A 55,579-nucleotide genomic window follows, 5' to 3' on the forward strand; every position below is an offset into this window, starting at 1 on the left:
ATCTGACCCGGGCCGTAAGCCAGGTAGGCGCCGCCCATCGACGGGTCGGTGCTGTAGCGACGGATTTCATAACCGGTGAACGAGCCACGGGCCTGTGGATAAAACGCGTGCAGTCGGATCAGCACCTGATCGACCATTTGCTTGTCGCCGAACGCCTGCATGACCCGCGCGTTATCGCCGGACAGGTTGATCACCACGTTGGCGCCGCCCTTCAGCGCCGGCTCGATCCAGAGCATGCCTAAACCTGCGTTGCTGTAGATCTCGCCGGACATGCGCGATTTGCTTTCCCACACCGGCGTCTTGAACTTCAGCATGATCTGGTCGCGCCAACCGTAGTTGGTGCCTTTGATCGCTGCCAGATGCTGAGCATCCAGCGCCGGGGTCAGCGCGATCTTGTTCAGTGCGCGCAATGGCACCGCCAGCACCACGTAATCAGCCTGATAGCCGACGCTGCCGACTTTGACGGTCACGCCGTCTTTGTCCTGGGTGATGGCCGAGACCGGCGAGTTGGTCTTGATGGTCTTGATCTGTTTGACGAAAGCCTGGGCCAGCACCTGGCTACCGCCGACCAGACGCGAGGCGCGCAGGTCACGGTCGGAAACACCGCGATAGACGCGGGTCTGCTGGGCGAAATACAGCAGCGACAAACGCGAAGGTTCGTCGTAGTGGGTGCGGATGTCCTGATTGATCAACTGACGCGCAGTAGCCGGCAGGTTCTGCTTGTCGAGCCAGCTCGATACGGTGATCTGATCCAGCGCATGCAGGGTGGCGGTCGCCGCCGGGTTCTGCGGATCGTCGATCGAGCGCGCCAGATCGTCGAGAGTTTTCTGGTAGCGCTTGAGGGCATCGGCGGTGGCCGGCTGCTTGGTGGCCAGATCAGCGGCGGTGAAATAATCGCCGTCGATCAGGTAACTCGGCGTGCGCACGAACTCCGGCGCCGGCGTGGTGCCGAGCTTGAAGGTCGACACGTATTTGTTCAGCACTGGCTGGGTCTTGTCGTTGCCGATCCACTCGCTGGTGGCCATGCCCGAGCGACCGCCCAGGCTCGGTTTGGCTTCCAGCAGAGTGACCTGCCAGCCTTTGTTCTGCAGCTCGTAAGCAGCAGTCAGACCCGACAGGCCGCCGCCGATCACGATTGCGGTTTTATCCTTGGCCAGCGCCGTAACGCTGAACAGCCCCAACATCACCAGCGCACAGGCGCGCAGCCAACCGACAGACATTCAGCGAACTCCGGAAAAACACGTGGGAAAAAGCAGTTTTGCGAGTCAGAAGACTCAAGAACCGCGAAGAATACGTTAGCCATCAAAACGCCGCCAGCAACGTCTATCGGCTCAGACAAAGTAGCTCAATCGACACAATGGGTTGTCCCCACGCGATGCATTGCATAGGCTTGCGCGATTGTTCGCCCGCGCCTGACGCGAGCCGCCTCGAGGAGACTGTAAATGGGCCTGAATAACCAGTGGATGCAACGCGACCTCGCGGTGTTGTGGCATCCCTGCACCCAGATGAAAGACCACGAACAGCTGCCGCTGATTCCGATCAAACGCGGCGAAGGCGTCTGGCTCGAAGACTTCGAAGGCAAACGCTACCTCGACGCGGTCAGCTCGTGGTGGGTCAACGTGTTCGGCCACGCCAACCCGCGCATCAATCAGCGCATCAAGGATCAGGTCGATCAACTCGAGCACGTGATTCTCGCCGGATTCAGCCATCAACCGGTGATCGAACTGTCCGAGCGTCTGGTGAAAATGACGCCGGACGGTCTGAATCGGGTGTTCTACGCCGATAACGGCTCGTCGTGCATCGAAGTCGCGTTGAAGATGAGCTTTCACTATTGGCTCAATCGCGGTCAGCCCAATAAAAAGCGCTTTGTCACCCTGACCAACAGCTACCACGGCGAAACCATGGCAGCGATGGCGGTCGGCGATGTGCCGCTGTTCACCGAAACCTACAAAGCGCTGCTGATGGACACCATCAAAGTGCCGAGCCCGGATTGCTATCTGCGCCCGCAAGGCATGAGCTGGGAAGAGCATTCGCGCAACATGTTCGCGGCCATGGAACAGACGCTGGCGGAAAATCATGACAGCGTCGCGGCGGTGATCGTCGAGCCGCTGATTCAGGGCGCCGGCGGCATGCGCATGTATCACCCGGTCTACCTCAAACTGCTGCGCGAAGCCTGCGACCGTTATGGCGTGCATCTGATCCACGACGAAATCGCCGTCGGCTTCGGCCGCACCGGCACCATGTTCGCCTGCGAACAGGCAGGCATCCGCCCGGACTTCCTCTGCCTGTCGAAAGCCCTGACCGGCGGTTATCTGCCCCTGGCCGCGTGCCTGACCACCGACGAGGTCTACAGCGCGTTCTACGACGACTACCCGACCCTGCGCGCGTTCCTGCATTCACACAGCTACACCGGCAATCCGCTGGCTTGCGCGGCGGCGTTGGCGACGCTGGACATCTTCGAGCAGGACAATGTGATTGAGAACAACCAGGCCCTGGCCCAGCGCATGGCCTCGGCAACTGCGCATCTGGTTGATCACCCGAACGTGTCTGAAGTGCGCCAGACCGGCATGGTCCTGGCGATCGAGATGGTCAAGGATAAAGCCACGAAGGAGGCCTACCCTTGGCAGGAGCGCCGTGGTTTGAAGGTCTTCCAGCATGCGCTGGAGCGTGGTGCGTTGTTGCGGCCACTGGGCAGCGTGGTGTATTTCCTGCCGCCGTATGTAATTACGCCGGAGCAGATCGATTTCCTCGCCAAAGTCGCCAGCGAAGGCATCGATATTGCGACGCGTGACAGCGTCAGTATCGCCGTGCCGAAGGACTTCCACCCCGGCTTCCGTGATCCGGGCTGATCTACTTCACTTAAGCTTCAGCGGTGACCGGACTACCGTCATCGCTGGCAAGCCAGCTCCCACAGGGTTTTGCGCAGAACCTGTGGGAGCTGGCTTGCCAGCGATGGGGCCGCCAGACTTTTACAAATTTTACAGAGACCCCGCATGAGACTGTCCCGCTTCTTTATCGACGCCCCGCTGAGCATTGGCGAACACGAACTGCCGGAAGCCCAGGCGCATTACATCAGCCGCGTGCTGCGCATGGCCGAGGGTGATGCGCTGCAGTTGTTCGACGGCTCCGGCCATGAATTTCGCGGTTCGCTGGTGGACGTCGGGAAGAAACGCGTGGTGGTGCAGATCGACGAGCAATTCGCCGGACAGGTCGAATCGCCGCTGCAGATTCATCTCGGCCAAGGCCTGTCCCGAGGCGAGCGGATGGACTGGGCGATTCAGAAAGCCACCGAACTCGGCGTCAACGAAATCACGCCGATTTTCAGCGACCGCTGCGAAGTGCGCCTCAAGGACGAACGCGCCGACAAGCGCTTGCTGCACTGGCGGCAGGTGGCGATCAGCGCCTGCGAACAATGCGGACGCTCGCGGGTGCCGGTGATTCACCCTCCGGTGTTGCTGGCGGACTGGATCAAGCAGACCGAAGCCGAGCTGAAACTGGTGCTGCATCCGGTGGCCGAGCCGCTGATCAGCCACGCGAAGCCGGCGACACTGGCGTTTTTGATCGGGCCGGAAGGTGGCTTGTCAGACGCCGAAGTCGAGCAGGCCAAAGGCAACGGCTTCCACGCCGCCCGCCTCGGCCCGCGGGTGCTGCGCACCGAAACCGCGCCGGTGGTGGCATTGGCAGTGGCCCAACAGCTTTGGGGGGATTTCTAAGGGCCCAAAAGATCGCAGCCTCCGGCAGCTCCTACAATTGAAATGCATTCCCCTGTAGGAGCTGCCGAAGGCTGCGATCTTTTGATTTTCAAAGGACGTAGAACAGAATTGCGACAAAGTGCAGCAAACTGCCGGCAATCACGAACAGATGCCAGATGCCATGGGCGTGCCGCAACCGGTGATCGAGGGCAAAGAAGATAATCCCCACCGTATACAAAACCCCACCCGAGGCCAGCCAGGCGAACCCAGCGGTCCCCAACGCTGCGATCAGCGGCTTGACCGCGACCAGCACAATCCAGCCCATCACCGCATAAATCACGATCGACAGAATCCGCGCCTCGGAACGCGGCTTGATCTCTTGCAGAATCCCGATCAGCGCAAGCCCCCAGACAATCCCGAACAGCGTCCAGCCCCATGGCCCGCGCAGCGTCACCAGGCAAAATGGCGTATAGCTGCCGGCGATCAGCAGATAGATCGAAAAATGATCGACCTTCTTCATGATCGCTTTCCTGCGCCCGCGCACGCTGTGGTACACGGTTGAAGCGCTGTAGAGCACCAGCAAGGTGAACGCGTAAATCGCCACGCTAACGATTTTCCATGGGCTGCCGTCGAGGCTGGCAATCACCAGCATCCACACGCCGCCGATAAACGCGGCGATCGCTCCGACCAGATGGGTCCAGGCGTTGAGTTTTTCCCCGTGATACATGTGTTGCACACCTCGTAGTCGCTACCGCAAGCGCGCAAGGCTCGGGCCTTGAGCGTGAAAGCGCAATGTTTGCGTTTGAAAGATCAAAAGATCGCAGCCTTCGGCAGCTCCTACAGGGAGATCGCCTTCCAATGCAGGAGCTGCCGAAGGCTGCGATCTTTTGATCTTCAAGGCACAATCGACGCATTCCAAAAAGAGTCCGCGCCATGCTGATCGACGAAGAACTGACCCTGAAAAAGCTCGAGGTGTTCCTCGCCTTCATGCGCACCGGCAACCTCGCCCGCGCCGCTGCCGAACTGCAGACCAGCAACGTCAGCGTGCACCGCGCCATTCATTCGCTGGAAAGCGCCCTGCGCTGCCCGCTGTTCAAACACGAAGGGCGCAACCTGACGCCGCTGGAAAGCGCCTATGTGCTGGAGGAACGCGCGCAAAAACTGATCAACGACGTGGTCGAAAGCGTGCGCCTGACCCGCGAAGCCGCCGGGTTCTCCGCCGAACGTTTCAAGCTCGGCTCGCTGTATTCGCTGACGGTCAAGACCGTGCCGCAGCTGATCATGGGCCTGAAAATCCGTCGCAGCGAACTCAACATCGACCTGATCCTTGGCTCGAACATCGACCTGCTCTACAAACTGAAGAACATGGAAGTCGACGCGATTCTGGTGTCGCTGGACGACAGCATCAACGATGCCGATTGCGCGCAGATCGCGCTGTTTTCCGATGACATCTTCCTCGCCACGCCCGCCGATTCAAAGTTCGCCCAGCGCAGTGAAGTGGATCTGGCCGAAGTGCGCGATGAAACTTTCATCACCCTGACTCAGGGGTTTGCCACGCATCAGGATGGTGTGCGGGTGTTCAAACAGGCGGGCTTCGAGCCGAAGGTGGCGATGCAGGTCAATGACATCTTCACCCTGCTGAGCATGGTCAGCTCCGGCGTGGGTTATGCGTTGCTGCCGGGCAGGATTGCAGCTGTGTACGAGAATCGGGTGAAGCTGATTCCATTGCAGGAGAAGTATCGGTTGCAGCAGCACATTGGCGTGGTGTTTCTGAAGGCCAAGGAGAGGGATCCGAATCTGCTGGCGTTGCTGGCGGAGTGTCGGATGTATGCCAATCGCCAGGCTGCGGTTTAGATCAAGATCAAAATCAAGAGCTACCCCCTCACCCCAGCCCTCTCCCCCAAGGGGTAGAGGGGAAAGGGAGCAGATCGGGGGCTTTTCAGAACCTGAGTTCGACTCAGAAATTTCAGGTCGATGAAACTCCTGCATCCACCTCGGTCAGTCCCCTCTCCCTTTGGGAGAGGGCTAGGGTGAGGGTTAGCTTTTCGGCGGTCAGCCCATCAACCCACGCATCACCAAAAACAACAGCGAAGGCCCAAGCAGACATCCAAGCGCTGTAAAGAACGCCGCCGTCAGGCAACCATAAGGCACCAGCTTCGGATCGGTGGCTGCCAAGCCGCCGGCGACGCCGCTGGAGGTACCCATCAAACCGCCGAAAATTACCGCGCTGCGCGGGTTGTTCAGGCCGATCATCGGGGCCACGAACGGTGTCATCACCATCACCAGAATCGCCTTGATCAGACCCGCCGCAATCGACAGCGCCATCACCTCGGAACTCGCACCAATCGCTGCACCAGTCACCGGGCCGACGATATAAGTCACCGCACCCGCACCAATCGTGGTCAGGCTCACCGCGTCGGTGTAGCCGAACGCCATGGCCACGCCGACTCCGGCAACGAACGACGTACCAACGCCGACAAACAACGCCAGCACACCCACAAACCCGGCACGCTTGAGCTCATCGACACTGACGCCAAACGCCGTCGCAACAATGGCGAAATCACGCAGCATTGCCCCACCCAGCAGGCCGATACCCGACAGCAGCGGGATATCCACCACACCCTTTTGCCCACCGGTCAGCGCGCCGCCGATGTACGACAGCAACAGCCCGAGCAGAATCGCGATCGCTGAACCGTGCAGACGGCCCTTGGTGAAGGTGTTGGACATCCAATAGGACACCCACATGGTCAGGCCGACAATCAGAAACCCGCTGATCAAACCGTAGCCGGTGATCACTTTCATCATCGATTCGTACATGGCGATCACCCCGCGGTCTTGGCTGGAGCGATCGGCGTCTGTTGCTTGTTGCCCATGCGCGTCAGCACCGGCACCAGAGCAAAGGCGATCACTACGGCGAGAGTACCGGCAAGAATTGCCATCGGCCCGCCCTTCAGCGCACCGTAGACATTTTGCTGCGCCGCCATGGCCACCACGATAGGAATGTAGATTGCGCTCCAGAACTCCACGCCCTGCTCGGTCTTGCCCTTGAGCCAGCCGCTTTTGTAGAGATAGCTGCCGAGGCCGATCAGCAGCAGCATCGCAATACCGACACCGCCGACGTTGGCCGGCACGCCGATCAGCTTGCCGAGCAATTCACCAACCCAGATACCGACCAGCGTACAAAAGGCGAGAAACGCCACACCGTAAATAATCATTGTTGTAGTCCTCAATGTGCATCGTCGAATGTTGTTTTTGTTGTTCGAAGCTTGAGTCGGCGGTTTTAAAGTCGGCGGCCACCCTCCTCTCGCAACAGCGCTTGCAAGGTGTCGAGGCGGGCACTGTCGAAGGCAGTCACGGTGCCCTGTTCGAACACCCGGCGCGCCAGCCCGGTCAGCACCGCACCGGGCGGCAGTTCGATCTGTAAACGCACGCCGCGCTCGTAGGCGCTTTGCACCGTGCCGCGCCAATCCACCACGCGGCACATGTTGAAGGCGAGGTCGTCGCGCAGCGCTTCTACTTTGGTCACAGGGCGCGCGCGGCTGCCGCTCAGGTAAGCGATTTTCGGGGTCCTCAGTTCAACCTTCGCGAAGGCTTCGGCAAGGGTTTGCGCCGGTTCGTCCAGCAGCGGACAGTGCGACGGCACACTCACCGCCAGACGTTTCGCCAGGCCGGCGCCGCGACTGCGCGCCAGTTCGGCCACGGCGTGCATGGCCTCGTCGCTACCGGCAATCACCACCTGATTATCGGCGTTGATATTGGCCAGATACACCGGCGAATCCTCGCTGTGAACCTGCGCCAGCAGCGTTTCGACTGTGGATAATTGCAGGCCGATGATCGCGGTCATGCCGTAGCCCTGGGGATAAGCCTGCTGCATCAACTCACCGCGCAGGCTGACCAGATGCAGCGCATCGCTGAAGCTCAAAGCCCCGGCGACCACCGCAGCTGGATAGGCACCGATGGACAGACCAGCGACGTAATCCGCCGTCAGCCCGTCCTGCAACAACTGCCGTGAGGCCGCGACACCAGCGATCAGCAGGCACAGCTGAACCGCCCGTGTCGTGCGCAACGCTTCGCCAGAATCGAGCCGCAAGACGTCTTCGCCGAGCACGTCGCTGGCCTCGGTCAACACTTCCTCGGGCAAACGCTGGAGCATGCCGGCTTGCTGCGCACCCTGGCCGGGAAACACCAGCAGACTGCTCACGCTGCCTGCTCCTGCAGGTTCCACGGATCCGTCACCAGACATGCCTGGTGGGCGTTTTTCAGCAGCACCCGAGCCGAACCGCTGGCCCATTCGCGCAAGGCCACAGCGCCGAATGGGGTTTGCAATTGCATGTCGACTCGGCATGCGGCTCGATCAAAAAACGCGACCAGTTCGCGCGCCTGAAGGCGCGTTATCAGATGCGGTGTGCGCAGGATCAAATCAAGGTCGCTGGCCGCATGCATCGCTGCGAAACCACTGGCCAGTTCAAACCCGACACTGCCGCTGACACCCCAGATCCAACCGCAGTCATCAAGCATCGGCCGCAATTGCCTGAGCGCCTGCACGACCGGAAAATCGCGCTCGCACTCGACGTGACACAAGGCTTCCGGGCTAACCCGACAGGCAATCGAATCAACCGGCATGAACGCCGCCAAGCGCTGTTCCCGCGATACACCGCGTACGCCCACCGCGACAAAACCATCAGCACTCAACGCCCGCCGCACCACCACCGGTTGCCCGGCACTCAGCGACTCGACAGCCCACCATGGCGCATCCGCCGGCAACTGCGCCGGGGTCATGCCCCAGAGCAGGTCGTGGGCCAATGGCATGTTCACCACTGTGCCCTCAGCAACTCGCGGACTTTGCTCGAGGCCGCGCGATTGGTCGCACCAAGCCGTCCTTTCAAATCACTGCCGGTCACATCGTTGATCGCTTGTTTCAAACACTCGCTGACCCGCGCCAGATCTTCCGCTGTCGGCTGTTCGATCTGCTGCACCGAGAGGGTTTCCCAGAGCAGGCCGAGGCTGGCGTAGCTGTCGATGTCATAGGCCATCGGCGGTACGCTGGCGGCCAGCGCTTCCAGTTCTTCGACGCTGCGCAACGTCACCCGCGCCGCCGAGGCCTTGCCCATCGCGTGCACCATCACCCCGGGATCGCGCAGGGCGATCAAGCGATTGGCCTGATAACCGTGGGCGAGAAATGCCCCGGACATCGCCTTGCCCACCAACAATCCAATCACCGGATGCCCGGCCAACCGCGCACGGGCATAACTGTCCGCCGCGCCGGCCAGCGCCTGATGAATGCCAAGGGCTTCTTCGCGTCGACCGTAAGCCTGGCTCGGCACATCGACAATGGCGATGATCGGGCGCTTCTGTGTCTTGTCGCGGTCGGCTGCGATTGCATCGTCTACAGCCTTGGCCAGACCCCAGCCTTCGAGCAAACCGACTTCGCCGTTTCGGGCGCGAGGAAAACGATTGTCCGGATCGGCGATTACGGCGATGAATCGCCCGACTTCAGCGTCGGCCACCTTCAACGACGGCGGCAAACCTTCGACGACCATTGCGCCAGCGCTGAGCGCGTTGAACCAGTTCAAACCGCGCAATGAATAACCGCTCATGAGCGCTCTCCTTGATACAGATCGCGAACCACCGAAGGCTCGATTTGCTTGTCCGTGTCCAGACTCCCCAGCCGCTGCAGGAACCACTCGGCACGCTGACTGCGCGGCTGCGTCGGCACGCCTTGCTGGAGCAATTCGCCAACCTGCTGACGAATCTGCGCCACGTCATCGCCGACATAACGGTCCACCAGTCCCGTGTTGAAACGCTGCTCGCCGCCGGTCAGGCTCCAGATGAAGGGCCGGTCGCGGGAGTCGTATTCTTCGATCCCGGCTTCCTGCTCGATCACTTGCGGGCCGTTCAATCCGAGGCGCGCTTCCTGGGTCACCAGCAAATAGCTGCACAGCGCAGCGGCGATCGACATACCGCCGAAGCAACCGACACTGCCGGCGACCACGCCAACCACCGGTTGGTACTGCTGTAAATCGACAATCGCGGCATGAATGTCGGCAATCGCCGCCAAGCCAAGATTGGCTTCCTGCAACCGTACGCCACCGGTTTCCAGCAGCAACACCGCGCGCGTCGGGATGCCGTTGCGGTTGTCCTCGGCGGCCAGTTCCAGCGCACCGGCAATCTTCGCCCCGCCGACTTCGCCAAGGCTGCCGCCCTGAAACGCGCCTTCAATCGCCGCAACTACCACTGGCAAACCGTCGAGGCTGCCCTTGGCGATGATCACCCCGTCGTCGGCTTGGGGCACCACGCCTTGGCGTTCGAGCCACGGCGACATGATTCGCTGAAACGGATCGAGCAATTCGCGAAACGTCCCGGCGTCGAGCAAGGCTTTCGCCCGTTGCCGCGCGCCAAGTTCGACGAAACTGTGTTTGTTCAGCAACGCTGCGCTGTCAGTCATGGCCGATCTCCTCGAAACCCTGCTCCAGACGCAAGCGCACCACCCCCGGTGTCGCGCCGAAATCGTGAATGTCGATGGCCATCGCCGGCGGCGTGGTGCCGTCGAACATCCGCGCAAACAGATGCTGCCAGCGCTGCTCGGCGCCGTTGACCGAGGTCTGCACATTGATCGTCAGCTTGCCGGCAAGACCCGGTTCGATCAGCACTTCCAGATCACCCGAGCCGACACAGCCGACCAGTGCACGCCCGCGTGGCGGCTGCCCTGCGGGGAATTCAAACGATAGGCTTTCCATCAAAACGCTCCCTGAAGGATGCCGTCGCGCTCGATTCGGTCGAGCAGCAGCGTGGCGGCGAGCAAGTCGGCGGCGCCACCGGGCGAGGCATTCAATGCGATGAGTTGTTGATCCAGTTCGTGCAGGCGACGGCGGCCTGTAAGGCTGGCACTGCCGCCGGCGTCGAGCACCGCTTGCGCGCCGCTTTGCATGGCGTGCAGGCCTTGTTCGCCAGCGCGGTAGAGCACGCAGGTGTCGGCCAGTTCGGTCATGATCGCCAGCAAGGCGTCAAGCCGGGCGTTCTGTTCGCCGACGCCGTTGGCGCGGCTGTTCTGCAATTGCGGCAAGCCGCGTTGCAGCACCGAGGGGAAGCCGAGTTGCGCCTCCTCGCGAGCACCGAGTGCGCCATAACGCTGGGCGACTTGGGCGCCGTGGCTCATCGGCTTCGGTGCGTAGCGGTCGTCTAGCAGTGCCAGGCGTGCTGCACAAAGAGCGATGGAGTTCGGTTGCAGGGCTGCGGCCGTGACCAACAATCCCAATGCCCAGATCGCGCCGCGATGCGTGTTGACACCGTTGGTGGTCGCGAGCATCGCTTGTTCGCCTTCGCGACCGATACGGCCAATCGCTTCGCGCAACGGCAAACCGACTTCGCCGATTTCCAGCGCCGCTTCGGCCATCTCTTTGAACGCCGGCCACAACGCCAGCGCCGACGCGTGCATCAGGCCCAGGTGCAAATCGGTGTGCGCGCCGTTGCCGCGACGATCCACCAGTGCCGGTTTCGGCGACAGATCGGCTTCGTCGATCAGCGCATCCACCGCCAGATCGGCCAGGCGCTCAGCCAGGGACAGTGGTTTCGCTTGCAGGTTGAATGCGTGCATTACCAGCTCCTGAATTTGGCGGGCGGGTTGTACAGACCACCGGACCACTCGACCAGATCCGCCACGCTTTTCGCCGCGAGCAGTTCGCGGGTCGCATCGGTGCGGCGGATGCCGAGGTCTTCGGGCAAGGCGATCAGACCTTCGCGGCGCATGCGTTCGGTGTCTTTCGGGTTGTGGCGCAGGCCGATGGCGGTGACGCCGGCAACGGCAGCGATCATCGCCTGGCGTTCTTCCAGCGAGCGCGCTTTGTACAGATAGGCGATGCCTTCTTCGGTGAGCAGGTGGGTGACGTCGTCGCCGTAGATCATGATCGGCGCCAGCGGCATGCCGCTTTTCTTCGCCACTTCCACGGCGTCGAGGGTTTCGACGAAGGTTGGTTTACCGCCCTCCTGGAAGGTCTCGACCATTTGCACCACAAGCTTCTTGCCGCGTTCGAGCATCGGCTGCGGTGCATCGTCGTGACGCATGTCCAGCCACGCCGGGGTGCCGTGACGGCGACCGCGCGGGTCGTGGCCCATGTTCGGTGCGCCGCCAAAACCCGCGAGGCGGCCACGGGTCACGGTCGAGGAGTGGCCATCGCCATCGACCTGCAACGTCGCGCCGATAAACAGATCCACCGCGTATTGCCCGGCCAGCTGGCAGACCATGCGATTGGAGCGCAGCGAGCCGTCGCGTCCGGTGAAGAACACGTCCGGGCGCGCGGCGATGTAGTTTTCCATGCCCAGCTCGGTGCCGAAGCAATGCACGCTTTCGACCCAACCGCTTTCAATCGCCGGGATCAGCGTCGGGTGCGGGTTGAGCGTCCAGTTGCGGCAGATCTTGCCCTTCAGCCCGAGGGATTCGCCGTAAGTCGGCAGGATCAGCTCAATGGCGGCGGTATTGAAACCGATGCCGTGGTTGAGCGACTGCACGTTGTGTTTTTCATAAATGCCACGGATCGCCATCATCGCCATCAACACGTGCACAGGCTTGATGTGCCGTGGATCACGGGTAAACAGCGGTTCGATGTAGAACGGCTTGTCGGCGACCACGACGAAATCCACCCATGACGCGGGAATATCCACGCGAGGGAGTTCGCTGACGTCGTCGACCAATTGGTTGACCTGAACGATGACAATGCCGTCGCTGAACGCGGCCGGTTCGATCAGCGCCGGGGTGTCTTCGGTGCTCGGGCCGGTGTAGATATTGCCGGCGCGGTCGGCCATGAACCCGGCGGAGAGCACGACGTTGGGGATCAGGTCCACCACCAGTCGGGCATACAGTTCGATGTAGGTGTGGATTGCGCCGACTTCCAGCAGGCCGTCTTCGAGTAGCTGGCTGATGCGCAGGCTCTGGGTGCCGGCGAAAGAAAAATCGAGCTTGCGGGCGATGCCGCGTTCGAACAGATCGAGGTGCTCGGAACGGCCGACGCTGGGCATGATCATGTGCAGATCGTGGAGCTTTTCCGGGTCGGCTTTGGCCAGCGAGCGCGAGAGGAAATCCGCCTGCTTCTGGTTGTTGCCTTCCAGCACCACGCGATCGCCGGGATGGATCAGCGCTTCGAGCGCGGCGACGATTATGTCGGTGGGCAACACCACACCGTCGGCCAGCCCGCGCACTTTGTCGAGCCGGCGTTGCTTCTCATCGCGCCGCCGCGTCCAGCGCGAGTCGGGGGAAATTGTTGTTGTCATGCTCACTCCACGGGGTTCGCTGTCGTGGAGCTACGTTAGGCGCGTGGGATGGTGGCATCAATCAAGCGCGGTGGTGAATCGTTACGCTCACCGTAACGGTTTACAGGAGGCCCTGTAGGAGCCGTCGAGTGAAACGAGGCTGCGATCTTTTGATCTTCAGAATCAAGATCAAAAGATCGCAGCGTGCCGCAGCTCCTACACGGGTACCCAGTTCACACCCAATCCCTTGTAGGAGCTGACGAGTGGAACGAGGCTGCGATCTTTTGATCTTCGGAAACAAGATCAAAAGATCGCAGCGTGCCGCAGCTCCTACACGGGTACCCAGTTCACACCCAATCCCTGTAGGAGCTGCCGAGTGCAACGAGGCTGCGATCTTTTGATCTGCAGAATCAAGATCAAAAGATCGCAGCGTGCCGCAGCTCCTACACGGGAACACCTTCCAAATGTGGGATTGAGCGTGCTCGCGAAGACGCCAGCAAGATCACTGTATATTCAGGATCAGTCAGCGGGCCAAGCCTGCATTTACCAACAACTGCTCCAGCGCCAATAAATCCGGCACCTTCGCCACTTGCTCGCCAACCTGCACCGCCGCCTGTTCCAGCCCGCACAACGGCACATCGACATAACTCAATTGGCTATCAAGCTTGTACGACCGCGGGATCCCCTGCACCAGCAGCGCAATGAACTTCAGCTCCGGCAACCCGCCGAGGGCATTCAAAATCACGATCCGCGCGCGCTCGCCAATGACGATTTTCTGCCCGCACGCCGACTCAAAACACAACAACGGAATCTGCCGCTCACGCCACTTCACGCGCCCCAGATACCACGGCGGCGTGTCCAGATCGAAAGCGCTGGCCTGATAGTCGATCAGCTCGGCGACGGCGACATTGGGCAAGATCAAATTGCGGTCGGCCAGCGGCAGCAGCAGGCCGGTGAGTTGGCTGTCGCGCGGGTTATGCCGGCGTTCATGCATGTTTCCTGCTCCACTGCGCGATGCTCTCGAGCAGCACCGATTCCTGATACGGCTTGCCGAGGTAGTCGTTGACGCCGATGGCCATGGCGCGGTCGCGGTGTTTCTGCCCGGTACGCGAGGTAATCATGATTATCGGCAGATGCTTTAGGCGTTCGTCATTGCGCACCTGAGTCGCGACCTCAAAGCCATCCATGCGCGGCATTTCAATGTCGAGCAGCATCAGGTCGGGCATGTGTTCTTCGAGCAGTAGCATCGCATCGACTCCGTCCTTGGCGGTCAGCACGTTCATGCCATGGCGTTCGAGCAAACGGCTGGTGACCTTGCGCACGGTCACCGAGTCATCGACGACCATGATCAGCAGCGGTTTTTGCGGTTCGCTGTCGACCTCCGAACGCACCGGCTCCTGGGCCAGCCGCGCTTGCATCGCGCGGATCGGCGCGAGCAAATCCAGAATCAGCACCACCCGGCCATCACCGAGAATCGTCGCACCCGAGACGCCCTGCACTGCGGCGAACTGCGGGCCGAGGCTCTTGACCACGATCTCGCGGGTGCCGGCCATGGCGTCCACCAGCACGGCAATGTGCCGGTCGTTGTAATGCACCAGCAGCACCGGCAACGGCAGATTCTGCCCAAGCAGTTTCGGCCGTGGCGCGGTTTTCAGCAGCTCGCCGAGGTAGCACAGCTCATAACGCTGGCCGCCATATTGGTAGCTCGGCGGATCGTGACGGAAGTGCCCTTCCAGATCATTCGGCAAGACGCGCACGATGCCTTCGATGGTATTCAGCGGGATCGCGTATTGATCCTCGCCGCACTGCACCATCAGCGCGCGATTGACCGACACGGTGAACGGCAGGCGAATGCGGAAATGCACGCCCTGCCCCGGCACCGAATCGATGCTCATGCTGCCGCCGAGCTGGCGTACCTCTTCGTGAACCACGTCCATGCCGACGCCACGCCCGGAAATCTGGGTGATCTTTTCGGCGGTGGAAAAGCCCGGCTGCAGGATGAACTGCAACACGTCGCGGTCGCTGATCTCGGCATCGGCCGCGAGCAAGCCGCGCTTGATCGCTTTGCGCCGCACGGCTTCCAGCGGCACCCCGGCGCCGTCATCGCGGATGTCGAAAACCATGTCGCCGCCCTCGCGGGACAGGTCGAGAGTGATCTGCCCTTGCGCCGGTTTACCCGCCGCCAATCGCACCTCGGCAGATTCGAGGCCATGGTCGACGGCATTGCGCAGCATGTGTTCCAGCGGCGCGGCCATGCGCTCCAGCACGTTGCGATCCATCTCGCCATCAGCGTTGCCGACGACAAACGCGACATCCTTGCCCAGCTCTTCGGCGACCTGCCGCACGATGCGTTTCAGTCGCGGCACCATGCGCTCGAACGGCACCATGCGCGTGCGCATCAGGCCTTCCTGCAATTCGGTGTTGATCCGCCCTTGTTGCTGCAACAGGTTTTCCGCTTCGTGATTGCGGCGGTCGAGGGTTTCCTTGAGGTCGAGCAAGTCCGAGGCGGACTCGAATAGCGCGCGCGACAGCTGTTGCAACTGTGAGTGGCGGTCCATTTCCAGCGGGTCGAAATCTTCATAACCGAGGCGTTCGCCATCGACTTGCTGACGGCTGAGAATCCGCCCCTGGGTTTCGGTGTCGAGGCGGCGCAACTGATCGCGCATGCGCTCGATGGTGGTTTCCATCTCGTTCAGGGTAATCTGCGCATCGTTGACCTGCTGTTCGATACGCCCGCGAAAGATCGAGGTTTCCCCGGCCAGATTGACCAGATCATCAAGCAGTTCGGAAGACACCTTGACCATGTCCGCGCCAGCATCGACGGTCGGTGCCGCAGCCTCGGGCTTGGCCGCCGGTGCCACGACCGGCGCCGACGGCACTTCCACCTGGGCCGGATGGCTGAAATTCTGGATCGCGTTAATCAGCCGATCGGCCGGCGGACAAGGCTGCCCGGCACGCACGCCGTCAAGCATCTGTGCCAACCGATCATGCCCGCGCTGCACCAACGCGAACAGTTCGGCGGACGGTTGCAGCGCACCGGTGGAAAGGCTTTCGTAGAGAAATTCCAGCTCATGGGCGAGGTCGCCGATCGGGCCGATTTCGACCATCCGCGCGCCGCCCTTGAGGGTGTGCAGATCACGCAGCAGGGTTTCGATTTCCTGACGGTTGCCCGGCTCGGCCTGCCAGCGCAGCAGCGCGGCGCCGGAGCTTTCGATGATGTCGAAACCTTCCTCCAGGAAGATTTCCAGCAATTCCGGATCATGCCCGGCGTGATCGTGTTCAACCGGCGTCGGTGGCGCTTCGCTCGCCGCCTGACCCTGACGCACTTGGCGCATGGCGTCGATCAGATCTTGCGCCGGGGTCAGCGGCTGATGCCCTTGCAGTTGCTCCAGCAACCGGGCCAGACGCGCATGACTCTGTTGCAGCAAAACTTCGAGCGCAGCGCTGTGGCTGTAGCGCCGATCGACCAGCCCCTCGTACAGGCTTTCCAGCTCTTGGGCGAGATCGCCGATGACTTCGACCTCGGCCATCCGCGCGCCACCCTTCAGGGTGTGCAAGTCACGCTGCAACGACGACAGCGGCGCAGCGTTGTCCGGGTCCTTGAGCCAGCGCTGCAAGGCTTGCGCGGCGCTGTCGAGAATATCCACTGCCTCTTCGAGGAAAATCTCGACGATTTCGTCGTCCGGCTCGATCGCGGCGACCGATTGCTGCACCTGGGCGGTGGCGCTGCCCAGTTCGCGAATATCGAGGGTGCGACTGCCATCGCTGCGGATCAGGCCCATCGACGCCGGGTCGAGGCCTTCGTCGAGCAGCGCCTGCAAAGCCAGAATCCGCTCCGGCTGCGGAGTGATTTCCTGGCCGGCGGCGAGTTCGTCGAGCATGTTGATCAGCGCTTCGTGGGCCAGTTGCACCTCATGAAAAAACCGCTCGCTGACCGCCAGACTGCTTTCCTCGACCGCGCCATACAGGTCGAGCAAGGCTTCGCACAGACCATCGACCGGCAGCAGATCGGCGAGATGCGCGCCTTCGCCGAGGGTGGTCAGTTCATCGAGCAAGGCGCTGAGTTCCTGGCGTTCGCCGGGATGCTGCTGCCAGCGTTGCAACAGGCTTTCGGCGTCGAGCAGGATGTCCATGCCCTGGGCGAGGAAGTTGTTGATCAGTTGCGGATCGCGCTTGACGCGCGGCCCGGTGTGCGCGGCATCGACACTCGCTTGCAGACGTTCAGCGAGCAGCGCGTCGGTGCGTTTGATCAGCGATTGCGCACCAACAATCGGCGCCAGCGGGTCGTGCTTGAGTTGGCGCAGGCCGACACGGAACAGTCCCTCGGCTTCGAGCAGCAATTCCACTTCATCAAGATCCAGTGGCAACTGATGCGCCTTGAACTCACGGGCCAGTTGATCGAATGACGCGGCGAGTTCAGCCATCGGCAACACGCCGGCCATCGAGGCACTGCCCTTGAGCGTGTGCAGCGCTCGTTGCAACTCGTCGCTGGCCTGCAGGGGTACGTGTTCAGCAGCTTGATCGAGGAAGCGGTTAAGGCTGGCGAGGTGGGATTCGGCCTCTTTGCGGAAGATCTCCAGCAACAGCGGGTCGAGTGCTGCGACATCGTCCACGTCTTCGGCCGCCAGCGGTTCATCGCCCTTGGCCAGTGCGTGAGCGCGGGCGGCGAGCTGATCGACATCGCTGCGCTGACGCTGTTGCTGGGTGGCGAATTCGCTGATCAGTTCGGGCAGCAGCAATACCGTATCGCTGAGCAACTGGCGCACCACTGCGCCGGGTTCGACACTTTGTTCCAGCACGCGGTTGAGCAGGTTTTCCACGGCCCAGGCGAGTTCACCGAGGATCAACGCACGAACCATGCGCCCGCTGCCCTTCAAGGTGTGAAAGGCCCGACGCAGCTCAGTCAGCGCGGCGCGGTCCTGCGGATCGGCGGTCCAGCGCGGCAGGTTTTCGTGCAGAACTCCGAGGACTTCGTCGGTCTCTTCGAGGAACACCTCGCGCAGTTCATCATCGACCGGTTCTTCATCGGCCGGCGGCGGCATCAGGCTGCCGGGGGTGATCAGCGCGGGCGGGTTCAACGCCGATACCGGACTGGCGAGCACTTCGGCCAGCGACTGCACAACGTCCGGATCATCCAGCGCTTGCAGGTCCTGCATGACCCGCGCTTCACCGGGGCTGAGCACCTCATCGAGCACGGGCACCTGCGGTTCGCCGGGCTGCTCGTTGGGAAAGAATCCGAGACTGGCGAGGCTTTTTTGCGCGACGTCCAGCAACTGTTCGCTCGGTGCCAGTGGATCATCGCCCAAACGCTCGAGGTAATACTCGAGGCTGCTGATGACATCGGCCAACGAGTCCAGTTGCTCCCAACCCGGCTCGTGCGGATCGAGCAACAGATGTTCGCGGATAAAAGCGTTGCACGCCTCGACCAGACTCGCCGCGCGCGCCAGCGGAATCATCGCCAGCGCGCCGCGCACCTGGGTCAGCAAGGCCGGCAGCGGTTGCAATTGCTGGCGGTCCCAATCGGCGTCGATGTAGTCGACGATCAGGTCCTTGGCCTGTTGCAGGCAAATGCGCGCTTCCTTGATCACGATCTGGTGGATCTGCGTCAGGTCGGTGGTCGGCAGGCGCGCGTCTTCCGGACTTTCCGGCTCAACCGTGCCGACCATCCCGGCCAGCGTTGCCTCGACGTAAAGCAAGGCGCCGGCAACGTCCATCAGGATCGCGTCATTCGGTTCACGCTGACCCTGAACCAGGCTGAGCACCACCGCCAGTTGATCGATGATCACTTTGCGAGGCTGACCGAAACCCAGCACCGCGAGGGTGTCGGCGATTTGCCGCAGCGGGGCGAGCAGGCTGTCCAGATCCGCGGTGTGCTGGCGGTCGCTGCGTACAAACAGGTCGAGACGTTCCTTGACCCGCACCAGTTCCTCACAGAGGGCCGCGAGCACCGAGCGCATGGCGTCACGGTCGGGGCCGGCGAGGCGCGCGCGTTCTTCATCGACCATCGCGCTGTCGGGCAACGCGTCGTCCAGGGAGTAGCGATCTTTCATGGTCAGCATCTGCCCGGTGGGATGTTCGGCTTTGGCAATATAGAACAACAGGCTTTTCAGCAGCTCCGCCGGCGCCGGTTGATTAAGCCCGCGCATGCCTTGATCGAGCAGGCGTTTGAGTTCTTTGTCGGCGTCCTTGAACAGACTGCGCAGCGCCGGACTGTTGGCGATGGCGCCTTCGCGCATGCCTTCGATCAGCGCCGAGGCCACTTGCCACAGCGGGCTGAGCGGCGACTGCGCGCTCAACGTTTCAAGGCGAGTGAAGACTTTCGCCAGATAACCGAGGTGCGTCTGGTCGTCCTGTTCGCGCAGCAGGCCGACCAGCGCCACTTGCAGTGTCTGCCGCAGTTTGCGCAGCACGCTCGGCAGGTCGGGCGGTTCCAGCGCGGCCAGTGCGTCGTCAGTCAACGGCGCGAGCGCGGGCAATTGCGGGCTGAACAGACTGGTTTCCGACAACAGGCTTTCGCCGCGTGCGCTGCGCAGGTCGTTGATCAGCGGCAACACCACCAACGGCAGATCACGCCGCGCGCTCTGTACGCGATCAAGGTATGTCGGCAATTGTCCCAAGGCTTGCAGCAACAGGTGCAGGGCTTCGTCGCGGTGCAGCACGCGCTCGTGCTGCAAGGCTTCGACCAACTGCTCCATTTCTTCGGCGAGCAACGCGGCGCCGTAGAACTCGACCATTTTCAGACTGCCATGCACCTGATGAATACAGGCAAGGCATTCGTCCAGCCCGGGGAAGGACTGCGGATCGTCGAGCACGGCTTCGATCGCCTGATGCGCAAGCTTCAGCGTTTCGGCAATTTCGCCTTTGACCCACTCGAGGGCCACATAGTCGTGCCGATCACCCATAACCACTCCACTCACGCTTTATCTGTCGCCGCCGGCAAGGTGAAACCGGACACCGAACGACGCAACTGACTGGCCATTTTCGCCAGGTTGCCGATGCTCTCGGCAGTGGCCGTGGAACCGGACGACGTCTGCGAAGTGATCTGCTGGATCACGTTCATCGTCAGCGAGATCTGTCCGGCCGAAGAGGTCTGTTGCTGCGCCGCGTTGGAAATGCTCTGGATCAGCGCCGCGAGGATTTTCGACACGCCTTCGATTTCTTCCAGGGCCACCCCGGCATCCTGCGCCAGTCGCGCGCCGCGCACCACTTCGGTGGTGGTCTGTTCCATGGAAATCACCGCTTCGTTGGTGTCGGTCTGAATCGCCCGCACCAGGGTTTCGATCTGCCGGGTCGCGGCGGACGAACGTTCGGCCAGCCGCTGCACTTCGTCGGCAACCACGGCAAAACCGCGCCCGGCATCCCCGGCCATCGATGCCTGGATCGCCGCGTTGAGGGCGAGGATGTTGGTCTGGTCGGCGATGTCGTCGATCAGGCTGACGATGTCGCCGATTTCCTGCGAAGACTCGCCCAGACGCTTGATGCGCTTGGCGGTGTCCTGAATCTGTTCGCGGATGTTGTCCATGCCGTGGATGGTGTTGTGCACCACTTCATTGCCCTTGTTGGCGATTTCCACAGAGCGCTCGGCCACCGCCGACGATTCAGCGGCGTTGGCCGAAACCTGATCGATGGATTCGGCCATGTCGCTGATTGCCGTCGAGGCTTCGGAAATCTGCTGCGCCTGTTGCTCCGAGGCCTGGGCCAGGTGCATGGCGGTGGCCTGGGTTTCCTGCACAGCGGCGGCGACCTGACCGGCGGTGAGGTTGATGGTCGCCACCAGATCACGCAATTGGTCGACGGAATAGTTGATCGAGTCGGCGATGGTGCCGGTGAAGTCTTCGGTCACCGAAGCGGTCACGGTGAGATCGCCGTCGGCAAGGTCTTCGATCTCGTCGAGCAAACGCATGATCGCGTTCTGGTTACGCTCGTTCTTTTCGGCGGTTTCGCGTAACTGGCGGTTGGTTTCCCGCACCATGACCAGACCGATGAGGATGATCGAAGCCAGCGCCAGCAAACCAAGGACATAGCCGCCGATGGTGTCGGTGTTGCGCCCGCCGGCCAGGTTTTCAAAACCCGTGGCCAGATGCGAGGCTTCGTCGAGCAGGGTTTGCGACAGGGTGAAAATGTTGGTGGCCGACTCGCGCACCTTGAACAGCTCTGGTGAGGTTTCGAGGATTTCATCCACCGAGCCGGAAACGAACTGGAACAGTTCGGAAATTTCACTCAGACGCGCCCGAGCGTCGCGGTCTTCAACCTGGCTGATTTTCAGCGTCGGGTTGCCCTGCAACATGCCGTTGAGCACCAGACCGAAACGCGCGGCGTCGCGGCCAAAGGCGTCGGCAGCCTGCTGCGAGTTTTCATCACCCGCGAGTACGGTGTTGACCGCGCCGAGGATGCGTTCGGCGAGCAACGATTGCCGCTGCGCCATCGCCACTTGCGCCGCCGGAGCGCCGCGCTGGAGGAGGATTTCGACGACTTTCTCGTATTCGATCTGCAATTGCGGCACGGTTTCGGCGAGGGTCGCGGCGACCTGGTGCAACGACAGCACGGTCTGTTCGCTGCTGAGGATCGCGTCAGTGTTTTTCAGCAGTCGCTCCCAGTCCATTTGCACGGCGCGCATTTCCGGGCGCACGGCGGCTGGCGCTGGCGGCAGGCCGGTGTTCGGGTCACCTTTTTTCAGGTAACCCCAGCGCTGGGCAAAGTCATTGCGCGCATCACTGAGCAATTTGAACGCGGCCGCCTTGCCCGCCGCCGCTTCGGTGGCGTTCTTGGCGATGCGTTGTGACAGCACGCGCAGCTCACCGGCGTGGCCAATGTACTGTTTGTCGTAGTTCGCCTGGGTGTTGAGGTAAGCGAAGTTGGCGAACAGCAGCATGATGAATACGATCAACGCGATAAACAGCACGATGATTTGCGCGCGACTGCGCGATGCTTCTGCCGACTTGCCTGTTTTTGCTGTTGTCATCGGTCCTCGCCTAATTTGAAGCTCACCGAAGAACCTGTGGGAGCTAGCCCTGCTAGCGATTGAACGATGGCGCGGTGTGCCTGATGCACCGTGGCGCCTGAATCGCTAGCAGGGCTAGCTCCCACCCAGGTTCTCTGTTGTTACGGCTATAGCGCCACACCCATGAACACCGGGGATCTGGCCAGTGCAAACAGGCTGAACACCCGCCAGTTCTGCTCGCGGCGGAAATAGCCTTTGACGAATTCGGCCTTGGAGCCCTGGCGTTTGCTGATCGAGAGCGGCTCGAAACTGCCCTGTTCGAAATGCTGCAAACCGATGACTTCGTCGACCATCACCCCGGCGAACACGTCTTCATGCTCCACCACCAATACCCGGCGTTGTTTGCGCAGCGGCGACAGTTCATGGCCGAAGAACCCGCACAGATCCATGATGGGCAACAGCCGCCCGCGCAGATTGGCCACACCCTTTACCCACGGTTTGACTCCAGGCAGTTGCGTGAAGCGCGGTTCGTGCAGCACTTCGCTGACTTCGCCCATCGGCGCCACGTACCAATGCTCGCCGAGGCGAAAGCCGATACCGCTCCAACGATCCTGGCGCGCCGGTTGCGAAGGTAAGTCCGCTGCCAGCAAGCGGCAGCGCTGGTCGATCTGCCAGAGCAGTTCGAACGCGGTCAGCGATTCGCTCATGGTTGCGCGATCAGCCTTTGAGTACGTTGTTCAGGGTCTTGATCAGAGTGTCTTCATCGACCGGTTTGGTCAGGTAATCCCTGGCGCCCTGACGGGTACCCCAAACCTTGTCGGTCTCCTGATCCTTGGTGGTGATGATGATGACCGGGATGTGGCTGGTGTCGGCATCCTTGGTCAACTGGCGGGTCGCCTGAAAGCCGTTGAGGCCGGGCATGACGATGTCCATCAGCACAGCGTCGGGTTTTTCCTGACGGGCCAGCGCGACGCCGTCGGCGCCGTTCTCGGCCTTGAGCACTTCATGGCCGTGCTTTTCGAGCATGCCGGTGAGTTTGTACATTTCAGTCGGCGAATCATCGACGATCAGGATACGTGCCATGGTGTTCCCCATTTTTCTTGTCGACGCCCGGCCCGTTGGCCGAGCGTCACTGTGCGTGTGTTACTGCGGCAAAACGGCGGCGAAGCCCGGAACATGGGCCTGAATCGCGTTAAGCAGTTCTTCTTTGCTGAACGGCTTGGTCAAGAATTGATCAGAACCGACAATCCGCCCCTTGGCCTTGTCGAACAGCCCGTCGCGCGACGACAGCATGATCACCGGCGTGGCCTTGAAGGCACTGTTGTTCTTGATTAAAGCGCAGGTCTGATAACCATCCAGACGCGGCATCATGATGTCGACGAAAATGATTCCGGGCTGGTGGTCGGCGATCTTTGCCAAGGCGTCGAAACCGTCAATCGCGGTGATCACTTCGCAACCGACATTTTTCAACAATGTTTCGGCGGTGCGGCGAATCGTTTTCGAGTCGTCGATCACCATGACCTTCAAGGCGCTGGACTGCTGTTCCATAAGAGGGCTCTACCGTCGCCTTTGCGAATCAAATTGTCCGTTTTGCTGTGAATAATGGCCTGAAACCCTTGATACCCAAGGGGCGGCGCGATCTGCCAGCCTTTTTAGCACAGTCTCCAGATGCAATCTATCGACGGGTTTTTCCTTGACCCCAAACCCGCCCGGCGCCACTCTGGCGGCACTTTTTCAATACCGATCCGGTAGCCAATTTTCGAGGAAAACCCAATGAGCGTTCGCGTCGGGATTGTCATGGACCCTATCGCCAGCATTTCCTATAAAAAGGATAGCTCGCTGGCCATGCTGCTGGCTGCGCAAAAGCGCGGCTGGGAACTGTTCTATATGGAACAGAAAGACCTGTATCAGGCCGAAGGCCAAGCGCGGGCGCGGATGAGCCCGTTGAAAGTCTTCGCCAACCCGGACAAATGGTTCGAACTGGACGCCGAGCAGGACAAGCTGCTGAGCGATCTCGACGTGATCCTGATGCGCAAGGATCCGCCGTTCGACATGGAATTCGTCTACTCCACGTACCTGCTGGAACAGGCCGAAGCGGCCGGCGTGCTGGTGGTGAACAAGCCGCAGAGCCTGCGCGACTGCAATGAAAAACTGTTCGCCACGCTGTTCCCGCAGTGCACGCCGCCGACTATCGTCAGCCGCCGCCCGGACGTGCTGCGCCAGTTCGCCGATCATCATGGCGACGTGATCCTCAAGCCGCTGGACGGCATGGGCGGATCGTCGATCTTCCGCCATACCGCCGGCCATCCGAACCTTTCGGTGATCCTCGAAACGCTGACCCTGCACGGCAAGCAACAGATCATGATCCAGGGTTACCTGCCGGCCATCGTCGATGGCGACAAGCGCATCCTGATGATCGACGGCGAGCCGGTGGATTACTGCCTGGCGCGCATCCCGGCTCTGGGCGAAACCCGTGGCAACCTTGCCGCCGGTGGCCGTGGCGAAGCGCGTCCGCTGACCGACAAGGATCGCTGGATCGCCGCACAGGTTGGCCCAACCCTGCGCGAGAAAGGCCTGCTGTTCGTCGGCCTCGACGTGATCGGCGAGCACCTGACCGAAATCAACGTCACCAGCCCGACATGCATCCGCGAAATCGACAACGCCTTCGGCACTGACATCGGCGGCATGCTGATGGATGCCATTGAGAAGAAGCTGCAAGCTGCAAGCTCTAAGCCGTAAGCTTGAAGCTTGCGGCTCGTCGCTTGCTTCTCTGTAGCTTGCAGCTAAAAACCAACATTGCGTTATCATGCCGAGCCCGTAAAAACGCGATGTTGGTTTTTCTGTTATGACCGTCCCGTCCGATCTGCCCGCTGAACTCGCCCATCGTGGCGTGCGCCCGGCCGATCGCCTCGGTTTTACCCTGTTTCTTGCAGCGCTGATCCATTTGGCGCTGCTGCTGGGCGTCGGCTTCACCATGGTCGAGCCCAAGCAGATCAGCAAAACCCTGGAAATCACCCTCGCCACGTTCAAGAGCGAAAAGAAGCCGGAGAAGGCTGACTTTCTCGCCCAGGAAAACCAGGAAGGCAGCGGCACGCTAGACAAGAAGGCGATTCCCAAGACCACTGAAGTGGCGCCGTTCCAGGACAATCAAGTCAAGAAAGTCACCCCGCCGCCTGCCGCCAAGCCGCAAGTGCAGGAGGCTGCGCCCAAGGCAGCGGTGACCACAGTGGCGCCGAAGCCGAAAAAAGCGCCGACCAAGAAAGAAGAGAGCAAACCCGAGGTCAAACCGACGGTCGACGCGCCGGAGTTCGACAGCTCGCAGTTGTCCAGCGACATCGCCAGCCTCGAAGCCGAACTGGCCAAGGAACAACAGCTGTATGCCAAGCGCCCGCGCATCCACCGTCTTAGCGCGGCCTCGACCATGCGCGACAAGGGGGCCTGGTATAAAGACGATTGGCGCAAAAAGGTCGAGCGCATCGGCAACCTCAATTATCCCGAAGAAGCGCGGCGCAAGCAGATCTACGGCAACCTGCGCCTGATGGTCTCGATCAACCGCGACGGCTCGCTGTACGAAGTGCTGGTGCTGGAATCCTCCGGCCAGCCGCTGCTCGATCAGGCGGCGCAGCGCATCGTTCGTCTGGCGGCGCCATTTGCACCGTTTACCGGCGATCTGTCGGATATCGACCGCCTGGAAATCATCCGCACCTGGAAATTCGCCCGGGGCGACAAACTGTCCAGCAATTAGAAGCAAAATCAAAAGATCGCAGCCTTCGGCAGCTCCTACATTGGCCTGCATTCACATGTAGGAGCTGCCGAAGGCTGCGATCTTTTGGCGGCTTCAGCTTGTCAGTTTGCCCCCCGAACGCCACACTAGCGCACATGAAAAACGTCAGCCCCAGCTACCTCAAGCATCACTTCCTGATCGCCATGCCGCACATGGCCGACCCGAACTTTGCCCACACCTTGACCTACATCGTCGAGCACACGGCCAATGGCGCGATGGGGCTGGTGGTCAACAGGCCGCAGGATCTGAACCTTGCCGACATCCTTGAACAGCTGCGCCCGGACATCGAACCGCCGGCGCGCTGCCAGGATGTGCCGATCTTCATCGGCGGGCCGGTGCAGACCGATCGCGGTTTCGTTTTGCATCCGGCGGGCCAGACGTTCCAGGCCACTGCGCAGCTGGAGGGCGATCTGGCTCTGTCGACGTCGCAAGATGTGCTGTTTGCCATCGCTGACGGCATCGGCCCCGCCAAAAGCCTGATCACCCTCGGTTACGCCGGTTGGGAAGCCGGGCAACTGGAAGCCGAAATGGCCGACAACGCCTGGCTGACCTGCCCGTTCAACGCCGACATTCTTTTCAACACCCGCAGCGAATTGCGTCTGGAAGCGGCGGCGCGGCACTTGGGGATCGACCTCAACCTGCTCACCAGCCAGGCAGGTCACGCCTGATGGCCCTGCGCCTGATTCTCGGCTTCGACTACGGCACCAAACAGATCGGCGTCGCGGTCGGCCAGGTGATCACCGGCCAGGCTCGCGAGCTGTGCACCTTGAAGGCGCAGAACGGCGTGCCGAACTGGGATCAGGTCGAAGCGCTGATCAAGGAATGGAAACCCGACGCCGTGGTGGTCGGCCTGCCGCTGAACATGGACGGCACGCCCAGTGAAATGTGCGTACGCGCGGAAAAATTCGCCCGCCGGCTCAACGGCCGCTACAACCTGCCTTTCTATACGCACGACGAGCGCCTGACCACCTTCGAAGCCAAAGGCGAGCGGCTGGTGCGTGGCGGGCAGAAGGGCAGTTACCGCGACAACCCGGTGGACGCCATCGCCGCCGCTCTGCTGTTGCAGGGCTGGCTCGATGAAAACACTGCATTGTTTGAATCCTGACAAGCGCTTCGGCGCTTTTCTTTTGGTTATAAACCGAGCTTCGTCCGGCAGGACGCGGCGCGGAATCACGAAGGAGCAACCATGAGCCTGCCCAATCCCGCCGATCTGATCAGCCAGATGGCGATCCGCCTCAAGGCGCACCTTGCCCAGCGTGAGATCAATGAACCGCGATACATCGGCATCCGCACGGGCGGCATCTGGGTCGCCCAAGCGCTGCTCAAGGAGCTGGCCAGCGATGCGCCACTCGGCACCCTGGATGTGTCCTTTTACCGCGACGACTTCAGCCAGAACGGCCTGCACCCTCAAGTGCGCCCGTCCGCCCTGCCCTTCGAAATCGAAGGCCAGCATTTGGTGCTGATCGATGATGTGCTGATGAGCGGTCGCACCATCCGCGCCGCGATGAACGAATTGTTCGATTACGGCCGCCCGGCCAGCGTTACGTTGGTCTGCCTGCTGGATCTGGACGCCGGCGAGCTGCCGATCCGCCCGAACGTGGTCGGCGCCACGCTGACACTGGCCGCCAATCAGCGGGTCAAGCTGTCCGGCCCCGAACCGCTGACGCTCGAACTGCAAGACGTCACCCTTTAATCCGCCCTATTGAGAGTCCCCCTCGCGATGACGCCTCTAGATACCAAGCGCCCGCTGCAGCTCAATGATCAGGGCCAGCTGCGCCACTTCCTCTCGCTCGACGGTTTGCGCCGCGAGTTGCTCACGGAAATCCTCGACACGGCCGACTCGTTCCTCGAAGTCGGCGCTCGGGCGGTAAAGAAAGTCCCGTTGCTGCGCGGCAAGACCGTGTGCAATGTGTTCTTCGAGAACTCCACGCGCACTCGCACCACTTTCGAACTGGCGGCTCAGCGCCTGTCGGCGGACGTGATCACCCTGAACGTGTCGACATCGTCGGCGAGCAAGGGCGAAACGTTGCTCGACACCCTGCGCAACCTCGAAGCCATGGCCGCTGACATGTTCGTTGTGCGCCATGGTGACTCCGGCGCCGCGCATTTCATTGCCGAACATGTCTGCCCGCAGGTGGCGATCATCAATGGCGGCGATGGCCGGCACGCGCACCCGACGCAAGGCATGCTCGACATGCTCACCATTCGTCGCCACAAGGGCGGTTTCGAAAACCTTTCGGTGGCGATCGTCGGCGACATCCTGCATTCGCGGGTAGCGCGCTCGAACATGCTTGCGCTGAAAACTCTCGGCTGCCCGGACATCCGCGTGATTGCGCCGAAAACCCTGCTGCCGATCGGTATCGAGCAATACGGCGTCAAGGTCTACACCGACATGGCCGAAGGCCTGAAAGATGTCGACGTGGTGATCATGCTGCGCCTGCAGCGCGAGCGCATGACCGGCGGTCTGCTGCCGAGCGAGGGCGAGTTCTACCGCCTGTTTGGCCTGACCACCGCGCGCTTGGCCGGGGCCAAGCCGGATTGCATCGTCATGCACCCGGGGCCGATCAACCGTGGCGTGGAGATCGAGTCGGCCGTCGCCGACGGCCCGCATTCGGTCATTCTCAATCAGGTGACATACGGCATCGCAATTCGTATGGCCGTGCTGTCCATGGCCATGAGCGGGCAGACTGCGCAACGTCAATTCGAGCAGGAGAACGCCCAGTGAAGCTCAGCATTCTCGGCGCACGCGTTATCGATCCAAGCAGCGGCCTGGATCAAATCACCGACATTCACGTTGAAGCTTGCAAGATCGTCGCCCTCGGCGCCGCCCCTGCGGGTTTCACGGCAGTACAAACCATCGACGCCCAAGGCCTTGTCGCCGCTCCGGGCCTCGTCGATCTGAACGTCGCCCTGCGCGAGCCTGGCTACAGCCGCAAAGGTTCGATCGTCAGCGAAACCCGCGCCGCCGCTGCCGGTGGCGTGACCAGCCTGTGCTGCCCGCCGAAGACCAAACCGGTGCTCGACACCTCCGCCGTGGCCGAACTGATCCTCGACCGTGCCCGTGAGGCCGGCAACGCCAAGGTGTTCCCGATCGGTGCGCTGAGCAAAGGCCTCGACGGCGAACAGCTCGCTGAACTGGTGGCTTTGCGCGACGCCGGTTGCGTGGCGTTCGGCAACGGTCTGGAGAGCTTCCGCAACAGCCGCACGCTGTGCCGCGCGCTGGAATACGCGGCGACCTTCGACCTGACGGTGATTTTCAACTCGCAGGATCACGATCTGGCCGAAGGCGGTCTGGCCCACGAAGGCGCGGTCGCCAGTTTCCTTGGTCTGCCGGGAAATCCGGAAACCGCAGAAACCGTGGCACTGGCCCGGGATCTGCTGCTGGTCGAGCAGACCGGCGTGCGCGCGCACTTCAGCCAGTTGACCAGCGCTCGCGGAGTGGCGCTGATTGCTCAGGCGCAGGCGCGTGGTCTGAAGGTGACTGCGGATGTCGCGCTGTACCAGCTGATCCTGACTGACGAAGCGCTCATCGACTTCAACAGCCTGTATCACGTGCAACCGCCGCTGCGCACCCGCGCTGACCGCGACGGCCTGCGTGAGGCAGTGAAGTCCGGCGTGATTTCCGCGATTTCCAGCCATCACCAGCCGCACGAGCGCGACGCCAAACTGGCGCCGTTCGGTGCGACCGAACCGGGCATCAGCAGCGTTGAGCTGTTGCTGCCACTGGCGATGACGCTGGTTGAGGACGGCTTGCTCGACCTGCCGACGCTGCTGGCGCGCCTGAGTGCCGGCCCGGCCGAGGCGCTGCGCTTGCCTGCGGGCAAACTGGCGGTGGGCGGTGCGGCGGATATCGTGTTGTTCGATCCGCAGGCATCTACGGTAGCCGGTGAGCAGTGGCTGTCGAAAGGCGAGAACTGCCCGTTCCTTGGGCACAGCCTGCCGGGCGTGGTTCGCTATACCCTGGTGGATGGGCGGATCACCCACCAGGCCTAAAAAGCAAAAGATCGCAGCCTTCGGCACCTCCTACAAGTGGACGCATTCCATGTAGGAGCTGCCGAAGGCTGCGATCTTTTGATCTGGCAAAACTTACTGAAAGGCGCCGCGATTTTGAGCGTTGCGCACCGACACCTGATCATTCAGCGTCCAGAAGTCATACAGCACGCCAAGAAAGAACAATCCGCCCGTCACCAGATACAGCAAGCCGCTGATCCACTTGCCCTGGTACATCCGGTGCAGGCCGAACACGCCGAGGAACGTCAGAAGGATCCACGCGACGTTGTATTCAATGGGTCCTGCGGTAAACCGCAGGTCTGCCTCGCGATCCATCGCCGGGATCAGGAACACGTCGATCAGCCAACCGATGCCCAGCAAACCGAAGGTGAAAAACCAGATCGTTCCGGTCACCGGCTTGCCGTAATAGAAGCGGTGAGCGCCGGTGAAACCGAAAATCCACAGCAGGTAACCGATGATCTTGCTGTGCGTGTCCTGCTGTGGAACAACCTGCTGATAGCGGTTCATGAATGACCTCATTTGCCTCGATAGATAAATTTGTTCCGGTTTTCTGTGACTTTTTTATGGCGAGCCGACAAGTGGCTCTCACGACTACGCCTCACGTAACCCCTTGTCGGGCTTGGGTTCTGTCCGACAATTGCGTCCATCTTGCGCTTATTTGGTTCCGTAGCCGGCCAAATGAATCGACAAACGGAGTCGGAATGAAAAAAACTCTGTTATAAAGTTGCGCGCTGTCACTTAAGAGCCACGCCTAATGCGACCATTTTTCAAGACATGGCTAACCATCTGCCTATTAATGCCACTGGCCGCCCACGCCACAAATCGTGAGCAACGTCTTCCCAACGTCAACGGCTTTACCCCTAAATCCCATGCTTCGGCTCCATCGAGCAAAAGCAGCAAAAGCAAAACCACCACGCTGAGCAGCAAGAGCCGCAGCAAGCTGGTGCCACCGATGGCGAGCAAGGAAAGCAGCAACGTGCTGAGCCGTGCGGTGAACGTCCTCGGTACACCTTATCGTTGGGGCGGCAGCAGCCCAAGTAAAGGCTTCGACTGCAGCGGCCTGGTGAAATATGCATTCAACGACGCCACCTTCGACCTGCCCCGCACGTCGAACGCCATGGCCAGCGGCCACGGCGAGAAGGTCGAGCGCAAGGATCTGAAGCCGGGCGATCTGATTTTCTTCAATATCAAGAGCCGTCGAGTCAACCACGTCGCCATCTATCTGGGCAACGACCGCTTCATTCACGCGCCGCGCCGTGGCAAAGCGGTGAGCATCGACACGCTGAACAAGCCGTACTGGGAAAAGCACTACGTCGTGGCCAAGCGCGTGTTGCCGAAAGAGCAACAGCAGATGCGTGTAGTCCAGCGCTAAAAGATCAAAAGATCAAAAGATCGCAGCCTTCGGCAGCTCCTACAGGGGAATTCCGGAGGCTGCGATCTTTTGCTTTTGCCGTTTAGAAATTATCCGGGGTGCGCGCCTTCTCCCGCGCATGCTCGCGGCTGATCAAACCTTTGGTCACCAGATCCTTCAGGCACATATCAAGTGTCTGCATGCCCAGCGACCCACCCGTCTGAATCGCCGAATACATCTGCGCCACCTTGTCCTCGCGGATCAAATTGCGAACCGCCGAGGTGCCCAGCATGATTTCGTGCGCCGCCACTCGCCCGCCGCCGATCTTCTTGATCAAAGTCTGCGAAACCACCGCCAGCAACGATTCCGACAGCATCGAACGGACCATGGATTTCTCATCGCCGGGAAACACATCTACCACGCGATCGATGGTTTTCGCTGCTGAAGTGGTGTGCAGCGTGCCGAACACCAGATGCCCGGTTTCCGCCGCTGTCAGCGCCAGGCGAATGGTTTCCAGATCACGCATTTCGCCCACCAGGATCACGTCGGGATCTTCACGCAGTGCCGAGCGCAATGCCGTGGCGAAACTGCGGGTATCGCGATGGACTTCGCGCTGATTGATCAGGCATTTGCGTGATTCGTGGACAAATTCGATCGGGTCTTCAATCGTCAGAATATGATGATGGCGGTGGGTGTTGAGGTAGTCGATCATTGCCGCCAGCGTCGTCGACTTGCCGGAACCGGTCGGCCCGGTGACCAATACCAGTCCGCGCGGCGCATCGGTGATCTTGCGGAACACGTCGCCCATGGCCAGATCTTCCATGGTCAGCACTTTCGATGGAATCGTGCGGAACACCGCACCGGCGCCGCGATTCTGGTTGAAGGCATTGACCCGAAAACGCGCCACACCCGGCACGTCGAATGAAAAATCGGTTTCCAGATTTTTCTCGAAATCCACCCGTTGGGTGTCGTTCATGATGTCGTAGATCAAATCGTGTACTTGCTTGTGATCCAGCGCCGGCAGATTGATCCGTCGCACGTCGCCATCGACGCGGATCATCGGCGGCAGCCCGGCCGACAGGTGCAGGTCGGAAGCGCCCTGTTTGGCGCTGAAGGCCAGCAATTCAGTGATATCCATAGCGTCCCTCAATTCCAGTAGAATGCCGCGAACCTACAGACCGCCGGCGCCTCTTGATGTCCACGATAGCAGACAACATCGCCCTCGTTAGTTCACGCATTCAGGCCGCGATTGCCGCTGCCGGACGAACTGAAAACAGCGTCCAGCTACTCGCCGTGAGCAAAACCAAACCCGCCCAGGCCCTGCGGGAAGCCTATGCCGCCGGCCTGCGCGACTTCGGCGAGAACTACTTGCAGGAAGCCTTGGGCAAACAGCTGGAGCTGGCCGACCTGCCCTTGATCTGGCACTTCATCGGCCCCATTCAATCGAACAAGACTCGCGCGATTGCCGAGCATTTCGATTGGGTGCACTCCGTGGATCGCCTGAAAATTGCTCAACGCCTGTCCGAACAACGCCCGGCCGAGCTACCGCCACTGAACATCTGCATTCAGGTCAACGTCAGCGGTGAGGCCAGTAAATCCGGCTGCACGCCCGCCGATCTGCCGGCCTTGGCCAATGCCATCAGCGCCCTGCCGCGCCTGAAACTGCGTGGGCTGATGGCGATTCCCGAGCCGACCGAAGAGCGCGCCGAGCAAGACGCGGCATTCGCCGCCGTTCAGCAATTGCAGGCCGACCTCGATCTGCCACTCGACACGCTTTCCATGGGCATGAGCCATGACCTCGAGTCGGCCATTGCCCAAGGCGCCACCTGGGTTCGTATCGGTACGGCCCTGTTCGGCGCCCGCGATTACTCCCAATCCTGAACGTTTCCAGATAAGGACCACACATGAGCAACACACGTATTGCGTTTATCGGTGCGGGCAACATGGCGGCCAGTCTGATTGGCGGCCTGCGCGCCAAGGGTCTGGAAGCGGCGCAGATCCGCGCCAGCGATCCAGGCGAGGAAACCCGCGCCAAAGTCAGCGCCGAACACGGCATTGAAACCTTCGCTGACAATGCCCAGGCGATCGACGGCGTCGATGTCATCGTGCTCGCGGTCAAGCCGCAGGCGATGAAAGCCGTGTGCGAGGCGCTGCGCCCGAGCCTGAAACCGAATCAACTGGTGGTCTCGATCGCCGCCGGCATCACCTGCGCGAGCATGACTGCATGGCTCGGCGAGCAGCCGATCGTGCGCTGCATGCCGAACACCCCGGCGCTGCTGCGTCAGGGTGTCAGCGGTTTGTACGCGACCAGCGAAGTGACCGCCGAACAGCGTCAGCAAGCCGAAGAGCTGCTGTTCGCCGTCGGCATCGCCCTGTGGCTCAACGAAGAGCAGCAACTGGACGCAGTCACCGCAGTGTCCGGCTCCGGCCCGGCGTACTTCTTCCTGCTGATCGAAGCCATGACGGCGGCGGGCGTGAAACTGGGCCTGCCCAAGGACATCGCTGAGCAGCTCACCGTGCAAACCGCTTTGGGCGCCGCGCACATGGCCGTGTCCAGCGACGTCGACGCTGCCGAATTGCGTCGCCGCGTGACTTCGCCAAACGGCACCACGGAAGCTGCGATCAAATCATTCCAGGCTGGCGGCTTCGAAGCGCTGGTCGAAACCGCACTCGGCGCCGCCGCGCACCGCTCGGCCGAAATGGCCGAACAACTGGGCAAATAAAGGAGCCTTTCATGATCGGATTGAACACTGCAGCGGTTTACGTGCTGCAAACCCTCGGCAGCCTGTACCTGCTGATCGTGCTGCTGCGCTTCGTCCTGCAACTGGTGCGGGCGAACTTCTATAACCCGCTGTGCCAGTTCATCGTCAAGGCGACCCAGCCGCTGCTCAAGCCACTGCGTCGGATCATCCCAAGCCTGTTCGGTCTCGACATGTCGTCGCTGGTGCTGGCGATTCTGGTGCAACTGGTGTTGATGGCGCTGACCCTGCTGCTGACTTACGGCACCACCGGCAACCCGTTGCAACTGTTGATCTGGTCGCTGATTGGCGTGACCGCGCTGTTCCTGAAGATCTTCTTCTTCGCCCTGATCATCAGCGTAATTCTGTCGTGGGTTGCACCGGGCAGCCACAATCCTGGCGCTGAGCTGGTCAACCAGATCTGCGAGCCGGCACTGGCACCGTTTCGCCGTTTCCTGCCGAACCTCGGCGGGCTCGATCTGTCGCCGATCTTCGCCTTCCTTGCGCTGAAATTGATCGACATGCTGGTGATCAATAATCTGGCAGCGATGACGATGATGCCGGAGATTCTGCGTTTGCTGATGTGATGCGAGGTGAGAGGGATTGGGCGCTCGGCTTGATACTGAGTCGCCTGCGCCCCTCACCCCAGCCCTCTCCCGAGGGAGAGGGAGCCGATCGGGTTGTTTTTCAAGGCCTGAGCTCGACTCGGAATCTCAGGTCAGCATCACTCTGAAGATCGCCGCGGTCAGTCCCCTCTCCCTCCGGGAGAGGGCTAGGGTGAGGGAAAAAATCCCAAGCCCGACACCGATTTTCCGGACACCTTGCCCTTGGCTTGCCGCTAACCCCCCCGGTCTTTAGACTTACGCCTCATTTCAACGAGAGCAGGGTCGATGCCAACTGCCTTTCCCCCCGATTCTGTTGGTCTGGTAACGCCACAAACCGCGCACTTCAGCGAACCGCTGGCGCTCGCTTGTGGCCGTTCGCTGGCCGCTTATGACCTGATCTACGAAACCTACGGCACGCTGAACGCCCAGGCGAGCAACGCCGTGCTGATCTGTCACGCCTTGTCCGGCCATCATCACGCTGCCGGTTATCACAGCGTCGACGACCGCAAGCCCGGCTGGTGGGACAGCTGCATCGGCCCCGGCAAGCCGATCGACACCAACAAATTCTTCGTGGTCAGCCTGAACAACCTCGGCGGCTGCAACGGCTCCACCGGCCCGAGCAGCATCAACCCCGAGACCGGCAAGCCGTTCGGCGCCGACTTCCCGGTGCTCACCGTGGAAGACTGGGTGCACAGCCAGGCGCGCCTTGCTGATTTGCTCGGCATCGGCCAGTGGGCAGCGGTGATCGGCGGCAGCCTCGGCGGCATGCAGGCGCTGCAATGGACCATCACCTACCCGGATCGCGTGCGGCACTGCCTGGCGATCGCCTCGGCGCCGAAGCTGTCGGCGCAGAACATCGCCTTCAACGAAGTCGCGCGTCAGGCGATCCTCACTGACCCGGAATTCCACGGTGGTTCGTTTCAGGAAGCGGGCGTGATCCCCAAGCGCGGGCTGATGTTGGCGCGCATGGTCGGGCACATCACTTATCTGTCCGACGATTCGATGGGTGAGAAATTCGGCCGTGGCCTGAAGAGCGAGAAGCTCAACTACGACTTCCACAGCGTCGAGTTCCAGGTCGAAAGCTACCTGCGTTATCAAGGCGAAGAGTTCTCGGGACGCTTCGATGCCAACACCTATCTGTTGATGACCAAGGCGCTGGATTACTTCGATCCGGCGGCGAACTTCGACGATGATCTGGCGAAGACCTTCGAAAACGCCACCGCCAAGTTCTGCGTGATGTCATTCACCACCGACTGGCGCTTCTCCCCGGCCCGTTCGCGGGAACTGGTGGATGCGCTGATGGCCGCGCGCAAGGACGTCAGCTATCTGGAAATCGACGCGCCGCAGGGCCACGACGCCTTCCTGATTCCGATCCCGCGCTATTTGCAGGCGTTCGGCAATTACATGAACCGCATTTCGTTGTGAGAAAGCCATGAGAGCTGATCTGGAAATCATCCAGGAATGGATCCCCGCCGGCAGCCGCGTCCTCGACCTCGGTTGCGGCGATGGCGAGTTGCTGACCTGGCTGCGCGACAATAAAAACGTCACCGGTTATGGCCTGGAAAACGACGCTGACAACATTGCCGAATGCGTTGCCAAAGGCATCAATGTCATCGAACAGGATCTGGACAAAGGCCTGGGCAATTTCGCCAGCAACAGTTTCGACGTTGTCGTCATGACCCAGGCCCTGCAAGCCGTGCACTACCCGGACAGGATCCTCGACGAGATGCTGCGCGTGGGCCGTCAGTGCATCATCACCTTCCCCAATTTCGGCCACTGGCGCTGCCGCTGGTATCTGGCGAGCAAGGGCCGCATGCCGGTGTCGGAGTTCCTGCCGTACACCTGGTACAACACGCCGAACATTCACTTCTGCACTTTCGAGGATTTCGAAGCGCTGTGCCGCGAACGTGACGCAAAGGTCATTGATCGGCTTGCCGTGGATCAACAGCACCGCCACGGGTGGGCCAGTAAGCTATGGCCTAATCTGTTAGGTGAAATCGGTATCTACCGCGTCAGCAGTCCGCAACTGGCGGATCATAAAGTCGCGGTCTGAGCCGAGCCATTTCGAGGAGCACGCACATGGGTCGTTTAGCGTTGTTGTTATTCACCGCCTGCCTGAGCGCCGGCGCCATGGCGGCGGACGTCATCAAGGGTGAACGCAAGGAAACCTTCGGCGACATCACGGTGCACTACAACACCTTCAACTCAACGTTCCTGCAACCGGACATCGCCACGGCAGCGGAGCTGATCCGCAGCAAGAACCAGGGCGTGATCAACGTCTCGGTGGTCAAGGACGGCAAAACGCTGATCGCCAGCGTCACCGGTACGGTCAAGGATCTGACAAGCAACAGCGTGCCGCTGAAATTCCGCCAGGTCACCGAACAGGGCGCGATCTACTACATCGCCCAGTACCCGGTGCCGCAGCAGGAAACCCGCACCTTTGAAATCAAAGTGCAGAACGGCGACAAGATCAACACCATCAACTTCAACCAAGAACTCTTTCCCGGCGAATGATGAACATCAAGCAGCTCGTACTGGCCAGCCATAACGCCGGCAAACTCAAAGAACTCCAGGCCATGCTCGGCGACTCGGTGCAACTGCGCTCGATTGGCGAATGGAGCAAGGTCGAGCCGGAAGAAACCGGCCTGTCGTTTGTCGAAAACGCGATCCTCAAGGCCCGCAACGCCGCACGCATTTCCGGGCTGCCGGCGCTGGCCGACGATTCCGGCCTGGCGGTGGATTTTCTCGGTGGCGCACCGGGCATCTATTCGGCACGTTACGCCGATGGCAAGGGCGATGCGGCGAATAACGCAAAATTGCTCGACGCTTTGAAAGATGTGCCGGAAGCCGAGCGCGGCGCGCAGTTTGTTTGTGTGCTGGCGCTGGTGCGGCACGCCGATGATCCGTTGCCGATCCTCTGCGAAGGCCTGTGGCACGGAAGGATCCTGACGGCTGCCAGCGGCGAGCACGGTTTCGGTTATGACCCGCTGTTCTGGGTGCCGGAGCGCGATTGTTCCAGCGCCGAATTGAGCCCGGCCGACAAAAACCAGATCAGCCACCGCGCCCGCGCAATGGATCTGCTGCGCCAGCGTCTGGGTTTGAAATGACCCGTGATTCCTCCGCGTCGTCGCTGATCATCGGCGGCGCCGCTTCCTCGCCTCGGGCACCGCTGCCGACGTTGCCACCGCTGGCGCTGTACATCCACATCCCGTGGTGTGTGCGCAAATGCCCGTATTGCGATTTCAACTCCCACACCGCCAGCCCGGTGCTGCCGGAGCAGGAATATGTCGACGCGTTGCTGGCCGATCTCGATCAGGATCTGCACGCGATATATGGCCGTGAACTGACCTCGATCTTCTTCGGTGGCGGCACGCCTAGCCTGTTCAGCGCTGAAGCCCTTGGGCGTTTGCTGGAAGGCGTCGAGCAGCGCATTCCGTTTGCCGACGACATTGAAATCACCCTTGAGGCAAACCCGGGCACTTTCGAGCAAGAGAAGTTCGTCGCCTATCGCAAGCTGGGGATCAATCGCCTGTCGATCGGCATCCAGAGTTTCCAGCAGGCAAAGCTTGAGGCGCTCGGGCGCATTCACAACGGCGACGAAGCGGTGCGAGCGGCAGGCATGGCGCGGCAGGCCGGGTTCGATAACTTCAACCTCGACTTGATGCACGGTCTGCCCGATCAATCGCTGGACGACGCCTTGAGCGATTTGCGCCAAGCCATCGAACTGAAGCCGACGCACATTTCCTGGTATCAACTGACGCTGGAGCCGAACACGGTGTTCTGGAATCAGCCGCCCGTGCTGCCGGAAGACGACACGCTGTGGGATATTCAGGAAGCCGGCCAAGCGCTGCTGGCCGAATACGGCTACGCGCAATACGAAGTGTCGGCATATGCCCAGGCCGGACGTCCGGCGCGGCACAACCTCAATTACTGGAGCTTCGGCGACTTCATCGGCATTGGCGCGGGTGCGCATGGCAAATTAAGTCATCCGGACGGGCGCATCGTGCGCACGTGGAAGACGCGTCTGCCGAAGGACTACTTGAATCCGGCGAAAAGTTTTCAGGCCGGCGAGAAATCGCTGACCAATGAAGAAATGCCGTTCGAGTTCCTGATGAACGCGTTGCGCCTGACTGCGGGCGTCGAATCGCGCCTTTATCCGGAACGTACCGGGCTGTCGCTGGAAAGCCTCGCCGAAGGCCGGGCAGCGGCAGAACAAAGCGGCCTGCTGCAGGTCGAACCGTCACGCCTGGCGGCGACCGAACGCGGCCAGCTGTTCCTCAACGATTTGCTGCAACAATTTCTGAACTGACTTCAGCTCAAAGGGAAAACGCATGGATTTGATACTCGACCTGCTCGCCACCGTCTCCCGCTGGAGCCGCAGCAACCTCTCGGAAATCGCCCTGGCGCTGGTCGGCTGCCTGCTGGTGCTGTTTGGCGCGGACTTCAAGGGCTGGGTCGAGCAACGCCTGGGCAGCATCGCCGGAGCATTGCGCGTGCCGCTGATGGCGCTGCTGTGCGTGATTGGCAGCGGCGCCGCGCTGATCTACGCCACGCCTTGGGTGATCAAGGGTCTGAGCCAGTTCAACAACTACAGCCTCGCGCCGGTGTTGTTAGTGGTGCTTGTCCTGATCGGCGTCGTCGCTGACCGCCGCTAATCTTTCAGCACACCCAAAACAACTGTAGGAGCTGCGGCACGCTGCGATCTTTTGATCTTGTTTGAAGATCAAGAGATCGCAGCGTGCCGCAGCTCCTACAGAGTTATTGCGTAAAGCTCAGGACAGTTTTTCGAACTTCAGATCCCAAACGCCGTGGCCAAGACGTTCGCCGCGGCGTTCGAACTTGGTGATCGGGCGTTCTGCCGGGCGCGGGACGCATTTGCCGTCTTCGGCAAGGTTGCGGTAGCCCGGGGCGACGTTCATCACTTCCAGCATGTACTCGGCATACGGTTCCCAGTCGGTGGCCATGTGCAGAATGCCGCCGACCTTCAACTTGCTGCGCACCAGTTCGGCGAACGAAGCCTGAACGATACGACGCTTGTGGTGACGGCTCTTGTGCCACGGATCCGGGAAGAACAGCATCAGGCGATCGAGGCTGTTGTCGGCGATGCAACGATTAAGCACTTCGATCGCGTCGCAATCGTAGACCCGCAGGTTGGTCAGACCCTGCGTCAGCACGCCATTGAGCAGCGCGCCGACACCCGGACGATGTACTTCAACGCCGATGAAATCCTGCTCCGGCGCCGCCGCGGCCATTTCCAGCAGCGAGTGGCCCATGCCGAAACCGATTTCCAGCGAGCGCGGCGCCGAACGGCCGAACACTTGATCGTAATCCACCGGCGCATCGGCCAGCGGCAGCACGAACAGCGGCGCGCCCTGATCCAGGCCGCGCTGCTGGCCTTCGGTCATGCGCCCGGCGCGCATCACGAAACTCTTGATGCGGCGGTGTTGGCGCTCGTCGCCTTCGTCCGGCTGGACAGGCGTGTCGTTCGATTCAGTCATCAATGGCTCTTACTTGATCAGACCATCCAGCGGCGAAGAGGCGCTGGCATAGAGTTTTTTCGGCATACGGCCAGCGAGGTAGGCCAGACGGCCCGCAACGATGGCGTGCTGCATGGCTTCCGCCATCATCACTGGCTGTTGAGCGTGGGCGATGGCCGAGTTCATCAGCACAGCGTCGCAGCCCAGTTCCATAGCGATGGTCGCGTCAGAGGCGGTACCGACACCGGCATCGACCAGCACCGGGATCTTGGCTTCCTCAAGGATGATCTGCAGGTTGTACGGATTGCAGATGCCCAGACCGGAGCCAATCAGACCGGCCAGCGGCATGACGGCGATGCAGCCGATTTCCGCCAACTGGCGAGCGATGATCGGGTCATCGCTGGTGTAAACCATCACGTCGAAACCTTCCTTGACCAGCGTTTCCGCGGCCTTGAGGGTTTCGATCACGTTGGGGAACAGGGTTTTCTGGTCGGCCAGCACTTCCAGCTTCACCAGGTTATGGCCATCGAGCAGCTCACGGGCCAGGCGGCAGGTGCGCACGGCTTCGATAGCGTCATAGCAACCGGCGGTGTTCGGCAGGAAGGTGTAGCGATCCGGCGACAGCACGTCGAGCAGGTTCGGTTCGCCCGCGATCTGGCCCAGGTTGGTGCGGCGCACGGCGAAGGTGACAATCTCGGCACCCGAGGCCTCGATGGCCTGGCGGGTTTCTTCCATGTCACGGTACTTGCCGGTACCGACCAGCAAACGCGACTGGTAAGTACGACCGGCCAGCACAAAAGGCTTGTCGCTACGAACGATGCTCATGGGGAATCCTCTTAAGGGGTGAGGGTCTTGCAGAATGCTTGCCCTTGCGGGCTGGGCGATTAACCGCCACCGATCGCGTGCACCACTTCGACATTATCGCCGTCGTTCAAAGTGGTTTCTGCATGCTGGCTGCGCGGGACGATATCCAGGTTGAGTTCGACTGCTACCCGGCGCCCGGTCAGTTCCAGGCGGGTAATCAGCGCCGCAACGGTCTCGCCGTCGGGCAATTCAAGGGGTTCGCCGTTCAATTGAATGCGCATGCACAACGCCGCCATCATTTTTAGGGGCTGGCATTCTAGCCCGATCAGACTGGGTGACCCAAGCCATTCGTCTTGAAAACGGCTGCCCCGTTGAAACGGCCGGACTCCCCGTAGGAGCTGCCGAAGGCTGCGATCTTTTGATTCTGTTTTCAAGATCAAAAGATCGCAGCCTTCGGCAGCTCCTACAGGACTAGTGCCAGATTCAGGACAGGCGCCAGGCCGCGAGGCCGAGGCAGATCCAACCGACCAGAAACGCGAGGCCACCGAACGGGGTGACGATGCCGAGCTTGCTGATTCCGGTGGTGGTCAGCAGGTACAGGCTGCCGGAAAACAACAAAATGCCAACGGTGAAGGACACGCCGGCCCATGTAATCAGGCGCCCTTGAATCTGCTTGGCCAACAGCGCTACGCCGAACAATGCCAGCGTGTGCACCAGTTGATAAGTGACACCCGTATGAAAAATCGCCAGATACTCCGGCGTCAGGCGATTTTTCAGGCCATGGGCAGCGAAAGCGCCCAGCGCAACACCGGTAAAACCGAAAAAAGCGGCCAGCATCAAAAAGCCACGCAGCATTGGGAACTCCAGTCAGACGCAATCGGCAGGGTCTGTATAATGGCCCGCTCTACGGGTTCGGCCAAGCCATCTCTATGCTGCGTTCAATTTTCCGTCGTCTTACGAAGGCCCTGCTCTGGTTTGCCGGCGGCAGCGTCTTGCTGGTGCTGGTGTTTCGCTTCGTGCCACCGCCGGGAACGGCGTTGATGGTCGAACGCAAGGTCGAATCCTGGGTCGATGGCGAGCCGATCGACTTGCAGCGTACCTGGAATCCATGGGACGAGATCTCCGATGATCTGAAGGTCGCAGTGATTGCCGGCGAAGACCAGAAATTCCCCGAGCACTGGGGCTTCGATCTGCGCGCGATCCAGGCAGCGCTGGCTCACAACGAGCTGGGCGGATCGATTCGCGGCGCCAGCACCTTGAGCCAGCAAGTGTCAAAAAACCTGTTTCTGTGGTCTGGTCGCAGCTATTTGCGCAAGGGCCTGGAAGCCTGGTTCACGGCGCTCATCGAGGTGTTCTGGCCCAAGCAGCGGATTCTTGAGGTGTACCTCAACAGTGTCGAATGGGATGACGGCGTGTTTGGCGCGGAGGCTGCGGCCCGCCATCACTTCGGCGTGAGCGCGAAGTCGTTGTCGCGGCAGCAGGCGAGTTATCTGGCGGCGGTGTTGCCCAATCCGCGCGTCTGGAGTGCGAGCCACCCGACCGGTTATGTGTCGCGCCGGGCCGGGTGGATTCGACAGCAGATGAGTCAGTTGGGGGGTGACAGTTATTTGCTGGGGCTGAACGATTCGCGGCGGGCGCCCTGGGCTGAATGAATCTAAAGCAAAAGATCGCAGCCTTCGGCAGCTCCTACAGGTGAGTCGCAATTCCTGTAGGAGCTGCCGAAGGCTGCGATCTTTTGATCTTCGAACAAAAACGCCCCGATCATCGCTGATCGGGGCGTTTTTTTATTACCGAGGCGCCGGTTAAGCGGCGATCGACAACTTGAGCTTGTTCATCGCGCTCTTTTCAAGCTGACGGATTCGCTCGGCCGACACGTTGTACTTCTGCGCCAGGTCGTGCAGCGTGGCTTTCTCTTCCGCCAGCCAGCGCTGGTAAAGAATGTCACGGCTGCGCTCGTCCAGCACTTCCAGTGCTTCGTGCAGGTTGCTGTTGGAGTTGTCGCTCCAGTCGGCATCTTCCAGTTGACGCGCCGGGTCGTACCGGTGGTCTTCCAGGTAGTTGGCCGGCGACTGGAAAGCGCTGTCATCGTCCGCTTCGGCGGCCGGGTCGAACGCCATGTCATGGCCGGTCAGGCGACTTTCCATCTCGCGTACTTCCCGCGGCTCGACGCCGAGGCTTTCCGCCACACGGTGGACTTCCTCGTTGTTCAGCCACGCCAGACGCTTCTTCTGGCTGCGCAGGTTGAAGAACAGCTTGCGCTGGGCCTTGGTGGTCGCGACTTTCACAATGCGCCAGTTGCGCAGGATGAACTCGTGAATTTCCGCCTTGATCCAGTGCACAGCGAACGACACCAGACGCACACCCATTTCCGGGTTGAAGCGCTTGACGGCCTTCATCAGGCCAACGTTACCTTCCTGGATCAGGTCAGCCTGAGCCAGACCGTAGCCGGAATAGCTACGGGCAATGTGTACGACAAAACGCAGGTGGGCGAGCACCATCTGCCGAGCCGCCCCCAAATCCTGCTCATAGTAGAGACTCTCGGCCAGTTCACGCTCCTGCTCCGGCGTCAGCAATGGAATGCTGTTCACGGTGTGCACGTAGGCTTCCAGGTTCGCACCCGGAACCAACGCATACGCAGGTTGCAAAGAATTGGTCATACGAAAAAACCTCCCACTCACATACTCGTGCCTCTCGGCACTGCGAAAAATTGACCGGAAACTCAAGTGCAAGTTCCCTTGAAAACCGCGAGGTCAATCACGCGCAAAAAAGATTCTACTTCGGCGCCAGCTCCCTGAGATGACGTGCGACTGCAATCCATGCACCGATATAACCCAACAGCACCGCGCCAAGCAAGAGCGACAGACCGTCGGCCACTGGCACACCGGCCAGGGCGAAGTCACTGCCGTACAAACCGGCCAATCCAACCACCGCGTCGTTCAACCAGTTCAGGCCAAACGCCAAAACGCCCCAGGACAACAGCCCCGCACCGAAGCCATACAGCGCACCCATATAAAGGAAGGGACGACGCACATAACTGTCAGTGCCGCCGACGAGTTTAATCACTTCTATCTCAGTGCGGCGGTTTTCAATATGAAGACGAATGGTATTGCCTATCACCAAAAGTAATGCAGACACCAACAACACTGTCAGACCGAAGACAAAGCGGTCGCCAAGCTTGAGGATGGCGGCCAGACGCTCGACCCAGACTAGATCAAGTTGCGCCTGTTGTACCTTGGGCAACTCGGAAAGTTTTTGTCTTAATGCTTCGAGTGTCGGCTTGTCGACTTCGTTCGGTGTAACCAGCACGACGCCGGGCAAAGGGTTTTCCGGCAGCTCGCGCAGGGCTTCGCCCAGCCCGGACTGCTGCTGGAACTCTTCCAGCGCCTGATCACGGCCGACATATTCGGCATCAGCAACGCCGGGCATGCCTTTGATCTGCTCACGCAATGACTCGCCCTGCGCCGGGCTGGCGTCGAGTTGCAGATACAGCGAAATCTGCGCCGCACGCTGCCAGGAACCGCCGAGTCGCTCAACATTGTTGAGCAACAGCGAAAGGCCCATCGGCAGACTCAACGCCACCGCCATCACCATGCAGGTGAAAAAGCTGCCAATCGGCTGTTTGCCGAGACGGCGCAGGCTGTCAAGCAAGCTGGCGCGATGGCTTTCGATCCAGGCGCGAAACAGCGTCGCGAAGTCCGGGCCGTCGTCATCGTCGTGCTTTTTCTTCTTCTGCGGTTGCGGGTCGGCGGCCTTCGGGGCCACGCGTTCGGAAACCTTCGGACTGCGTGTCGCACTCATACCCCGGCCTCCCCGTCGCCGATCAAGCGGCCGCGTTGCAGGGTCAGCATGCGATGACGCATGCGTGCGATGAGTGCCAGGTCGTGACTGGCGATCAGCACGCTGGTGCCCAGACGGTTGATGTCTTCGAACACGCCCATGATTTCGGCGGCCAGGCGCGGGTCGAGGTTACCGGTCGGTTCGTCCGCCAGCAGCAAGGCCGGGCGGTGAACGATGGCGCGGGCAATACCTACACGCTGCTGCTGCCCGGTCGATAGATCGCCGGGGTACAGATCGGTTTTGTCCGACAGCGCCACGCGTTCCAGCGCCGAATCGACACGCTTGGCGATTTCGGCCTTGGACAGGCCCAGGATCTGCAGCGGCAACGCGACGTTGTTGAACACCGTACGATCGAACAGCAACTGGTGATTCTGGAAAACCACGCCGATCTGCCGGCGCAGAAACGGAATCTGCGCGTTGCTGATGGTGCTCAGGTCTTGCCCGGCGAGCAGCAGTTTGCCGCTGGTCGGCCGCTCCATCGCCAGCAACAGGCGCAACAAGGTGGATTTACCGGCACCTGAGTGGCCAGTGACAAACAAGAATTCGCCACGACGGACTCGAAAGCTCAGCTCATGCAAGCCGACGTGACCGTTCGGGTAGCGTTTACCGACCTGTTCGAAACGAATCATGAACGCTCCCGCTCGGCAAACAATGCCTGGACAAAGGGCTCGGCTTCAAAGGTACGCAAATCGTCGATGCCTTCGCCGACGCCGATGTAACGGATCGGCAGACCGAACTGTTTGGCCAGGGCGAAAATCACCCCACCCTTGGCGGTGCCGTCGAGTTTGGTCAGCGCCAGGCCGGTCAGTTCGACGGTCTGGTTGAATTGCTTGGCCTGATTGATGGCGTTCTGGCCAGTGCCGGCATCAAGCACCAGCAGCACTTCGTGCGGAGCATCGGCGTCGAGCTTGCCGATCACCCGGCGAACCTTTTTCAGCTCTTCCATCAGGTTATCTTTGGTGTGCAGACGCCCGGCGGTGTCGGCGATCAGCACGTCGATGCCGCGCGCCTTGGCAGCCTGCACCGCATCGAAGATTACCGAAGCGGAGTCGGCGCCGGTGTGCTGAGCGATCACTGGAATCTTGTTGCGCTCGCCCCACACTTGCAACTGCTCGACCGCAGCGGCGCGGAAGGTGTCACCGGCGGCGAGCATGACTTTCTTGCCTTCCAGTTGCAGCTTCTTCGCCAGTTTGCCGATGGTGGTGGTTTTGCCGGCACCGTTGACGCCGACCACCAGAATCACGAAAGGCTTGTTCTGCGAGGCGATTTTCAGTGGCTGCTCGACTGGCTTGAGCATCGCGGCCAGTTCGGCTTGCAGGGATTTGTACAGCGCGTCGGCGTCGGCCAGCTCTTTGCGGGCGACCTTCTGAGTCAGGCGCTGAATGATCTGCGTAGTGGCTTCGACCCCAACGTCGGCGGTGAGCAGACGGGTTTCGAGGTCATCGAGCAGGTCGTCGTCGATGGTCTTGCGGCCGAGGAACAGACTGGCCATGCCTTCGCCGATGCTGGCGCTGGTCTTGGACAAGCCTTGCTTGAGGCGGGCGAAGAAACCAGCCTTGGATTCTTCGGTGCGCGGCGCTTCGGCAGGCGCTTCGACCACGGGCTGCAAAGACGTTTCAATCGGCAAGACTGGCGCTGCGACTGGCGCAACTGGCGCAGTGGCCACGGGCGCAGATTCAGGCTGTTGAATAATTGGGGCAACCGGATCTGGAACAACCGGCGCGGGCTCGACAACTGGTTCGCATACCGGCGCCGCAGCAACCTCTTCAACAGGCGCGGGAATCACCGGCGTCACATGCGGCGCCGCCTCTTCGACCAGAGCCACCGGTTCTTCCGCCACCGGCAAGGTCAGCCACGGCTCGGCCGCGGGCGTCAGCGGCAGATCCGCCGCCACTGACGCTTCGGGCTCGGCTTGGACCTCCGGCTGCAACACCGGCTCGGCAATCGGCAGCACGATCGGTGCTGGCTCTTCTTCTGTTACCGGGACAGGCGCCGGGGTCGGCTCAGGAATCGCGGGCGGCTGTTCGACGACGGGTTCCTGCGGTTTCTTCCGCAGCCATCCGAACAGGCTTTTCTTCTCGCCAGCCGCAGCTGGGCTCTTCTTGTCGTCGTTGGAACCAAACATGGAGGACGGCTATCTCACGGTAGCGACGCGCCAACAGGGCGCCCCGGCAAATAAATATTCGATGCAGAACAGACTGTGTTTCATCCAGCTTGTTCACGCGCAACATTTTGTCGAGGCACCGAAGGCACCTCAATCGTCAATTCACACGAAGGACTGGAGCGGCATCGTCGGCGAAAACGCACAGTTCAGGTGAAAAACCGCTGCCATCCGCGACAAACTCATACAGCCTAACCGGATATCGAAACCTGATAGGCGTGGCCGCCAGTAAAACGGATCAGTATCCTAGCACCCTCTCGCCCGCCGACGCTAAGACCAAGCGGGCAGCCCAACAGGTTAAAAAACGAATGAATGCTCTAGCCCGCCGCGCTGCAGGCCTGCTGTTCAGCACAGTCTGTCTGCCTCTCTCGGCCCTGGCGGCCGACCCGCAACCGACTCATGAATTTACCCTCGATAACGGCCTGAAGGTCGTCGTGCGCGAAGACCATCGTGCGCCGGTGGTGGTGTCGCAGGTCTGGTACAAGGTCGGCTCCAGCTACGAAACCCCGGGCCAGACCGGTTTGTCCCACGCGCTTGAGCACATGATGTTCAAGGGCAGCGAAAAAGTCGGCCCCGGCGAAGCCTCGCTGATCCTGCGCGATCTCGGCGCTGAAGAGAACGCCTTCACCAGCGACGATTTCACCGCTTATTACCAGGTGCTGGCCCGCGATCGGCTGGGCGTAGCCTTTGAACTGGAAGCCGACCGCATGGCCAACCTGCGCCTGCCGGCCGACGAGTTCGCCAAGGAAATCGAAGTCATCAAGGAAGAACGCCGCTTGCGCACTGATGACAAGCCGATGTCCAAAGCTTTCGAGCGCTACAAAGCCATGGCTTACCCGGCCAGCGGTTATCACACGCCGACCATCGGCTGGATGGCTGACCTGGAGCGCATGAAGGTCGAAGAACTGCGCCATTGGTACCAATCCTGGTACGCGCCGAACAACGCCACACTGGTCGTGGTCGGCGACGTGACTCCGGACGAAGTGAAAACCCTCGCCCAGCGCTACTTCGGCCCGGTTGCCAAACGCGAAGTGCCTGCAGCGAAACAGCCGCTGGAACTGGCGGAGCCCGGCGAGCGCCAGATCACCCTGCACGTGCAAACCCAGTTGCCCAGCCTGATGCTCGGCTTCAACGTGCCGAGCATTGCCACCGCTGAAGACAAGCGCTCGGTCAACGCCCTGCGCCTGATCTCCGCGCTGCTCGATGGCGGCTACAGCGGACGCATCCCGACGCAATTGGAACGCGGCGAAGAGCTGGTCTCCGGTGGCTCCTCGAACTACGACGCCTACACCCGTGGCGACAGCCTGTTCACTTTGTCGGCAACCCCGAACACCCAGAAGAAAAAGACCATGGCGCAAGCCGAGGCCGGTCTGTGGAAACTGCTGGAGCAGTTGAAAACCACCGCACCGTCCGCCGAAGAGCTGGAGCGCGTGCGTGCGCAAGTGATCGCCGGACTGGTCTACGAACGCGATTCGATCACCAGCCAGGCCACCGCCATCGGCCAACTGGAAACCGTCGGTCTGTCATGGAAACTGATGGACACCGAACTCGCCGATCTGGAAAGCGTGACTCCGCAAGACATCCAGAACGCCGCGAAGAAGTATTTCACCCGCGAACGTCTCAGCGTCGCCCACGTTCTGCCACTGGAGACGACTCATGAGTGAGCGCAAAACCCCACGTCTGATGCTGCTCGGTCTGGTCGCGATAGCGGTCATCGGCTCGGCGGCGATGTATCTGTCGCCTGGAGCTGACAGCCACGCCAGCGAAGCACTGGATAACGCCAAAACCAGTCAGAAACTGCAATCGCTGGCCGAACTCGACGGCAAGGCCCCGGCCAGCCGCAAGCTCGATGTGCAGACCTGGAACACCGCTGAAGGCGCCAAAGTGCTGTTCGTCGAAGCCCATGAGCTGCCGATGTTCGACATGCGCCTGATTTTTGCCGCTGGCAGCAGCCAGGACGGCAACGCGCCCGGCCTCGCGGTGCTGACCAACGCCATGCTTAACGAAGGCGTCGCGGGCAAGGACGTCGGCGCCATCGCTCAAGGTTTTGAAGGCCTCGGTGCGGATTTCGGGAACGGAGCCTTCAAGGACATGGCGCTGGCCTCGCTGCGCAGTCTCAGTGCCGCCGACAAGCGCGAACCGGCGCTGAAGCTGTTCGCGGAAGTGGTCGGCAAACCGACATTCCCTGCCGACTCCTTCGCGCGCATCAAGAACCAGATGCTCGCCGGTTTCGAATACCAGAAACAGAACCCCGGCAAACTCGCCAGTCTCGAACTGATGAAGCGCCTGTACGGCGAGCACCCGTACGGGCACTCGAGCGATGGCAATCCGCAGAGCGTGCCGAAGATCACTCAGGCGCAATTGCGTGACTTCCACGCCAAGGCTTATGCGGCCGGCAACGTGGTGATCGCGCTGGTCGGTGACTTGTCCCGCGCCGAAGCCGAGGCGATCGCCCACCAAGCCTCCTCTGCCCTGCCGAAAGGCCCGGAACTGGCGAAAATCGCCGCACCGCAGGAACCGAAAGCCAGCGTCAACCACATCGAGTTTCCGTCCAAGCAGACCAACCTGATGCTCGCGCAACTCGGCATCGACCGTGACGATCCGGATTATGCGGCGCTGTCGATGGGCAACCAGATTCTCGGTGGCGGCGGTTTCGGTACGCGTCTGATGAGCGAAGTGCGCGAGAAGCGCGGCCTGACCTATGGCGTGTATTCGGCGTTCAGCCCGATGCAGGCGCGTGGCCCGTTCATGATCAACCTGCAGACCCGCGCCGAGATGAGCGAAGGCACCCTGAAACTGGTGCAGGACGTACTCGCCGACTATCTGAAAACCGGCCCGACGCAGAAAGAACTCGATGACGCCAAACGTGAACTCGCCGGCAGCTTCCCGCTGTCCACAGCGAGCAATGCCGATATCGTCGGCCAACTCGGCGCGATGGGCTTCTATAATCTGCCGCTGAGCTATCTGGACGACTTCATGCGTCAGTCGCAAAGCCTGACCGTGGAACAAGTCCGCGACGCCCTGAACAAACACCTGAGCACGGAGAAAATGGTCATCGTCACCGCTGGCCCGACCGTGGCGCAAAAGCCGTTACCGGCCCCATCTGATAAACCTGCCGAGCAACCGCTCGGGGTTCCGGAGCATTAATGGCAACTCGATCCCCTAAAAAGCCTGCGCATAACGTCCACAACGGTGTGAACCAGTTGCGCATCATTGGCGGCCAATGGCGCAGCCGCAAGCTGAGCTTCCCCGACGCGCCGGGCCTGCGCCCTACGCCGGATCGCGTTCGCGAAACCCTGTTCAACTGGCTGGCACCTTACGTCGAAGGCGCCAAGGTGCTCGACCCGTTTGCCGGCAGCGGCGCGCTGTTTCTCGAAGCGCTGTCCCGTGGCGCGGCCATGGGCCAGGCGCTGGATGCGAGCAACATCGCGGTGTCCAGCCTGAAAGAACACCTCGGTACCCTGCGCTGCACCAATGGTCAGGTGCAAACCGCTGACGCCTTGCGCTACCTGGAAACCCAGACCGCGACCCCGTTTGACCTGGTCTTCCTTGACCCGCCGTTCAACCAGAATTTGCTGCCCGCCGTGTGCTCGTTGCTGGAAGAACGTCAGTGGCTGGCGGCGGATTCGTGGATCTACACTGAAAGTGAAACCGCGCCGTCAACGCTGGGCCTGCCGGGCAACTGGCGCCTGCACCGCGAGCAGAAATCCGGCCGGGTCTATTACGCGTTGTGGCAGCGCATGGCAGAAATCGCCGGTTAACCCAAGGCGAGCAAAAAACTGTGGCGAGGGAGCTTGCTCCGCTGGGCTGCGCAGCAGTCTTAAAAAGGGCCGCTCCGCGCCCCGTCGCGAGCAATCTCCCTCGCCACAATGAGCTTCTGGCTCTGGAAATTGACTAACAGCTTTGTGGGCCACATCACATCGCTGCATCGAGAACCATCGTGTCCGCCTCTTCAGAACACTTCATTCCCGCCCTCGGCCTCGGCAATCCTCACCTGCAAACCTTGTGGGGCCCGCTGTGGCGCAAGACCGTGCATATCGAGCGTGAGCGCGAGCGCTTGTGGCTCGAGGATGGTGACTTTCTCGACCTCGACTGGCACGGTCCGCACAGCGCCGACGCGCCGCTGGTGCTGGTGTTGCACGGGCTGACCGGTTCTTCCAACTCGCCCTATGTGGCGGGCATTCAAAAGGCCTTGGCCGATCAGCGCTGGGCCAGCGTTGCGCTGAACTGGCGTGGCTGTTCCGGCGAGCCCAACCTGTTGCCGCGCAGCTACCATTCCGGCGCCAGCGAAGACCTCGCCGAAGCCATCCAGCACCTGCGCGCGAAACGCCCGCTGGCGCCGCTGTATGCGGTGGGCTATTCACTGGGCGGTAATGTGCTGCTCAAGCACTTGGGCGAAACCGGCAGCGCCAGCGGCGTGCTCGGCGCAGTCGCGGTGTCGGTGCCGTTCCGCCTCGATCAGTGCGCCGACCGGATCGGTCAAGGATTCTCGCGGGTTTATCAGGCGCACTTCATGCGCGAGATGCTCGCCTACATCAAGAACAAGCAACGGCAATTTCAACATGACGGGCGTGAAGATGGGCTGGCGAAACTGGCAGCGCTGGGTTCGCTGGAGAACATGCGCACGTTCTGGGATTTCGATGGCCGAGTAACCGCGCCGTTGCACGGTTTCAACGACGCCGAGGATTACTACCGGCGCGCTTCGAGCCGCTATTTCCTCGGCGAGATCCGCACGCCGACCCTGATCATTCAGGCCGCAGACGATCCGTTCGTGTTTCCCCACAGCCTGCCGTCAGCCGACGAGCTATCAGCCTGCACGCAGTTCGAATTGCAGGCACGGGGCGGTCATGTCGGTTTCGTTGATGGCTCGGTGCGTCGACCGGGTTATTACCTGGAGCGACGGATTCCGCAGTGGTTGCGAACACGATCCGCGTAGGAGCGAGCCGGCTCGCGATGGCGTCCTGTCAGTCGCTTCATCTTTAACTGACACACCGCTATCGCGAGCAGGCTCACTCCTACAAAGGTTCGCGCTGATTATTGGCCGGTGGCAACGCCGCGCGAAGGCTCGTTGATCCACTCACTCCAGGAGCCGGCATACAGCGAACCCAGCGGATAGCCGGCCAGACACAGGGCGAACAGGTTATGACACGCGGTCACTCCCGAGCCGCAGTAGGCAACCAGGTCTGACGGCGAGCGCTGACCCAATTGCGCGGCAAACCGCTGCTTCAGCTGCTCAGCCGGCAAGAAACGCCCATCACTGCCAAGGTTGTCGGTGAACGCCGCGCACTGCGCACCGGGAATATGCCCCGCCACCGGATCGATCGGCTCAACCTCGCCTTTGAACCGCGGCAAGGCGCGGGCATCGAGCAGGGTCAGCGTCGGCTGGCCGAGGCGCTGCTGCAATTGCTCGGCGCTGAGCAACAGTTTCATGTCCGGCTGACCGCTGAAATTGCCCGGCGTTACGCTCGGTGCATCCAGGCTCAGCGGCAACCCCGCCGCATGCCAGGCCTTTAGCCCGCCATCGAGAATGAACACGCCCTCACGCTTGCCCAGCCACGCCAGCAGCCACCACGCCCGCGCCGCAAAGGCACCCGGGCCGTCGTCATACAAAACCACGTCACTGTCATCGTTGATACCCCAAGCCTGCAGCCGTTCCACCAGCGTCCCCGGCTCGGGCAGTGGATGCCGACCGGTTACACCTTTGATCACCGCGCCACTGAGGTCACGCTCCAGGTCAGCGAAACTCGCCCCGGCAATGTGCCCTTCGGCATAGCTGCGCTGCCCATAATCCGGATCTTCGAGGGCAAAACGACAATCGAGAATCACCAGCCCCGGCTCGTCCTTTCGGGCATCCAGCGCGTGCGGGCTGATCAATTGCGCAATCGGCATAACGGGCTCCTGTGGGATATCGACGGTACGGGTTACTTCACATCTTCGAGGGCCTGGGCCAGCGGAACGTAAAACTCGTCAAACAATGCGTTGACCTGCTCCCGCGCCTCATCAGTGACGAAACCGGCTTCCAGCACCAGCACCTGATACACCCCACGTTTAACAGCTTGTTCGCTGAGATGGTTGGAGTTTTCACGGGTGGTACACAGAAAGCGTACCCACGAGGTGAGGATGATCCAGGCATTGAGCGTCAGCGACTCGATCTGCACGCGATCCATTTTCAGTATCCCCGCAGCGACGAAGCCTTCATAAATCGCCGCGCCCTGAATCACGCAACGCTGAGAGAAGCGCCGATAGCGCGCGGCCAGTTCCGGATCACTGTCGAGCAGATGTTCGAGATCGCGATGCAGAAAGCGGTAGCGCCACATCGCCGACAACAGCTCCTTCAAATAGAAACGTTTGTCTTCAACTGTCGCGGCACGCCCCTGCGGTGGACGCAAAAAGCTGTCCACCAAGGCTTCGTACTCACTGAACAACACAGCGATGATCGCCTGCTTGTTGGGGAAGTGGTAGTACAGATTGCCCGGAGAAATCTCCATGTGGGCGGCGATGTGATTGGTGCTGATGCTGCGCTCGCCCTGCTGATTGAACAGTTCGAGGCTGTTCTGCACGATGCGCTCGCTGGTTTTTATTCGTGGGGCCATGGCTTGAGCTTTAATTCAGAGTGCGGTGACAGGCATCTTACGACCTAACCGGAAATGGATAAAACACTGCTGTGCACGGAAGTCATTTGACTTTCTAGAGCATAGACTCTAAAAAGTTCATCACTATAATAAATCCGGAGCCTACGATGACTGCCGATATCGCCTACCTGCAAACCCTGCAACAGCCACTGCAAGAGCTTGAGCGTTTGCTGGCGGCGCAACGGGCTGCGTACGCCGCCAACCCGATGCCACCGGCAGCCCAGCGTCAGCAATGGCTGAAAGTTTTGCGCGAGTTATTGAGCAGTGAGCGTCAGGCATTGATCGAGGCGATCAGCGCGGATTTCAGCAACCGCAGCGCCGATGAAACTCTGCTCGCCGAATTGCTGCCCAGCCTGCATGGCATCCATTACGCCAGTCGCCATCTCAAAGGCTGGATGAAGCCTTCGCGGCGCAAAGTCGGTGTGGCATTCCAGCCCGCGGCGGCGAAAGTGGTGTATCAGCCGCTGGGCGTGGTCGGCGTCATCGTGCCGTGGAATTACCCGCTGTATCTGGCCATCGGGCCGTTGGTCGGCGCACTCGCGGCGGGCAATCGGGTGATGCTCAAACTCAGCGAATCGACCCCCGCCACCGGGCTGCTTCTCAAGGCACTGCTGGCGCGAATCTTTCCCGAAGATCTGGTGTGCGTGGTACTCGGCGAGGCCGATGTCGGCGTGGCGTTCTCCCGCCTGCCTTTCGATCATCTGCTGTTCACCGGCTCCACCAGCGTCGGCAAACTGGTCATGCGCGCAGCGGCGGAGAATCTCACGCCGGTGACTCTGGAACTCGGCGGCAAGTCGCCTGCCATTGTCTCGAAAGACGTGCCGCTGAAGGACGCCGCCGAGCGCATCGCCTTCGGTAAAACCCTGAATGCCGGGCAAACCTGTGTCGCCCCCGATTACGTGCTGGTGCCGGAAGACCGCGTCGGCGCTTTCGTCGATGCCTATCGTCTGGCCGTGCAGGGATTTTATCCGAACCTCGCCGATAACCCGGATTACACCGCAATCATCAACGATCGCCAATTGGCGCGACTCAACGGTTATGTCAGTGACGCGACGAGCAAGGGCGCGCTGCTGATCCCGCTGTTCGAACAAGGCCAGGGTCGTCGCATGCCACACAGCGTGCTGCTCAATGTCAGCGATGAAATGGCCGTGATGCAGGACGAGATCTTCGGCCCGCTGTTGCCGATCGTGCCGTATCGCGATCTGGAGCAGGCATTTGCCTACATCAATCAGCGGCCACGTCCTCTGGCTCTTTACTACTTTGGCTACGACAAACGGGAACAAAATCGCGTGCTGCATGAAACCCACTCTGGTGGCGTGTGCTTGAACGACACGTTGCTGCACGTCGCCCAGGACGATATGCCATTCGGTGGCATCGGCCCGTCAGGCATGGGGCATTACCACGGTCATGAAGGCTTCCTGACTTTCAGCAAAGCCAAAGGCGTATTGATTAAACAGCGCTTCAATGCGGCCCGGTTGATTTACCCGCCTTACGGCACCGCCATTCAAAAGCTGATTCAGAAGTTGTTCATTCGTTAAACGTTTATCACTGCCGGGTAATAACAACAATGCACCCAAGCCTGACTGAAACACCCGCCCTCTCGCGCCGTGGCCTGCTGAAATTCAGCCTCGGTGCCACGGCGTTCCTCGCCACTGCCGGCCTCGGCGCCAGCCTCAGCGGTTGCTCTTCCGACGTTGCATCCGATGGCTTCATTGTCCTGCGCGACGGCGATCTGCTGTTTTTGCGCGCGCTGATTCCGGTGATGCTGGACGGCGCAGTGGCCGCCGAGAAAATGCCCGCCGCGGTCGATGGCACGCTCAGATCGCTGGACTACAGCCTCGATCATGTATCCCCGGAAATGCTCAAACTCACTCGCCAACTGTTCGATGTGCTGGGCATGGCCGTGACGCGCGGGCCACTCACCGGGATCTGGGGCAGCTGGGAAAACGCCAGCCCCGAGGCGATGCGCCACTTCCTTGAACGCTGGGAGAACAGCTCGCTGAGTTTGTTGCGCATGGGGCATAGCTCGTTGCAGCAGATGGTGCTGATGGCTTGGTACAGCCGCGTCGAATCCTGGACGCACTGCGGATATCCCGGGGCCCCGAAGGTCTGAGACCGCTTCGCGCCTTTCGCGAGCAGGCTCGGTCCCACATTGGAATTCTTTTCAAATGTGGGACCGAGCCTGCCCGCTAAGAGGCCTGCAAGAACAACAAAAACAAGAGAACCTGATCAATGCCCGTACCCGACCCTTTCCGTGAAGGCCTCGCCCGAGGCTGGAAAACCTACAACGGCGCACAGCTGGC

At 61.0% G+C, this 55,579-nt stretch carries 58 protein-coding genes (2 of these 58 cut by a window edge); 29 read left to right on the forward strand and 29 right to left on the reverse strand.

The window, feature by feature from the left end; genetic code table 11:
- On the reverse strand, positions 1-1,220 hold the 5' portion of the coding sequence (locus EL257_RS25570; protein WP_126367265.1) for a flavin monoamine oxidase family protein. It extends 550 nt beyond the left edge of the window; 1,220 of the gene's 1,770 nt are visible here — the first part of the coding sequence; its start codon is at positions 1,218-1,220; its stop codon lies off the left edge, out of view.
- Between the two features lie 222 nt (positions 1,221-1,442).
- On the opposite strand from EL257_RS25570, the gene EL257_RS25575 reads away from it, so the two are divergent.
- Complete coding sequence (locus EL257_RS25575) at positions 1,443-2,849, forward strand: adenosylmethionine--8-amino-7-oxononanoate transaminase (RefSeq protein WP_126367267.1); 1,407 nt, start codon at positions 1,443-1,445, stop codon at positions 2,847-2,849.
- Positions 2,850-2,993: 144 nt separating this feature from the next.
- Positions 2,994-3,713, forward strand: a complete 720-nt coding sequence (locus EL257_RS25580) for a 16S rRNA (uracil(1498)-N(3))-methyltransferase (protein WP_126367269.1) — start codon at positions 2,994-2,996, stop codon at positions 3,711-3,713.
- A gap of 88 nt (positions 3,714-3,801) precedes the next feature.
- On the opposite strand, the gene trhA is transcribed toward EL257_RS25580, so the two are convergent.
- Positions 3,802-4,419 carry a PAQR family membrane homeostasis protein TrhA gene (trhA, locus tag EL257_RS25585; protein ID WP_126367271.1) on the reverse strand — a complete coding sequence of 206 codons (618 nt, stop codon included), beginning with the start codon at positions 4,417-4,419 and terminating at the stop codon, positions 3,802-3,804.
- 206 nt (positions 4,420-4,625) lie between these two features.
- Here trhA and EL257_RS25590 point away from each other — a divergent pair, with 206 nt between their 5' ends.
- Positions 4,626-5,546 (forward strand): LysR substrate-binding domain-containing protein, encoded by a 921-nt coding sequence (locus EL257_RS25590; RefSeq protein WP_126367273.1) that lies wholly within the window; start codon positions 4,626-4,628, stop codon positions 5,544-5,546.
- Positions 5,547-5,744: 198 nt separating this feature from the next.
- On the opposite strand, the gene madM is transcribed toward EL257_RS25590, so the two are convergent.
- The 15 genes from madM to pilG all read right to left on the reverse strand — a co-directional run bounded on the left by madM (position 5,745) and on the right by pilG (position 23,424).
- A complete protein-coding gene (madM, locus tag EL257_RS25595) occupies positions 5,745-6,509 on the reverse strand; it encodes a malonate transporter subunit MadM (RefSeq protein WP_126367275.1) in 765 nt (254 codons plus the stop codon).
- Positions 6,510-6,514: 5 nt separating this feature from the next.
- Positions 6,515-6,907 carry a malonate transporter subunit MadL gene (madL, locus tag EL257_RS25600; RefSeq protein WP_101161179.1) on the reverse strand — a complete coding sequence of 131 codons (393 nt, stop codon included), beginning with the start codon at positions 6,905-6,907 and terminating at the stop codon, positions 6,515-6,517.
- Between the two features lie 65 nt (positions 6,908-6,972).
- Complete coding sequence (gene mdcH, locus EL257_RS25605) at positions 6,973-7,893, reverse strand: malonate decarboxylase subunit epsilon (protein ID WP_126367277.1); 921 nt, start codon at positions 7,891-7,893, stop codon at positions 6,973-6,975.
- Complete coding sequence (locus EL257_RS25610; protein WP_126367279.1) at positions 7,890-8,510, reverse strand: malonate decarboxylase holo-ACP synthase; 621 nt, start codon at positions 8,508-8,510, stop codon at positions 7,890-7,892. Before EL257_RS25610 ends, mdcH begins: the two co-directional genes overlap by 4 nt.
- Entirely contained in the window at positions 8,504-9,289 is a 786-nt protein-coding gene (gene mdcE / locus EL257_RS25615; RefSeq protein WP_126367281.1) for a biotin-independent malonate decarboxylase subunit gamma, read from the reverse strand. The genes EL257_RS25610 and mdcE overlap by 7 nt, the downstream gene beginning before the upstream one ends.
- Complete coding sequence (locus EL257_RS25620) at positions 9,286-10,137, reverse strand: biotin-independent malonate decarboxylase subunit beta (RefSeq protein ID WP_126367283.1); 852 nt, start codon at positions 10,135-10,137, stop codon at positions 9,286-9,288. The genes mdcE and EL257_RS25620 overlap by 4 nt, the downstream gene beginning before the upstream one ends.
- Positions 10,130-10,429, reverse strand: coding sequence for a malonate decarboxylase subunit delta (locus EL257_RS25625; RefSeq protein ID WP_126367285.1), 300 nt, complete (start codon positions 10,427-10,429; stop codon positions 10,130-10,132). The genes EL257_RS25620 and EL257_RS25625 overlap by 8 nt, the downstream gene beginning before the upstream one ends.
- Positions 10,429-11,286, reverse strand: coding sequence for a triphosphoribosyl-dephospho-CoA synthase (locus tag EL257_RS25630; RefSeq protein WP_126367287.1), 858 nt, complete (start codon positions 11,284-11,286; stop codon positions 10,429-10,431). The genes EL257_RS25625 and EL257_RS25630 overlap by 1 nt, the downstream gene beginning before the upstream one ends.
- Entirely contained in the window at positions 11,286-12,956 is a 1,671-nt protein-coding gene (gene mdcA, locus EL257_RS25635) for a malonate decarboxylase subunit alpha (protein ID WP_126367289.1), read from the reverse strand. The genes EL257_RS25630 and mdcA overlap by 1 nt, the downstream gene beginning before the upstream one ends.
- Before the next feature lie 502 nt (positions 12,957-13,458).
- Positions 13,459-13,929, reverse strand: coding sequence for a chemotaxis protein CheW (locus tag EL257_RS25640; protein WP_126367291.1), 471 nt, complete (start codon positions 13,927-13,929; stop codon positions 13,459-13,461).
- Positions 13,922-19,837, reverse strand: coding sequence for an Hpt domain-containing protein (locus EL257_RS25645; RefSeq protein WP_126367293.1), 5,916 nt, complete (start codon positions 19,835-19,837; stop codon positions 13,922-13,924). Before EL257_RS25645 ends, EL257_RS25640 begins: the two co-directional genes overlap by 8 nt.
- Positions 19,838-19,848: 11 nt before the next feature.
- Positions 19,849-21,897: a methyl-accepting chemotaxis protein gene (locus tag EL257_RS25650; RefSeq protein ID WP_126367295.1), complete on the reverse strand. Its 2,049-nt coding sequence runs from the start codon at positions 21,895-21,897 to the stop codon at positions 19,849-19,851.
- Between the two features lie 146 nt (positions 21,898-22,043).
- Positions 22,044-22,583: a chemotaxis protein CheW gene (locus EL257_RS25655; RefSeq protein ID WP_126367297.1), complete on the reverse strand. Its 540-nt coding sequence runs from the start codon at positions 22,581-22,583 to the stop codon at positions 22,044-22,046.
- 10 nt (positions 22,584-22,593) lie between these two features.
- Positions 22,594-22,959 (reverse strand): twitching motility response regulator PilH, encoded by a 366-nt coding sequence (gene pilH / locus EL257_RS25660; RefSeq protein ID WP_126367299.1) that lies wholly within the window; start codon positions 22,957-22,959, stop codon positions 22,594-22,596.
- A gap of 60 nt (positions 22,960-23,019) precedes the next feature.
- On the reverse strand, positions 23,020-23,424 hold the full coding sequence (pilG, locus tag EL257_RS25665) for a twitching motility response regulator PilG (RefSeq protein ID WP_126367301.1): 405 nt from the start codon (positions 23,422-23,424) through the stop codon (positions 23,020-23,022).
- Between the two features lie 225 nt (positions 23,425-23,649).
- Between pilG and gshB the strand changes: the two genes are divergently transcribed.
- From gshB to EL257_RS25700, 7 genes are all read left to right on the forward strand, one after another.
- A complete protein-coding gene (gene gshB / locus EL257_RS25670; protein ID WP_126367303.1) occupies positions 23,650-24,615 on the forward strand; it encodes a glutathione synthase in 966 nt (321 codons plus the stop codon).
- A gap of 106 nt (positions 24,616-24,721) precedes the next feature.
- The gene (locus EL257_RS25675) at positions 24,722-25,621 is read left to right on the forward strand and encodes an energy transducer TonB (RefSeq protein WP_126367305.1); all 900 of its coding nucleotides are present in this window, start codon (positions 24,722-24,724) and stop codon (positions 25,619-25,621) included.
- 134 nt (positions 25,622-25,755) lie between these two features.
- Entirely contained in the window at positions 25,756-26,328 is a 573-nt protein-coding gene (locus EL257_RS25680) for a YqgE/AlgH family protein (protein WP_126367307.1), read from the forward strand.
- A complete protein-coding gene (gene ruvX, locus EL257_RS25685; protein ID WP_016772738.1) occupies positions 26,328-26,765 on the forward strand; it encodes a Holliday junction resolvase RuvX in 438 nt (145 codons plus the stop codon). Before EL257_RS25680 ends, ruvX begins: the two co-directional genes overlap by 1 nt.
- Positions 26,766-26,846: 81 nt before the next feature.
- Positions 26,847-27,353 (forward strand): bifunctional pyr operon transcriptional regulator/uracil phosphoribosyltransferase PyrR, encoded by a 507-nt coding sequence (pyrR, locus tag EL257_RS25690; RefSeq protein WP_126367309.1) that lies wholly within the window; start codon positions 26,847-26,849, stop codon positions 27,351-27,353.
- A gap of 27 nt (positions 27,354-27,380) precedes the next feature.
- Entirely contained in the window at positions 27,381-28,385 is a 1,005-nt protein-coding gene (locus EL257_RS25695; protein ID WP_016772736.1) for an aspartate carbamoyltransferase catalytic subunit, read from the forward strand.
- Positions 28,382-29,653: a dihydroorotase gene (locus EL257_RS25700; protein ID WP_126367311.1), complete on the forward strand. Its 1,272-nt coding sequence runs from the start codon at positions 28,382-28,384 to the stop codon at positions 29,651-29,653. Before EL257_RS25695 ends, EL257_RS25700 begins: the two co-directional genes overlap by 4 nt.
- A 93-nt stretch (positions 29,654-29,746) precedes the next feature.
- Here EL257_RS25700 and EL257_RS25705 read toward each other — a convergent pair whose 3' ends face one another.
- Positions 29,747-30,178 (reverse strand): NINE protein, encoded by a 432-nt coding sequence (locus EL257_RS25705; protein WP_126367313.1) that lies wholly within the window; start codon positions 30,176-30,178, stop codon positions 29,747-29,749.
- A 247-nt stretch (positions 30,179-30,425) separates the two neighbouring features.
- On the opposite strand from EL257_RS25705, the gene EL257_RS25710 reads away from it, so the two are divergent.
- On the forward strand, positions 30,426-31,043 hold the full coding sequence (locus EL257_RS25710; RefSeq protein WP_016772733.1) for a C40 family peptidase: 618 nt from the start codon (positions 30,426-30,428) through the stop codon (positions 31,041-31,043).
- A gap of 82 nt (positions 31,044-31,125) precedes the next feature.
- On the opposite strand, the gene EL257_RS25715 is transcribed toward EL257_RS25710, so the two are convergent.
- The gene (locus EL257_RS25715; protein WP_126367315.1) at positions 31,126-32,160 is read right to left on the reverse strand and encodes a type IV pilus twitching motility protein PilT; all 1,035 of its coding nucleotides are present in this window, start codon (positions 32,158-32,160) and stop codon (positions 31,126-31,128) included.
- 56 nt (positions 32,161-32,216) lie between these two features.
- On the opposite strand from EL257_RS25715, the gene EL257_RS25720 reads away from it, so the two are divergent.
- The 9 genes from EL257_RS25720 (at position 32,217) to EL257_RS25760 (ending at position 39,020) form a co-directional block, all read left to right on the forward strand.
- The gene (locus EL257_RS25720; RefSeq protein WP_126367317.1) at positions 32,217-32,903 is read left to right on the forward strand and encodes a YggS family pyridoxal phosphate-dependent enzyme; all 687 of its coding nucleotides are present in this window, start codon (positions 32,217-32,219) and stop codon (positions 32,901-32,903) included.
- A 23-nt stretch (positions 32,904-32,926) separates the two neighbouring features.
- A complete protein-coding gene (gene proC, locus EL257_RS25725; protein WP_126367319.1) occupies positions 32,927-33,745 on the forward strand; it encodes a pyrroline-5-carboxylate reductase in 819 nt (272 codons plus the stop codon).
- A gap of 11 nt (positions 33,746-33,756) precedes the next feature.
- Positions 33,757-34,347, forward strand: a complete 591-nt coding sequence (locus EL257_RS25730) for a YggT family protein (RefSeq protein WP_126367321.1) — start codon at positions 33,757-33,759, stop codon at positions 34,345-34,347.
- A gap of 303 nt (positions 34,348-34,650) precedes the next feature.
- On the forward strand, positions 34,651-35,790 hold the full coding sequence (metX, locus tag EL257_RS25735) for a homoserine O-succinyltransferase MetX (RefSeq protein WP_126367323.1): 1,140 nt from the start codon (positions 34,651-34,653) through the stop codon (positions 35,788-35,790).
- A 7-nt stretch (positions 35,791-35,797) separates the two neighbouring features.
- Positions 35,798-36,418, forward strand: a complete 621-nt coding sequence (gene metW, locus EL257_RS25740; RefSeq protein ID WP_126367325.1) for a methionine biosynthesis protein MetW — start codon at positions 35,798-35,800, stop codon at positions 36,416-36,418.
- 26 nt (positions 36,419-36,444) lie between these two features.
- The gene (locus EL257_RS25745) at positions 36,445-36,879 is read left to right on the forward strand and encodes a DUF4426 domain-containing protein (RefSeq protein WP_126367327.1); all 435 of its coding nucleotides are present in this window, start codon (positions 36,445-36,447) and stop codon (positions 36,877-36,879) included.
- Positions 36,876-37,472: an RdgB/HAM1 family non-canonical purine NTP pyrophosphatase gene (rdgB, locus tag EL257_RS25750; RefSeq protein WP_126367329.1), complete on the forward strand. Its 597-nt coding sequence runs from the start codon at positions 36,876-36,878 to the stop codon at positions 37,470-37,472. Before EL257_RS25745 ends, rdgB begins: the two co-directional genes overlap by 4 nt.
- The gene (hemW, locus tag EL257_RS25755; RefSeq protein WP_126367331.1) at positions 37,469-38,674 is read left to right on the forward strand and encodes a radical SAM family heme chaperone HemW; all 1,206 of its coding nucleotides are present in this window, start codon (positions 37,469-37,471) and stop codon (positions 38,672-38,674) included. Before rdgB ends, hemW begins: the two co-directional genes overlap by 4 nt.
- Positions 38,675-38,696: 22 nt before the next feature.
- Positions 38,697-39,020, forward strand: coding sequence for a DUF3392 domain-containing protein (locus tag EL257_RS25760; protein ID WP_007913629.1), 324 nt, complete (start codon positions 38,697-38,699; stop codon positions 39,018-39,020).
- Between the two features lie 117 nt (positions 39,021-39,137).
- Here the strand turns inward: EL257_RS25760 and trmB are convergent, their stop codons facing one another.
- From trmB to EL257_RS25780, 4 genes are all read right to left on the reverse strand, one after another.
- A complete protein-coding gene (gene trmB, locus EL257_RS25765; RefSeq protein ID WP_126367333.1) occupies positions 39,138-39,863 on the reverse strand; it encodes a tRNA (guanosine(46)-N7)-methyltransferase TrmB in 726 nt (241 codons plus the stop codon).
- Between the two features lie 9 nt (positions 39,864-39,872).
- Complete coding sequence (locus tag EL257_RS25770; RefSeq protein WP_126367335.1) at positions 39,873-40,667, reverse strand: thiazole synthase; 795 nt, start codon at positions 40,665-40,667, stop codon at positions 39,873-39,875.
- A 59-nt stretch (positions 40,668-40,726) separates the two neighbouring features.
- Positions 40,727-40,927, reverse strand: coding sequence for a sulfur carrier protein ThiS (gene thiS / locus EL257_RS25775; protein ID WP_172604520.1), 201 nt, complete (start codon positions 40,925-40,927; stop codon positions 40,727-40,729).
- Between the two features lie 202 nt (positions 40,928-41,129).
- Complete coding sequence (locus tag EL257_RS25780) at positions 41,130-41,501, reverse strand: DUF423 domain-containing protein (protein ID WP_126367337.1); 372 nt, start codon at positions 41,499-41,501, stop codon at positions 41,130-41,132.
- A 74-nt stretch (positions 41,502-41,575) separates the two neighbouring features.
- Between EL257_RS25780 and mtgA the strand changes: the two genes are divergently transcribed.
- Positions 41,576-42,298, forward strand: a complete 723-nt coding sequence (gene mtgA, locus EL257_RS25785; protein ID WP_126367339.1) for a monofunctional biosynthetic peptidoglycan transglycosylase — start codon at positions 41,576-41,578, stop codon at positions 42,296-42,298.
- Positions 42,299-42,448: 150 nt separating this feature from the next.
- Here the strand turns inward: mtgA and rpoH are convergent, their stop codons facing one another.
- The 4 genes from rpoH to ftsY all read right to left on the reverse strand — a co-directional run bounded on the left by rpoH (position 42,449) and on the right by ftsY (position 46,608).
- Positions 42,449-43,303, reverse strand: a complete 855-nt coding sequence (gene rpoH, locus EL257_RS25790) for an RNA polymerase sigma factor RpoH (protein WP_007913617.1) — start codon at positions 43,301-43,303, stop codon at positions 42,449-42,451.
- Between the two features lie 115 nt (positions 43,304-43,418).
- Entirely contained in the window at positions 43,419-44,444 is a 1,026-nt protein-coding gene (gene ftsX, locus EL257_RS25795; RefSeq protein WP_126367341.1) for a permease-like cell division protein FtsX, read from the reverse strand.
- Complete coding sequence (gene ftsE, locus EL257_RS25800) at positions 44,441-45,112, reverse strand: cell division ATP-binding protein FtsE (protein WP_003229148.1); 672 nt, start codon at positions 45,110-45,112, stop codon at positions 44,441-44,443. The genes ftsX and ftsE overlap by 4 nt, the downstream gene beginning before the upstream one ends.
- Positions 45,109-46,608, reverse strand: a complete 1,500-nt coding sequence (ftsY, locus tag EL257_RS25805) for a signal recognition particle-docking protein FtsY (RefSeq protein ID WP_126367343.1) — start codon at positions 46,606-46,608, stop codon at positions 45,109-45,111. The genes ftsE and ftsY overlap by 4 nt, the downstream gene beginning before the upstream one ends.
- Between ftsY and EL257_RS25810 the strand changes: the two genes are divergently transcribed.
- The 5 genes from EL257_RS25810 (at position 46,607) to EL257_RS25830 (ending at position 51,580) form a co-directional block, all read left to right on the forward strand.
- Positions 46,607-46,801 carry a hypothetical protein gene (locus EL257_RS25810; RefSeq protein ID WP_126367345.1) on the forward strand — a complete coding sequence of 65 codons (195 nt, stop codon included), beginning with the start codon at positions 46,607-46,609 and terminating at the stop codon, positions 46,799-46,801. The two genes, ftsY and EL257_RS25810, sit on opposite strands and share 2 nt — an antisense overlap.
- Before the next feature lie 151 nt (positions 46,802-46,952).
- Positions 46,953-48,308 carry a M16 family metallopeptidase gene (locus EL257_RS25815; protein ID WP_126367347.1) on the forward strand — a complete coding sequence of 452 codons (1,356 nt, stop codon included), beginning with the start codon at positions 46,953-46,955 and terminating at the stop codon, positions 48,306-48,308.
- Positions 48,301-49,791: a M16 family metallopeptidase gene (locus tag EL257_RS25820; RefSeq protein ID WP_126367349.1), complete on the forward strand. Its 1,491-nt coding sequence runs from the start codon at positions 48,301-48,303 to the stop codon at positions 49,789-49,791. Before EL257_RS25815 ends, EL257_RS25820 begins: the two co-directional genes overlap by 8 nt.
- On the forward strand, positions 49,791-50,405 hold the full coding sequence (gene rsmD, locus EL257_RS25825; RefSeq protein ID WP_126367351.1) for a 16S rRNA (guanine(966)-N(2))-methyltransferase RsmD: 615 nt from the start codon (positions 49,791-49,793) through the stop codon (positions 50,403-50,405). Before EL257_RS25820 ends, rsmD begins: the two co-directional genes overlap by 1 nt.
- Before the next feature lie 179 nt (positions 50,406-50,584).
- Positions 50,585-51,580 carry a hydrolase gene (locus EL257_RS25830; RefSeq protein WP_126367353.1) on the forward strand — a complete coding sequence of 332 codons (996 nt, stop codon included), beginning with the start codon at positions 50,585-50,587 and terminating at the stop codon, positions 51,578-51,580.
- A 98-nt stretch (positions 51,581-51,678) separates the two neighbouring features.
- Here the strand turns inward: EL257_RS25830 and EL257_RS25835 are convergent, their stop codons facing one another.
- Positions 51,679-52,533, reverse strand: coding sequence for a sulfurtransferase (locus tag EL257_RS25835; RefSeq protein ID WP_126367355.1), 855 nt, complete (start codon positions 52,531-52,533; stop codon positions 51,679-51,681).
- A 32-nt stretch (positions 52,534-52,565) separates the two neighbouring features.
- A complete protein-coding gene (locus EL257_RS25840) occupies positions 52,566-53,237 on the reverse strand; it encodes a TetR/AcrR family transcriptional regulator (protein WP_126367357.1) in 672 nt (223 codons plus the stop codon).
- 146 nt (positions 53,238-53,383) lie between these two features.
- On the opposite strand from EL257_RS25840, the gene EL257_RS25845 reads away from it, so the two are divergent.
- The 3 genes from EL257_RS25845 to EL257_RS25855 all read left to right on the forward strand — a co-directional run.
- Positions 53,384-54,814, forward strand: a complete 1,431-nt coding sequence (locus tag EL257_RS25845; protein WP_126367359.1) for a coniferyl aldehyde dehydrogenase — start codon at positions 53,384-53,386, stop codon at positions 54,812-54,814.
- 29 nt (positions 54,815-54,843) lie between these two features.
- Positions 54,844-55,389 carry a twin-arginine translocation pathway signal protein gene (locus tag EL257_RS25850; RefSeq protein WP_126367361.1) on the forward strand — a complete coding sequence of 182 codons (546 nt, stop codon included), beginning with the start codon at positions 54,844-54,846 and terminating at the stop codon, positions 55,387-55,389.
- Positions 55,390-55,508: 119 nt separating this feature from the next.
- Positions 55,509-55,579, forward strand: partial view of a GMC family oxidoreductase gene (locus tag EL257_RS25855; protein WP_126367363.1) — the start only. The gene runs 1,525 nt beyond the window's last position; only the first 71 of its 1,596 coding nucleotides appear in the window; the start codon lies at positions 55,509-55,511; its stop codon lies beyond the right edge, outside the window.

The sequence above is a fragment of the Pseudomonas fluorescens genome, from assembly GCF_900636825.1.
GTDB lineage: Bacteria > Pseudomonadota > Gammaproteobacteria > Pseudomonadales > Pseudomonadaceae > Aquipseudomonas > Aquipseudomonas fluorescens_BG.

Bases quoted from the DNA above. Each gene is read 5' to 3' on its own strand.
- metX (WP_126367323.1), top strand. From the start codon at position 34,651: ATGCCAACTGCCTTTCCCCCCGATTCTGTTGGTCTGGTAACGCCACAA.
- EL257_RS25730 (WP_126367321.1), top strand. From the start codon at position 33,757: ATGATCGGATTGAACACTGCAGCGGTTTACGTGCTGCAAACCCTCGGC.
- EL257_RS25590 (WP_126367273.1), top strand. From the start codon at position 4,626: ATGCTGATCGACGAAGAACTGACCCTGAAAAAGCTCGAGGTGTTCCTC.
- EL257_RS25695 (WP_016772736.1), top strand. From the start codon at position 27,381: ATGACGCCTCTAGATACCAAGCGCCCGCTGCAGCTCAATGATCAGGGC.
- EL257_RS25810 (WP_126367345.1), top strand. From the start codon at position 46,607: ATGGAGGACGGCTATCTCACGGTAGCGACGCGCCAACAGGGCGCCCCG.
- EL257_RS25845 (WP_126367359.1), top strand. From the start codon at position 53,384: ATGACTGCCGATATCGCCTACCTGCAAACCCTGCAACAGCCACTGCAA.
- hemW (WP_126367331.1), top strand. From the start codon at position 37,469: ATGACCCGTGATTCCTCCGCGTCGTCGCTGATCATCGGCGGCGCCGCT.
- pyrR (WP_126367309.1), top strand. From the start codon at position 26,847: ATGAGCCTGCCCAATCCCGCCGATCTGATCAGCCAGATGGCGATCCGC.
- madL (WP_101161179.1), bottom strand. From the start codon at position 6,907: ATGATTATTTACGGTGTGGCGTTTCTCGCCTTTTGTACGCTGGTCGGT.
- mdcE (WP_126367281.1), bottom strand. From the start codon at position 9,289: ATGAGCGGTTATTCATTGCGCGGTTTGAACTGGTTCAACGCGCTCAGC.
- rpoH (WP_007913617.1), bottom strand. From the start codon at position 43,303: ATGACCAATTCTTTGCAACCTGCGTATGCGTTGGTTCCGGGTGCGAAC.
- EL257_RS25650 (WP_126367295.1), bottom strand. From the start codon at position 21,897: ATGACAACAGCAAAAACAGGCAAGTCGGCAGAAGCATCGCGCAGTCGC.
- EL257_RS25680 (WP_126367307.1), top strand. From the start codon at position 25,756: ATGAAAAACGTCAGCCCCAGCTACCTCAAGCATCACTTCCTGATCGCC.
- ftsE (WP_003229148.1), bottom strand. From the start codon at position 45,112: ATGATTCGTTTCGAACAGGTCGGTAAACGCTACCCGAACGGTCACGTC.
- EL257_RS25715 (WP_126367315.1), bottom strand. From the start codon at position 32,160: ATGGATATCACTGAATTGCTGGCCTTCAGCGCCAAACAGGGCGCTTCC.
- trmB (WP_126367333.1), bottom strand. From the start codon at position 39,863: ATGACTGAATCGAACGACACGCCTGTCCAGCCGGACGAAGGCGACGAG.
- ruvX (WP_016772738.1), top strand. From the start codon at position 26,328: ATGGCCCTGCGCCTGATTCTCGGCTTCGACTACGGCACCAAACAGATC.
- rdgB (WP_126367329.1), top strand. From the start codon at position 36,876: ATGATGAACATCAAGCAGCTCGTACTGGCCAGCCATAACGCCGGCAAA.
- EL257_RS25815 (WP_126367347.1), top strand. From the start codon at position 46,953: ATGAATGCTCTAGCCCGCCGCGCTGCAGGCCTGCTGTTCAGCACAGTC.
- ftsY (WP_126367343.1), bottom strand. From the start codon at position 46,608: ATGTTTGGTTCCAACGACGACAAGAAGAGCCCAGCTGCGGCTGGCGAG.
- EL257_RS25720 (WP_126367317.1), top strand. From the start codon at position 32,217: ATGTCCACGATAGCAGACAACATCGCCCTCGTTAGTTCACGCATTCAG.
- thiS (WP_172604520.1), bottom strand. From the start codon at position 40,927: ATGCGCATTCAATTGAACGGCGAACCCCTTGAATTGCCCGACGGCGAG.
- EL257_RS25580 (WP_126367269.1), top strand. From the start codon at position 2,994: ATGAGACTGTCCCGCTTCTTTATCGACGCCCCGCTGAGCATTGGCGAA.
- EL257_RS25620 (WP_126367283.1), bottom strand. From the start codon at position 10,137: ATGACTGACAGCGCAGCGTTGCTGAACAAACACAGTTTCGTCGAACTT.
- EL257_RS25640 (WP_126367291.1), bottom strand. From the start codon at position 13,929: ATGCATGAACGCCGGCATAACCCGCGCGACAGCCAACTCACCGGCCTG.
- EL257_RS25835 (WP_126367355.1), bottom strand. From the start codon at position 52,533: ATGCCGATTGCGCAATTGATCAGCCCGCACGCGCTGGATGCCCGAAAG.
- EL257_RS25675 (WP_126367305.1), top strand. From the start codon at position 24,722: ATGACCGTCCCGTCCGATCTGCCCGCTGAACTCGCCCATCGTGGCGTG.
- mtgA (WP_126367339.1), top strand. From the start codon at position 41,576: ATGCTGCGTTCAATTTTCCGTCGTCTTACGAAGGCCCTGCTCTGGTTT.
- madM (WP_126367275.1), bottom strand. From the start codon at position 6,509: ATGTACGAATCGATGATGAAAGTGATCACCGGCTACGGTTTGATCAGC.
- trhA (WP_126367271.1), bottom strand. From the start codon at position 4,419: ATGTATCACGGGGAAAAACTCAACGCCTGGACCCATCTGGTCGGAGCG.
- rsmD (WP_126367351.1), top strand. From the start codon at position 49,791: ATGGCAACTCGATCCCCTAAAAAGCCTGCGCATAACGTCCACAACGGT.
- EL257_RS25780 (WP_126367337.1), bottom strand. From the start codon at position 41,501: ATGCTGCGTGGCTTTTTGATGCTGGCCGCTTTTTTCGGTTTTACCGGT.
- metW (WP_126367325.1), top strand. From the start codon at position 35,798: ATGAGAGCTGATCTGGAAATCATCCAGGAATGGATCCCCGCCGGCAGC.
- pilH (WP_126367299.1), bottom strand. From the start codon at position 22,959: ATGGCACGTATCCTGATCGTCGATGATTCGCCGACTGAAATGTACAAA.
- EL257_RS25760 (WP_007913629.1), top strand. From the start codon at position 38,697: ATGGATTTGATACTCGACCTGCTCGCCACCGTCTCCCGCTGGAGCCGC.
- ftsX (WP_126367341.1), bottom strand. From the start codon at position 44,444: ATGAGTGCGACACGCAGTCCGAAGGTTTCCGAACGCGTGGCCCCGAAG.
- EL257_RS25840 (WP_126367357.1), bottom strand. From the start codon at position 53,237: ATGGCCCCACGAATAAAAACCAGCGAGCGCATCGTGCAGAACAGCCTC.
- EL257_RS25630 (WP_126367287.1), bottom strand. From the start codon at position 11,286: ATGCACGCATTCAACCTGCAAGCGAAACCACTGTCCCTGGCTGAGCGC.
- gshB (WP_126367303.1), top strand. From the start codon at position 23,650: ATGAGCGTTCGCGTCGGGATTGTCATGGACCCTATCGCCAGCATTTCC.
- pilG (WP_126367301.1), bottom strand. From the start codon at position 23,424: ATGGAACAGCAGTCCAGCGCCTTGAAGGTCATGGTGATCGACGACTCG.
- EL257_RS25575 (WP_126367267.1), top strand. From the start codon at position 1,443: ATGGGCCTGAATAACCAGTGGATGCAACGCGACCTCGCGGTGTTGTGG.
- EL257_RS25625 (WP_126367285.1), bottom strand. From the start codon at position 10,429: ATGGAAAGCCTATCGTTTGAATTCCCCGCAGGGCAGCCGCCACGCGGG.
- EL257_RS25645 (WP_126367293.1), bottom strand. From the start codon at position 19,837: ATGGGTGATCGGCACGACTATGTGGCCCTCGAGTGGGTCAAAGGCGAA.
- mdcA (WP_126367289.1), bottom strand. From the start codon at position 12,956: ATGACAACAACAATTTCCCCCGACTCGCGCTGGACGCGGCGGCGCGAT.
- proC (WP_126367319.1), top strand. From the start codon at position 32,927: ATGAGCAACACACGTATTGCGTTTATCGGTGCGGGCAACATGGCGGCC.
- EL257_RS25705 (WP_126367313.1), bottom strand. From the start codon at position 30,178: ATGAACCGCTATCAGCAGGTTGTTCCACAGCAGGACACGCACAGCAAG.
- EL257_RS25820 (WP_126367349.1), top strand. From the start codon at position 48,301: ATGAGTGAGCGCAAAACCCCACGTCTGATGCTGCTCGGTCTGGTCGCG.
- EL257_RS25850 (WP_126367361.1), top strand. From the start codon at position 54,844: ATGCACCCAAGCCTGACTGAAACACCCGCCCTCTCGCGCCGTGGCCTG.
- EL257_RS25710 (WP_016772733.1), top strand. From the start codon at position 30,426: ATGCGACCATTTTTCAAGACATGGCTAACCATCTGCCTATTAATGCCA.
- EL257_RS25770 (WP_126367335.1), bottom strand. From the start codon at position 40,667: ATGAGCATCGTTCGTAGCGACAAGCCTTTTGTGCTGGCCGGTCGTACT.
- EL257_RS25655 (WP_126367297.1), bottom strand. From the start codon at position 22,583: ATGAGCGAATCGCTGACCGCGTTCGAACTGCTCTGGCAGATCGACCAG.
- EL257_RS25745 (WP_126367327.1), top strand. From the start codon at position 36,445: ATGGGTCGTTTAGCGTTGTTGTTATTCACCGCCTGCCTGAGCGCCGGC.